The 54,749-nt window shown below is 74.0% G+C and carries 53 protein-coding genes, 1 tRNA gene, 1 pseudogene and 1 riboswitch (1 of these 56 running past the window's edge); of the genes and pseudogenes, 39 read left to right on the top strand and 16 right to left on the bottom strand.

Going from position 1 to position 54,749, the window contains the following annotated elements:
* Window positions 1-69: 69 nt before the first annotated feature.
* A complete protein-coding gene (gene murA, locus ABZ495_RS22765) occupies window positions 70-1,410 on the bottom strand; it encodes a UDP-N-acetylglucosamine 1-carboxyvinyltransferase (protein WP_329487877.1) in 1,341 nt (446 codons plus the stop codon).
* Window positions 1,411-1,734: 324 nt separating this feature from the next.
* Between murA and ABZ495_RS22770 the strand changes: the two genes are divergently transcribed.
* The 6 genes and pseudogenes from ABZ495_RS22770 to ABZ495_RS22795 all read left to right on the top strand — a co-directional run bounded on the left by ABZ495_RS22770 (window position 1,735) and on the right by ABZ495_RS22795 (window position 9,270).
* Complete coding sequence (locus ABZ495_RS22770) at window positions 1,735-2,319, top strand: YqgE/AlgH family protein (RefSeq protein WP_329487876.1); 585 nt, start codon at window positions 1,735-1,737, stop codon at window positions 2,317-2,319.
* A gap of 110 nt (window positions 2,320-2,429) precedes the next feature.
* The gene (locus ABZ495_RS22775) at window positions 2,430-2,711 is read left to right on the top strand and encodes a DUF3039 domain-containing protein (RefSeq protein WP_329487875.1); all 282 of its coding nucleotides are present in this window, start codon (window positions 2,430-2,432) and stop codon (window positions 2,709-2,711) included.
* Between the two features lie 180 nt (window positions 2,712-2,891).
* The gene (locus ABZ495_RS22780; RefSeq protein WP_329487874.1) at window positions 2,892-4,502 is read left to right on the top strand and encodes a beta-N-acetylhexosaminidase; all 1,611 of its coding nucleotides are present in this window, start codon (window positions 2,892-2,894) and stop codon (window positions 4,500-4,502) included.
* 321 nt (window positions 4,503-4,823) lie between these two features.
* Window positions 4,824-5,690, top strand: coding sequence for an FAD binding domain-containing protein (locus ABZ495_RS22785; protein WP_329492115.1), 867 nt, complete (start codon window positions 4,824-4,826; stop codon window positions 5,688-5,690).
* Window positions 5,691-5,767: 77 nt separating this feature from the next.
* Window positions 5,768-6,214: pseudogene (locus ABZ495_RS22790) on the top strand ((2Fe-2S)-binding protein); the annotation flags it as partial.
* A 728-nt stretch (window positions 6,215-6,942) separates the two neighbouring features.
* Window positions 6,943-9,270, top strand: a complete 2,328-nt coding sequence (locus ABZ495_RS22795) for a xanthine dehydrogenase family protein molybdopterin-binding subunit (RefSeq protein ID WP_329487873.1) — start codon at window positions 6,943-6,945, stop codon at window positions 9,268-9,270.
* 132 nt (window positions 9,271-9,402) lie between these two features.
* On the opposite strand, the gene ABZ495_RS22800 is transcribed toward ABZ495_RS22795, so the two are convergent.
* A tRNA-Cys gene (locus tag ABZ495_RS22800) sits at window positions 9,403-9,477 on the bottom strand.
* 234 nt (window positions 9,478-9,711) lie between these two features.
* Window positions 9,712-9,777: riboswitch (guanidine-III (ykkC-III) riboswitch) on the top strand.
* Between the two features lie 43 nt (window positions 9,778-9,820).
* Between ABZ495_RS22800 and ABZ495_RS22805 the strand changes: the two genes are divergently transcribed.
* Together ABZ495_RS22805 and ABZ495_RS22810 are read left to right on the top strand one after the other, a co-directional pair.
* Window positions 9,821-10,135, top strand: coding sequence for an SMR family transporter (locus tag ABZ495_RS22805; protein WP_329487872.1), 315 nt, complete (start codon window positions 9,821-9,823; stop codon window positions 10,133-10,135).
* A 107-nt stretch (window positions 10,136-10,242) separates the two neighbouring features.
* Window positions 10,243-11,685 (top strand): MFS transporter, encoded by a 1,443-nt coding sequence (locus tag ABZ495_RS22810; RefSeq protein ID WP_359837739.1) that lies wholly within the window; start codon window positions 10,243-10,245, stop codon window positions 11,683-11,685.
* A gap of 2 nt (window positions 11,686-11,687) precedes the next feature.
* Here ABZ495_RS22810 and ABZ495_RS22815 read toward each other — a convergent pair whose 3' ends face one another.
* Window positions 11,688-12,968 (bottom strand): hypothetical protein, encoded by a 1,281-nt coding sequence (locus tag ABZ495_RS22815; protein WP_359837742.1) that lies wholly within the window; start codon window positions 12,966-12,968, stop codon window positions 11,688-11,690.
* 394 nt (window positions 12,969-13,362) lie between these two features.
* Between ABZ495_RS22815 and ABZ495_RS22820 the strand changes: the two genes are divergently transcribed.
* The 3 genes from ABZ495_RS22820 to ABZ495_RS22830 are packed head-to-tail and all read left to right on the top strand — an operon-like array spanning window position 13,363 to window position 17,896.
* Complete coding sequence (locus tag ABZ495_RS22820) at window positions 13,363-14,007, top strand: class F sortase (RefSeq protein WP_329487869.1); 645 nt, start codon at window positions 13,363-13,365, stop codon at window positions 14,005-14,007.
* Window positions 14,004-15,329, top strand: coding sequence for an alpha/beta hydrolase-fold protein (locus tag ABZ495_RS22825; protein WP_359837745.1), 1,326 nt, complete (start codon window positions 14,004-14,006; stop codon window positions 15,327-15,329). The genes ABZ495_RS22820 and ABZ495_RS22825 overlap by 4 nt, the downstream gene beginning before the upstream one ends.
* Window positions 15,326-17,896, top strand: coding sequence for a DUF2156 domain-containing protein (locus ABZ495_RS22830; RefSeq protein WP_359837747.1), 2,571 nt, complete (start codon window positions 15,326-15,328; stop codon window positions 17,894-17,896). The genes ABZ495_RS22825 and ABZ495_RS22830 overlap by 4 nt, the downstream gene beginning before the upstream one ends.
* Before the next feature lie 91 nt (window positions 17,897-17,987).
* On the opposite strand, the gene ABZ495_RS22835 is transcribed toward ABZ495_RS22830, so the two are convergent.
* Window positions 17,988-18,437 carry an SsgA family sporulation/cell division regulator gene (locus ABZ495_RS22835; RefSeq protein WP_329487866.1) on the bottom strand — a complete coding sequence of 150 codons (450 nt, stop codon included), beginning with the start codon at window positions 18,435-18,437 and terminating at the stop codon, window positions 17,988-17,990.
* A 326-nt stretch (window positions 18,438-18,763) separates the two neighbouring features.
* Between ABZ495_RS22835 and ABZ495_RS22840 the strand changes: the two genes are divergently transcribed.
* The 5 genes from ABZ495_RS22840 (at window position 18,764) to ABZ495_RS22860 (ending at window position 23,447) form a co-directional block, all read left to right on the top strand.
* Window positions 18,764-20,596: a DEAD/DEAH box helicase gene (locus tag ABZ495_RS22840; RefSeq protein WP_359837801.1), complete on the top strand. Its 1,833-nt coding sequence runs from the start codon at window positions 18,764-18,766 to the stop codon at window positions 20,594-20,596.
* Window positions 20,597-20,855: 259 nt separating this feature from the next.
* A complete protein-coding gene (locus ABZ495_RS22845; RefSeq protein WP_329487865.1) occupies window positions 20,856-21,095 on the top strand; it encodes a TM2 domain-containing protein in 240 nt (79 codons plus the stop codon).
* A 2-nt stretch (window positions 21,096-21,097) separates the two neighbouring features.
* On the top strand, window positions 21,098-21,589 hold the full coding sequence (locus tag ABZ495_RS22850) for a DUF2752 domain-containing protein (protein WP_359804902.1): 492 nt from the start codon (window positions 21,098-21,100) through the stop codon (window positions 21,587-21,589).
* A 376-nt stretch (window positions 21,590-21,965) separates the two neighbouring features.
* Window positions 21,966-22,616: a helix-turn-helix domain-containing protein gene (locus ABZ495_RS22855; RefSeq protein ID WP_329487863.1), complete on the top strand. Its 651-nt coding sequence runs from the start codon at window positions 21,966-21,968 to the stop codon at window positions 22,614-22,616.
* Window positions 22,617-22,640: 24 nt separating this feature from the next.
* A complete protein-coding gene (locus ABZ495_RS22860) occupies window positions 22,641-23,447 on the top strand; it encodes a S16 family serine protease (RefSeq protein WP_359804904.1) in 807 nt (268 codons plus the stop codon).
* A gap of 37 nt (window positions 23,448-23,484) precedes the next feature.
* On the opposite strand, the gene ABZ495_RS22865 is transcribed toward ABZ495_RS22860, so the two are convergent.
* Window positions 23,485-24,051 (bottom strand): Lrp/AsnC family transcriptional regulator, encoded by a 567-nt coding sequence (locus tag ABZ495_RS22865; protein ID WP_359804906.1) that lies wholly within the window; start codon window positions 24,049-24,051, stop codon window positions 23,485-23,487.
* A gap of 203 nt (window positions 24,052-24,254) precedes the next feature.
* Between ABZ495_RS22865 and ABZ495_RS22870 the strand changes: the two genes are divergently transcribed.
* On the top strand, window positions 24,255-24,785 hold the full coding sequence (locus ABZ495_RS22870) for a VOC family protein (RefSeq protein ID WP_329487860.1): 531 nt from the start codon (window positions 24,255-24,257) through the stop codon (window positions 24,783-24,785).
* Window positions 24,786-24,816: 31 nt separating this feature from the next.
* Here ABZ495_RS22870 and ABZ495_RS22875 read toward each other — a convergent pair whose 3' ends face one another.
* Window positions 24,817-25,392: a hypothetical protein gene (locus ABZ495_RS22875; protein WP_359804908.1), complete on the bottom strand. Its 576-nt coding sequence runs from the start codon at window positions 25,390-25,392 to the stop codon at window positions 24,817-24,819.
* Between the two features lie 178 nt (window positions 25,393-25,570).
* On the opposite strand from ABZ495_RS22875, the gene ABZ495_RS22880 reads away from it, so the two are divergent.
* The 4 genes from ABZ495_RS22880 (at window position 25,571) to ABZ495_RS22895 (ending at window position 31,306) form a co-directional block, all read left to right on the top strand.
* Window positions 25,571-26,296: a response regulator transcription factor gene (locus tag ABZ495_RS22880; RefSeq protein ID WP_329487858.1), complete on the top strand. Its 726-nt coding sequence runs from the start codon at window positions 25,571-25,573 to the stop codon at window positions 26,294-26,296.
* 17 nt (window positions 26,297-26,313) lie between these two features.
* Complete coding sequence (locus ABZ495_RS22885) at window positions 26,314-27,855, top strand: HAMP domain-containing sensor histidine kinase (protein ID WP_359837803.1); 1,542 nt, start codon at window positions 26,314-26,316, stop codon at window positions 27,853-27,855.
* Between the two features lie 274 nt (window positions 27,856-28,129).
* Window positions 28,130-29,728, top strand: coding sequence for a cellulose binding domain-containing protein (locus tag ABZ495_RS22890; RefSeq protein ID WP_359837750.1), 1,599 nt, complete (start codon window positions 28,130-28,132; stop codon window positions 29,726-29,728).
* 174 nt (window positions 29,729-29,902) lie between these two features.
* Window positions 29,903-31,306: a glycosyltransferase 87 family protein gene (locus ABZ495_RS22895; RefSeq protein WP_359837753.1), complete on the top strand. Its 1,404-nt coding sequence runs from the start codon at window positions 29,903-29,905 to the stop codon at window positions 31,304-31,306.
* Window positions 31,307-31,467: 161 nt separating this feature from the next.
* Here the strand turns inward: ABZ495_RS22895 and ABZ495_RS22900 are convergent, their stop codons facing one another.
* The gene (locus ABZ495_RS22900) at window positions 31,468-31,884 is read right to left on the bottom strand and encodes an SsgA family sporulation/cell division regulator (protein ID WP_352293229.1); all 417 of its coding nucleotides are present in this window, start codon (window positions 31,882-31,884) and stop codon (window positions 31,468-31,470) included.
* A gap of 397 nt (window positions 31,885-32,281) precedes the next feature.
* Between ABZ495_RS22900 and ABZ495_RS22905 the strand changes: the two genes are divergently transcribed.
* Both ABZ495_RS22905 and ABZ495_RS22910 read left to right on the top strand, forming a co-directional pair.
* Window positions 32,282-33,925, top strand: a complete 1,644-nt coding sequence (locus ABZ495_RS22905) for an RDD family protein (RefSeq protein WP_359837756.1) — start codon at window positions 32,282-32,284, stop codon at window positions 33,923-33,925.
* Between the two features lie 79 nt (window positions 33,926-34,004).
* On the top strand, window positions 34,005-34,760 hold the full coding sequence (locus ABZ495_RS22910; protein WP_359804916.1) for an RDD family protein: 756 nt from the start codon (window positions 34,005-34,007) through the stop codon (window positions 34,758-34,760).
* A gap of 37 nt (window positions 34,761-34,797) precedes the next feature.
* Here the strand turns inward: ABZ495_RS22910 and ABZ495_RS22915 are convergent, their stop codons facing one another.
* Entirely contained in the window at window positions 34,798-35,079 is a 282-nt protein-coding gene (locus tag ABZ495_RS22915) for a hypothetical protein (protein WP_359837759.1), read from the bottom strand.
* A gap of 233 nt (window positions 35,080-35,312) precedes the next feature.
* Here ABZ495_RS22915 and ABZ495_RS22920 point away from each other — a divergent pair, with 233 nt between their 5' ends.
* The 4 genes from ABZ495_RS22920 (at window position 35,313) to mycP (ending at window position 39,439) form a co-directional block, all read left to right on the top strand.
* Window positions 35,313-36,026: an endonuclease V gene (locus ABZ495_RS22920; RefSeq protein WP_359837761.1), complete on the top strand. Its 714-nt coding sequence runs from the start codon at window positions 35,313-35,315 to the stop codon at window positions 36,024-36,026.
* A gap of 127 nt (window positions 36,027-36,153) precedes the next feature.
* Window positions 36,154-36,600 (top strand): hypothetical protein, encoded by a 447-nt coding sequence (locus tag ABZ495_RS22925; protein WP_329487850.1) that lies wholly within the window; start codon window positions 36,154-36,156, stop codon window positions 36,598-36,600.
* A 43-nt stretch (window positions 36,601-36,643) separates the two neighbouring features.
* On the top strand, window positions 36,644-38,092 hold the full coding sequence (locus ABZ495_RS22930) for a hypothetical protein (RefSeq protein WP_359837762.1): 1,449 nt from the start codon (window positions 36,644-36,646) through the stop codon (window positions 38,090-38,092).
* A gap of 168 nt (window positions 38,093-38,260) precedes the next feature.
* Entirely contained in the window at window positions 38,261-39,439 is a 1,179-nt protein-coding gene (mycP, locus tag ABZ495_RS22935) for a type VII secretion-associated serine protease mycosin (RefSeq protein WP_359837764.1), read from the top strand.
* Between the two features lie 24 nt (window positions 39,440-39,463).
* On the opposite strand, the gene ABZ495_RS22940 is transcribed toward mycP, so the two are convergent.
* Together ABZ495_RS22940 and ABZ495_RS22945 are read right to left on the bottom strand one after the other, a co-directional pair.
* Window positions 39,464-39,952 carry a GNAT family N-acetyltransferase gene (locus ABZ495_RS22940; RefSeq protein ID WP_359837766.1) on the bottom strand — a complete coding sequence of 163 codons (489 nt, stop codon included), beginning with the start codon at window positions 39,950-39,952 and terminating at the stop codon, window positions 39,464-39,466.
* Between the two features lie 161 nt (window positions 39,953-40,113).
* The gene (locus tag ABZ495_RS22945; protein WP_359837768.1) at window positions 40,114-40,773 is read right to left on the bottom strand and encodes an NAD(P)H-binding protein; all 660 of its coding nucleotides are present in this window, start codon (window positions 40,771-40,773) and stop codon (window positions 40,114-40,116) included.
* A gap of 128 nt (window positions 40,774-40,901) precedes the next feature.
* Between ABZ495_RS22945 and ABZ495_RS22950 the strand changes: the two genes are divergently transcribed.
* Window positions 40,902-41,297, top strand: a complete 396-nt coding sequence (locus ABZ495_RS22950; protein WP_352293209.1) for a helix-turn-helix domain-containing protein — start codon at window positions 40,902-40,904, stop codon at window positions 41,295-41,297.
* 133 nt (window positions 41,298-41,430) lie between these two features.
* On the top strand, window positions 41,431-42,033 hold the full coding sequence (locus ABZ495_RS22955; RefSeq protein ID WP_359804932.1) for a DinB family protein: 603 nt from the start codon (window positions 41,431-41,433) through the stop codon (window positions 42,031-42,033).
* Between the two features lie 79 nt (window positions 42,034-42,112).
* Here the strand turns inward: ABZ495_RS22955 and ABZ495_RS22960 are convergent, their stop codons facing one another.
* Window positions 42,113-42,547, bottom strand: coding sequence for a sigma factor (locus tag ABZ495_RS22960; RefSeq protein WP_352293205.1), 435 nt, complete (start codon window positions 42,545-42,547; stop codon window positions 42,113-42,115).
* Between the two features lie 792 nt (window positions 42,548-43,339).
* Window positions 43,340-43,876: a hypothetical protein gene (locus ABZ495_RS22965; RefSeq protein ID WP_359837770.1), complete on the bottom strand. Its 537-nt coding sequence runs from the start codon at window positions 43,874-43,876 to the stop codon at window positions 43,340-43,342.
* 255 nt (window positions 43,877-44,131) lie between these two features.
* Here ABZ495_RS22965 and ABZ495_RS22970 point away from each other — a divergent pair, with 255 nt between their 5' ends.
* Window positions 44,132-45,163: a hypothetical protein gene (locus tag ABZ495_RS22970; RefSeq protein WP_329487843.1), complete on the top strand. Its 1,032-nt coding sequence runs from the start codon at window positions 44,132-44,134 to the stop codon at window positions 45,161-45,163.
* Window positions 45,164-45,182: 19 nt separating this feature from the next.
* On the opposite strand, the gene ABZ495_RS22975 is transcribed toward ABZ495_RS22970, so the two are convergent.
* Both ABZ495_RS22975 and ABZ495_RS22980 read right to left on the bottom strand, forming a co-directional pair.
* The gene (locus tag ABZ495_RS22975; RefSeq protein ID WP_329487842.1) at window positions 45,183-45,773 is read right to left on the bottom strand and encodes an isochorismatase family protein; all 591 of its coding nucleotides are present in this window, start codon (window positions 45,771-45,773) and stop codon (window positions 45,183-45,185) included.
* A 159-nt stretch (window positions 45,774-45,932) separates the two neighbouring features.
* Window positions 45,933-47,249: a nicotinate phosphoribosyltransferase gene (locus ABZ495_RS22980; protein ID WP_359837772.1), complete on the bottom strand. Its 1,317-nt coding sequence runs from the start codon at window positions 47,247-47,249 to the stop codon at window positions 45,933-45,935.
* A gap of 152 nt (window positions 47,250-47,401) precedes the next feature.
* Here ABZ495_RS22980 and clpS point away from each other — a divergent pair, with 152 nt between their 5' ends.
* The 7 genes from clpS (at window position 47,402) to ABZ495_RS23015 (ending at window position 52,182) form a co-directional block, all read left to right on the top strand.
* Window positions 47,402-47,695: an ATP-dependent Clp protease adapter ClpS gene (gene clpS / locus ABZ495_RS22985; RefSeq protein WP_329487840.1), complete on the top strand. Its 294-nt coding sequence runs from the start codon at window positions 47,402-47,404 to the stop codon at window positions 47,693-47,695.
* 59 nt (window positions 47,696-47,754) lie between these two features.
* The gene (locus ABZ495_RS22990; RefSeq protein ID WP_359804940.1) at window positions 47,755-48,330 is read left to right on the top strand and encodes a DUF2017 domain-containing protein; all 576 of its coding nucleotides are present in this window, start codon (window positions 47,755-47,757) and stop codon (window positions 48,328-48,330) included.
* A 187-nt stretch (window positions 48,331-48,517) separates the two neighbouring features.
* Window positions 48,518-49,972 carry an amino acid permease gene (locus ABZ495_RS22995; protein ID WP_359837774.1) on the top strand — a complete coding sequence of 485 codons (1,455 nt, stop codon included), beginning with the start codon at window positions 48,518-48,520 and terminating at the stop codon, window positions 49,970-49,972.
* Window positions 49,973-50,060: 88 nt separating this feature from the next.
* The gene (locus ABZ495_RS23000) at window positions 50,061-50,492 is read left to right on the top strand and encodes a M67 family metallopeptidase (RefSeq protein ID WP_359837776.1); all 432 of its coding nucleotides are present in this window, start codon (window positions 50,061-50,063) and stop codon (window positions 50,490-50,492) included.
* A gap of 138 nt (window positions 50,493-50,630) precedes the next feature.
* Window positions 50,631-50,750 carry a putative leader peptide gene (locus ABZ495_RS23005; RefSeq protein ID WP_327677307.1) on the top strand — a complete coding sequence of 40 codons (120 nt, stop codon included), beginning with the start codon at window positions 50,631-50,633 and terminating at the stop codon, window positions 50,748-50,750.
* A 103-nt stretch (window positions 50,751-50,853) separates the two neighbouring features.
* The gene (locus ABZ495_RS23010) at window positions 50,854-51,132 is read left to right on the top strand and encodes a MoaD/ThiS family protein (protein ID WP_030394231.1); all 279 of its coding nucleotides are present in this window, start codon (window positions 50,854-50,856) and stop codon (window positions 51,130-51,132) included.
* Window positions 51,133-51,213: 81 nt separating this feature from the next.
* Window positions 51,214-52,182 carry a cysteine synthase gene (locus ABZ495_RS23015; RefSeq protein WP_329487836.1) on the top strand — a complete coding sequence of 323 codons (969 nt, stop codon included), beginning with the start codon at window positions 51,214-51,216 and terminating at the stop codon, window positions 52,180-52,182.
* A 46-nt stretch (window positions 52,183-52,228) separates the two neighbouring features.
* Here ABZ495_RS23015 and ABZ495_RS23020 read toward each other — a convergent pair whose 3' ends face one another.
* Window positions 52,229-52,681: a type II toxin-antitoxin system PemK/MazF family toxin gene (locus ABZ495_RS23020; RefSeq protein ID WP_359837777.1), complete on the bottom strand. Its 453-nt coding sequence runs from the start codon at window positions 52,679-52,681 to the stop codon at window positions 52,229-52,231.
* 184 nt (window positions 52,682-52,865) lie between these two features.
* Here ABZ495_RS23020 and ABZ495_RS23025 point away from each other — a divergent pair, with 184 nt between their 5' ends.
* Together ABZ495_RS23025 and ABZ495_RS23030 are read left to right on the top strand one after the other, a co-directional pair.
* Window positions 52,866-53,057 carry a MerR family transcriptional regulator gene (locus tag ABZ495_RS23025; RefSeq protein ID WP_329487833.1) on the top strand — a complete coding sequence of 64 codons (192 nt, stop codon included), beginning with the start codon at window positions 52,866-52,868 and terminating at the stop codon, window positions 53,055-53,057.
* A gap of 183 nt (window positions 53,058-53,240) precedes the next feature.
* Window positions 53,241-53,987, top strand: a complete 747-nt coding sequence (locus ABZ495_RS23030) for an MBL fold metallo-hydrolase (protein ID WP_359804945.1) — start codon at window positions 53,241-53,243, stop codon at window positions 53,985-53,987.
* Between the two features lie 4 nt (window positions 53,988-53,991).
* Here the strand turns inward: ABZ495_RS23030 and ABZ495_RS23035 are convergent, their stop codons facing one another.
* Window positions 53,992-54,749, bottom strand: partial view of a branched-chain amino acid transaminase gene (locus ABZ495_RS23035; RefSeq protein WP_359837779.1) — the 3' portion only. The gene runs 157 nt beyond the window's last position; the window shows 758 of its 915 coding nt (coding positions 158-915); its start codon lies off the right edge, out of view; it ends in the stop codon at window positions 53,992-53,994.

Genomic DNA, 54,749 nt, shown 5'->3' on the forward strand with positions numbered 1-54,749 from the left:
ATTCCGATCTGGGGGAGCCCGGCCTCTCGCCGTGCGGCCGGGCTCCCCGAAGGGAACCCGGCCGCCGGGTCAGGCGGTGACCAGCCGCTCGTTGGGCAGCTCGACGTGGGCGCCCAGGTCGCGCAGCTTCTCCATGAAGTTCTCGTAGCCGCGGTTGATCAGGTCGATGCCGTGGACGGTCGAGGTGCCCTCGGCCGCCAGCGCCGCGATCAGGTACGAGAAGCCGCCGCGCAGGTCCGGGATGACCAGCTCGGAGCCCATCAGCTTGGACGGGCCGGAGACGACCGCGGAGTGCAGGAAGTTGCGGGCGCCGAAGCGGCACGGGGTGGCGCCCAGGCACTCGCGGTAGAGCTGGATGTGCGCGCCCATCTGGTTCAGCGCCCCGGTGAAGCCCAGCCGCGACTCGTACACCGTCTCGTGCACGATGGACAGGCCGGTCGCCTGGGTCAGCGCGACGACCAGCGGCTGCTGCCAGTCGGTCTGGAAGCCGGGGTGCACGTCGGTCTCCAGGGCGATCGCCTTGAGCTCGCCGCCCGGGTGCCAGAACCGGATGCCCTCGTCGTCCACCTCGAAGGCGCCACCGACCTTACGGAAGGTGTTGAGGAAGGTCATCATCTCCAGCTGGCGGGCGCCGCGGACGTAGATGTCGCCCTTGGTGGCCAGCGCCGCGCAGGCCCAGGAGGCGGACTCCAGGCGGTCCGGCAGGGCGCGGTGGTTGTAGCCGGAGAGCTCGTCCACACCGGTGATCAGGATCGTCCGGTCGGTGCCCATGGTGATGATCGCGCCCATCTTCTGCAGCACGCAGATGAGGTCGACGATCTCGGGCTCCACGGCCGCGTTGCGCAGCTCGGTGACGCCCTCGCAGAGGACGGCGGTGAGCAGCACCTGCTCGGTCGCGCCGACCGAGGGGTAGGGCAGCTCGATCCGGGTGCCGCGCAGGCGCTGCGGGGCCACCAGGTAGGTGCCCTGCGGGTGCTTCTCGATGCTGGCGCCGAACTGGCGCAGCACCTCGAAGTGGAAGTCGACCGGGCGGCCGCCGATGTCGCAGCCGCCGAGGCCGGGGATGAAGGCGTGGCCGAGGCGGTGCAGCAGCGGGCCGCAGAAGAGGATCGGGATGCGCGAGGAGCCGGCGTGCGCGTCGATGTCGGCGACGTTGGCGCTCTCCACGTGGGAGGGGTCGAGGATCAGCTCGCCGTCCTCGTCACCGGTGCGCACGGTGACCCCGTGCAGCTGGAGCAGGCCGCGGACCACCTTGACGTCGCGGATGTCCGGGACGTTGCGCAGTCTGCTGGGGCCCTGCCCGAGGAGGGCGGCGACCATGGCCTTGGGGACCAGGTTCTTCGCACCGCGGACGCGGATCTCGCCTTCGAGCGGGTTTCCGCCGTGGACCAGCAGGACGTCGTCGGTCATCGTTCTCGCAATCCGGGGTGCCAGAGGAGTGGGTGCGGCTCCGGGTGGGAGCCGGGCGGTGGACCGGTCGTACGGGCGCGCTCGGGCCCCCGGCGTGACCGAGTCGGCACCGCATAAGGGCGTCCACCATCAGTAGATGGTAGTAGGCGTATCGGTGGTTCCCGTCTGCCTCTCCCGTGATGGTGCTCCCGTCCGGGGGTGTCGCGCCCGCCGGTGCGTCCGTACGGGTGTTCGCGCCGCCGTCCGCGGCGGGTGGCGGCCCCTCGCCGGCCGGCTTCGCGTCGAGGTGTCCGGCCCCGGTGGTTCTGCGGGATCATGTGAGACATGACGGCGGCCCATACGCACGGAGGCCGGTCGCACACCGGCCGATTGCTCGTCGCTACGCCCGTGCTCACCGATCCGAACTTCGCCCGGGCGGTGGTGCTCCTCCTCGACCACGACGCCGAGGGGGCGCTCGGTGTGGTCCTCAACCGGCCGACGCCGGTCGAGGTGGGCAGCGTGCTGGACGGCTGGGGCGGTCTCGTCGGGCACCCCGCCGTGGTGTTCCAGGGCGGGCCGGTGGCGCTGGACTCCGCGCTCGGCCTGGCGGTGGCGCCGGGGGAGCCGGAGACCGTGGAGCCGCTCGGCTGGCGCCGGGTGCACGGGGCGATCGGCCTGGTGGACCTGGAGGCGCCGCCCGAGGTGCTGGCCGGTGAGCTCGGCGGCCTGCGGATCTTCGCCGGGTACGCGGGCTGGTCGCCGGGGCAGCTGGAGGCGGAGCTGGGCACCGGGGCCTGGTACCTGGTCGACTGCGAGCCGGGGGACATCTCCAGCCCCGAGCCGGAGCGGCTGTGGCGCGCCGTGCTGCGCCGCCAGCGCGGCCCGTTGGCGCTGCTCGCGACGTACCCGGACGACCCCACGCTGAACTGACCCGAGGGCCGGCCGGCGGGCCGGTCCGCGCCGCCCGCGGCGGCCCCGCGGGCGCGGCCGCCGGCGCGACACTGGCCCGGTTTCCCGGGGCGCCCATAGACTTGGCACCTATGAGCACTCTTGAGCCCGAGCGCGGCCTCGGCACCGGCACCCTGGTCGAGCCCGTCCCCCAGGTGTCCCACGGGGACGGCGACCACGAGCGCTTCGCGCACTACGTCCAGAAGGACAAGATCATGGAGAGTGCGCTCTCCGGGTCTCCCGTGGTGGCGCTCTGCGGCAAGGTCTGGGTGCCCGGGCGCGACCCGAAGAAGTACCCGGTCTGCCCGATGTGCAAGGAGATCTACGACGGCATCGGCAAGCCCCAGGACGGCAAGGGCGGCGACGACAAGTAGCCCGGCCGCCCGGCCCGGCCGGGTCGCCCGGTCCGGGACGGCGCCGACCCGTCCGCACACGGCACCGTTCCGCACAGCGCTGTTCTGCACTGCGCCGTTCTGCACGGTGCCGTTTTGCACTGTGCGGCATTGTGCAGAGTGGTCTATGCCAATTGACCGGGCCGGGGGCAGGATGGCGGAATGGACCTCATTCCCGCCCCCTTGAGTTCCGTCCGCCTCCAGGACCAGGACTTCCCCCTCGACCGCTCCACCACCCTGACCGCGCCGCCGGAGCTGTCCGGGGCCGAGCGGTGGCTGCGCACCGCGCTGACCGCCGCCACCGGACTGCCGCTCGGTCCCGGGCGGCCCGGCGAGGGCATCGAACTGGTCCACGACGCGGCGCTGGCCGGTGAGGCGTACCGGCTCTCGGTGCGCCCCGGCCGCGCCGTGGTCACCGCCGGCGGCCCGGCCGGCGCGCTCTGGGGCGCGCAGACCCTGCGCCGCCTGCTCGGCCCGGACGCCTACCGCCGGGCGCCGCTGCGCGACACCGGCTGGGTGCTGCCCGGCGTCGACATCGAGGACGCCCCCCGCTTCGGCTGGCGCGGCGCGCTGCTGGACGTCGCCCGCCACTTCCTGCCCAAGTCCGACGTGCTGCGCTTCATCGACCAGCTCTCCGCGCACAAGCTCAACGTGCTCCACCTGCACCTGACCGACGACCAGGGCTGGCGGGTGGAGATCAAGCGCTACCCGAAGCTCACCGAGCTGGCCTCCTGGCGCGAGCGCTCGATGGTCGGCTACCGCTCCGCCCAGCGCCGCGACGACCGCCCGCACGGCGGCTTCTACACCCAGGACGACCTGCGCGAGATCGTCGCGTACGCCGCCGAACGGGCGATCACCGTCGTCCCGGAGATCGACCTTCCGGGTCACTCCCAGGCCGCGATCTCCGCCTACCCCGAACTGGGCAACACCGACGTGGTGGACACCGCCGCCCTCGGGGTGTGGACGGACTGGGGCGTGAGTCACAACGTGCTCAACCCCTCCGAGGCCACCGTCCGCTTCTTCGAGGGGGTGCTGGAGGAGGTCCTGGAGCTCTTCCCGTCGGAGTTCGTCCACCTGGGCGGCGACGAGTGCCCGAAGGAGCAGTGGAAGGACAGTGCCGCGGCCCAGGAGCGGATCCAGGAGCTCGGGCTGAGCAACGAGGACGAGCTGCAGAGCTGGGTGATCCGGCACTTCGACCGCTGGCTGGCCGAGCGCGGGCGCCGGCTGATCGGCTGGGACGAGATCCTGGAGGGCGGGCTGGCACCCGGTGCGGCGGTCTCCTCCTGGCGCGGCTACGGGGGCGGGATCGCCGCCGCGCAGGCCGGGCACGACGTGGTGATGTGCCCCGAGCAGCACGTGTACCTGGACCACCGGCAGGCCCCGGGCGAGGACGAGCCGGTCCCGGTCGGCTTCGTCCGCACCCTGGAGGACGTGTACCGCTTCGAGCCGGTGCCGGCGCAGCTCGACGAAGCCGCGGCCCGCCGGGTGATCGGCACCCAGGCCAACCTGTGGAGCGAGTTCATGGACAGCGCCCGGGACGTCGACTACCGGGCCTTCCCCCGGCTCGCGGCCTTCTCGGAGGTGGCCTGGTCCGCGCTGCCCGCCGACCCGGCCGAGCGCGACTACGCGGGCTTCGAGCGGCGGATGGAGTCGCACCGGGCCGTGCTGGACGCGCTCGGCGTCGAGTACCGCCCGGTCGACGGGCCGCACCCCTGGCAGCGCCGGCCCGGGGTGGCCGGCCGTCCGATCGAGGGTGCGCCGCCGGCGGTCTGACCACGATCGGCCACCGGGCTCCATGGCGACCGGGAACTTTTGAGTGGTCATCCGACGTCAAGAACAGATGAACATCTGCTCCGGTCCGGTTTCGGGCCGGAGCAGATACCGCCCGGTATGCGTCCCAATCGGGCAGTTCCGTTCGCCCGCCCCGAAATGATCATCGAGCATTGTGTGCCAGAGTTGCCCAACCCGGCCCGATCGCCCGTACCCTACGGGCCAGGCCGGGCTGCCGACGCGGACACCCCGGCCGAGGGCCGCGGGCGGCAGGCGATCGATGAGCAAGTGGAGCACGGTGGGACCCAGGTGAACCGGACGATCATGCTGCCGGCCTCCCTCGACGAGGCCGTCGACGCGCTGGCCGCCACCCCGGCCGCGGTGCCGGTGGCCGGCGCCACCGACCTGATGGAGGCCGTCAACGCCGGGCGGTTGCGCCCCGCGGCCCTGATCGGCCTCGGCCGGATCACCGAGCTGCGCGGCTGGCGCTACGAGGACGGCGGCACCGCCGTGCTCGGCGCCGGGCTCACCCACGCCCGGATGGACCGCCCCGACTTCGCGGCCCTCATCCCCGCCCTGGCCGACGCGGCCCGGACCGCGGGCCCCCCGCAGGTGCGCAACGTCGGCACCCTCGGCGGCAACATCGTCACCGCCGCGCCGGCCGGCGACACCCTCCCGGTGCTGGCCGCGCTGGAGGCCACCGCGACCCTCGCCCGGGCCGGCGCCACCCGCGAGGTCCCGGTCAGCCACCTGCTCACCGGCCTCGACCCGCTGCGCCCCGGTGAGCTGCTCACCTGGGTGCGCGTCCCGCTGCTGCACGCCCCGCAGGTCTTCCTCAAGGCCACCGGCCGCAGCGGCCCGGCCCGCGCCACCGCCTCCGTCGCGCTCGTCCTCGACCCCGCCCGGCGCGCCGTACGCTGCGCCGTCGGAGCCGTCGCCCCGGTGCCGCTGCGCCCGCTGGAGGCCGAGGCCTGGGTGGCCGGCTGCATCGACTGGGACGGCAGCCGCGAGATCGACCCCACCGCGACGGCCGCCTTCGGCGAGTACGTGGCCGCCGCGTGCGTACCCGACAGCTACGGCGCCGAGGGCGCCTGGGAGGCCGTGACCGAGGGGCCGAGCGCGGCCGCCGTTCGGCTGCGGCGTACCGTATCGGTGCTGGCCCGCCGGGCACTGGGAAGGGCGCTGAAGTGACCACTGACCCCATCGGAACCCTCGACGCCGGCCCGTTCGACCACGCGCCGCAGGTCAGCCGCGAGCTGCGCCCCTGCGCCTCGTACACCCTGCGGGTCAACGGTTTCGAACGGCCCGTCACCGACGCCTGGATCGGCGAGAGCCTGCTGTACGTGCTGCGCGAGCGGCTCGGGCTGGCCGGCGCCAAGGACGGCTGCGAGCAGGGCGAGTGCGGCGCCTGCTCGGTCCAGGTGGACGGCCAGCTGGTGGCCGGCTGCCTGGTGCCCGCCGCGCTGGCCGCGGACAGCGAGATCAACACCGTCGAGGGCCTCTCGGCCGGCGGCGGCGCCAGCGAGGTCCAGCAGGCGCTGGCCGAGTCCGGCGCGGTGCAGTGCGGCTACTGCACGCCCGGCATGGCGATGGCCGTGCACGACCTGCTCCAGCGCAACCACCGGCCCACCGAGGTCGAGGCCCGCCAGGCGCTCTGCGGCAACCTCTGCCGCTGCACCGGCTACCGGGGCGTGCTGGCCGCGGTGCAGTCCGTCGCCGACGCCCGCGCCCTGGAGGCCGAGGAGGCGGAGGAGGCCCACGCGGCGGCCGCCGGGGCGGCCGCGCCCGCCGGCGACGCCCCCGCGGGCGGGGCACCGGCGCCCGAGCCGGCCGCCCGGGCCGCCGACCTGCCGGTCTACACCGACGCCGACGCCTGGATCGAGCACGTCCCGCAGTCGCACGGCTCGCAACCGCACGCCCCGCAGCCGCCCGTCGAGGAGGCCCCGGCCACCGGCGGGGCGGGCCCGGGCGTGCCCTACGGCGCCCCCGAGGGCCACGGCGGCTACGACACCGGCGTGTACGACACCGCGGTGCTCACCCCCGTCACCGGCATCCCCGCCCAGGCGGCCGGCGAGGGGCAGGGCTACTACCCGCCGCAGGGCTACCCCGAGCAGCAGCCCTACCAGGGCGCCCCCGCACCCGGTGGCTACCTGCCCGGCGGCTACCCGGACGGGGGCTACCCGCAGCAGTCCGGCTACGACGCCTCCCCGTACGACGGCCCGGTCTACGAGCAGACCCCGGCGCACGGCATCCCGGCCCCCGGCGGCGGGTTCGACGGCACGGCCCCGAACGGGGCCGGGTACGACGGCACGCCCGCCCACGGCACGCCGTACGCGCACACGCCCCCGCACGGGGTCCCGGTCGAGGGCGTCGCCCCCGCCGGCGTCCCGTACGGTGCCACCCCCGCCCACGGCATCCGGCTCCCCGAGGACGACCACGCATCATGACGTCGCCTACCGACATCGGCGCAGCACCCCAGCAGGACGGCGACGAGGGCGGCGCACGGGAGCCGTTCGGGCTGGGCAGCTCCCCGCTGCGCAGCGACGCCCTGCCGAAGGCGCTCGGCATCTACCCGTACGCCGCCGACCTCTGGGCCGAGGGCCTGCTCTGGGGCGCGGTGCTGCGCTCCCCGCACCCGCACGCCCGGATCAGGGGCATCGACACCTCGGCCGCGCTCGCGCTGCCGGGCGTGCACGCGGTGGTCACCTCCGCCGACCTGCCGCCCGGGCCGGACGGCACCCCCGACGGCGCCCCGGCCGGGCCGATCGTCGCGGACCGGCCGGTGCTGGCCGCCGGTGTGGTGCGCCACCACGGCGAGCCGGTCGCCGCGGTCGCCGCCGACCACCCGGACACCGCCCGGCTGGCGGTCGGTCTGATCACCGTCGAGTACGAGCCGCTGGAGGCGGTGACCGATCCCGAGCAGGCCTTCACCGCCGGCCCGCTGCACCCGGACGGCAACCTCTTCCGGCACCTGCCGCTGCGCACCGGGGACCCGGACGCGGCCGGCGAGGTCATCGTCGAGGGTCTCTACCAGGTCGGCCGCCAGGACCCGGCGCCGCTCGGCGCGGAGGCCGGTCTGGCCGTGCCGCGCCCGGACGGCGGCGTCGAACTGCACCTGTCGTCCACCGACCCGCACGGCGACCGCGACCGCACCGCCGCCTGCCTCGGCCTGGAGCCGGACCGGGTCCGACTGGTGGTCACCGGCGTGCCCGGCGCCACCTCGGACCGCGAGGACCTCTCCTTCCAGGTGACCCTGGCGCTGCTGGCGCTGCGCACCGGCCGCCCGGTGAAGATGACCCTCACCCGCGAGGAGTCGTTCCACACCCACACCTCCCGCCACCCGGCGCTGCTGCGCTACCGCCACCACGCCGACGCCGAGGGCAAGCTGGTCAAGGTGGAGGCGCAGATCCTGCTGGACGGCGGCGCCTACGCGGACGTCTCGGCCGAGGCGCTGGCCGCCGCCACCGCCTTCTCGGTCGGGCCCTACGTCTGCCCGAACGTCTTCGTGGACGCCTGGGCGGTGCGCACCAACAACCCGCCGGCCGGCCGGATGCGCGGCGAGGGCGCCCTGCAGGCCTGCTTCGCCTACGAGTCGCAGCTGGACCAGCTGGCGGCCCGGGTCGGCGTGGACCCGGTGGAGATCCGCCGGCGCAACGCGATGGCGACCGGAGACCCGATGCCCACCGGACAGGCCGTCACCTGCCCCGCGCCGGTGGCCGCGCTGCTGGACGCGGTCGCCGAGGAGCCGCTGCCCCCGCTGCCGGTGGACGACCCGGACGCCGAGTGGCTGCTGCCGGGCGGGCCCGGCGGAGCCGGCGACCCGGCGGCGGTGCGCCGCGGCATCGGCTACGCGGTCGGCATGGTGCACATGCTGGGCGCCGAGGGCGAGGACGAGGTCTCCACCGCGACGGTGCGGGTCAGCGGCGACCACGCCACGGTGATCTGCGCCGCCGTCGACTCCGGGCAGGGCTTCGCCACTTTGGCGCGGCAGATCGTGCAGTCGGTGCTGGGGATCAACGAGGTCTACATCGCACCGGCCGACAGCGACCAGTCGATCGCCGGGCCCGCCGCCCGGGGTCGGCACACCTGGGTCTCCGGCGGCGCGGTCGAGCGGGCCGCGCTGATGGTCCGCCACCAGTTGCTCCAGCCGATCGCCGCCGACTTCGGGATGTCGGTCGAGCTGCTGCAGATCTCCGACGGAAAGATCACCTCCTACGACGGCGTGCTCGGTATGCCGGTCGCCGAGGCGCTGGAGGGCAAGGAGCTCTGGGCGACCGCGCAGTGCCGCCCGCACCCGACCGAGCCGCTGGACGAGGCCGGGCACGGTGACGCCTTCGTCTCCATCGCGTTCTGCGCGATGCGCGCGGTGGTGGACGTGGACATCGAGCTGGGCGCGGTCCGGGTGGTGGACGTGACGGTGGCCCAGGACGTCGGCCGGGCGCTCAACCCGCGTCAGATCGAGGACCGGATCGAGGCGGGCGTGGCCCAGGGCGTGGGGCTGGCGCTGCTGGAGGACCTGCGCACCGAGGGCGGCCTGCTGCTGAACCCCTCGCTCACCGGCTACCGGCTGCCGACCGCCCTGGACACCCCGGAGGTCCGCATCGCCGCCCTGGTCGAGGAGCGCGACGTGGTCGCCACCTTCGGTGCCAAGGCGGTCAGCGCGGCCCCCGCGGTGGTCGCCCCGGCCGCCGTGGCCGCCGCCGTCCGGGCCGCGACCGGCCTGCCCGTCGGGCGGCTGCCGATCCGGCCCGAGGACGCCGTCGCCGGCTGACCGCGGGGCGGGGCACCCGCCCCGCCCCCGGGGTGAATTCCCGGCGGTACTCCGGGGGCCCGGAATATCCGGCCGGGAGAACGCCGAACAGCCGGTCCGCGAATTCTTCGCGGACCGGCGCATTCATTTCGGTGGAGGCCATGACGGGAATCGAACCCGTGTAAACCGCTTTGCAGGCGGTTCCCTAAACCACTCGGGCACACGGCCGTGGGAGGAGCTGTTTCGCAGATGCGCTCAGGCGTGGCGGCAACAGCGACAGGCGCGACAACACCGGGGAGCCGCGGCACAGGCGCGGGGCGCGAGAAGGGCCACCGTCTTCCTGTTCATTGCCGACTCCTGTCGTCGTTCGCCGTGTTGGTGAATTCATCTTGGCGGAATGGCGGGCGGCCCGTCAATGTCCTTGTGTAAATTCTGTGTGGCGGGTCGTGCTACCGTCGAAAGCAGGTGGCCGGACTCCGGCCACTCCGGACGAGCGCGTCGTACCCGGTGACGACAAGACGGCGCAGCACAGCGGCAACCCGGCCGCTGCTGACTGCGGAGGTCCCTCGTCATGGCATGGCTCGTTCTCATCGTCTCCGGTGTCCTGGAGACCGTCTGGGCGGTGGCCCTGGACTCGTCCAAGGGCTTCTCCCGGCTCGTCCCCACCGTGGTCTTCGCCGTCGCGCTGGCGCTCAGCATGGGCGGTCTGGCGTACGCGATGCGCTCCATCCCGATCGGCACCGGCTACGCGGTCTGGGTCGGCATCGGCGCGGTCGGTACGGCGCTCTACGGCATGGCCGTCCTGGGGGACGCGGTCACCGCGGCGCGGATCGGCTGCCTGCTGCTGATCGTCTCCGGCGTGGTGGGACTCAAGGTGCTGCACTGAGCGGGTCGCCCCACGGGCCGGGGCCCCGGTCCCAGGCCCTGCGGACCACGCGGAACCGGTCCACCGGTCAGGGGTCATGGTGCCCTACGGGCCTTACGATATGACCCATGACCACAGCCTCCGCCACCTCGGTCGACTCCGGCCCGACACCCCCCGACGAGACCGACCCCGGTGGCGGCGTGCTCACCGGCCGCTACCGGGCGCTGACCCTGGGGATCGTCTCGGTGGTCCTGCTGCTCGCCTTCGAGGCGACCGCCGTCAACACCGCGATGCCGGTGGCGGCCCGCCAGCTGGACGGGCTCCCGCTGTACGCCTTCGCCTTCTCCGGGTACTTCACCACGACGCTGTTCGCCCTGGTGGTCTCCGGCCAGTGGTGCGACCGGCGGGGTCCGCTGCGACCCCTGTTCACCGGCATCGCGGTGTTCGGGGCCGGTCTGGTGGTGGCCGGGGCGGCGCCCGGCATGTGGGTCTTCGTGGCCGGCCGGGCGATCCAGGGCCTGGGCGGCGGGCTGGTGATCGTCGCGCTGTACGTGGTGGTCGGCCGGGCCTACCCGGAGCGGCTGCGGCCGTCGGTGTTCGCGGCCTTCTCCTCGGCCTGGGTGCTGCCCTCGATCGTCGGCCCGGTGGTCTCCGGCGCCGTCACCGACCACCTGGGCTGGCGCTGGGTGTTCCTCGCCGTCCCGGTGCTGATCCTGCTGCCGCTCGCGGTGATGGGGCCGGCGCTGCGCCGCTCCGAGCGCGAGCAGCCGGTGCTGAAGGGCGCGGAGTTCGACCGCCGCCGGAGCAGGATGGCCGCGATGGCGGCCCTGGGCGCCGGTCTGCTGCAGTACGCCGGCCAGCGGTTGGACCTGATCGGGCTGCTCCCGGCGTTCGCGGGGGTGGCGCTGCTGGTGCCCGCCGTCCTGGGGCTGCTGCCGACCGGGACGTTGCGGGCCGCGCGCGGGCTGCCGACGGTGATCCTGCTGCGCGGCGTGGCCGCCGGGGCGTTCTTCGCGGCGGAGGCGTTCATCCCGCTGATGATGGTGACCCAGCGCGGCCTGTCGCCGACGCTGGCCGGTCTGACCCTGACCAGCGGCGGTCTCTCCTGGGCGCTCGGCTCCTGGCTGCAGGGCCGGCCGGGCGCGGAGCCGTACCGGGAGGCGATGATCCGCTGGGGCTTCCTGCTGACGGCGGTGGCGATCGCGGGGGCGGCGCTGGTGCTGGTTCCGGCGGTGCCGGCCTGGGTGGCGGCGGCGGCCTGGGGTGTCGGCGGGATCGGGATGGGGCTGACGGTGGCGAGTGTCAGCGTGCTGATGATGAAGCTGTCGACGCCCGAGGACGCCGGGGCCAACTCCGCCTCGCTGCAGATGAGCGACGCGCTCGGCAACGTCCTGCTGGTGGGGCTGTCCGGGGTGCTCTTCTCGGCGCTGGGCGGCGGCTCGGTGGCCGCCGCCCGCGGGGGCGCCGAGGGCTCCGGTTCGGTCGGCGCGTTCACCGTGATCTTCCTGACCATGACGGGCGTGGCGCTGGTGGGCGCGCTGCTCGGCGGCCGGGTCCGGAAGACGGCGTAGCGTCAGCCGGCGGCGGCACCGGCCGGCGCGGGGGAGCCGAGGAAGGTCTCCCAGCCGCCGGTCGGCGCCTGGCCGACGGCGAGGCCCTGCAGCTTGCGGAGCACCGCCGGGTCCTGGGCGTCCAGCCAGTCGACCAGCTGGCGGAACGAGACCAGCCGCACCCCGGGCTTGCCGGCGATCTCCTTGAGCGCGTCCTCGACGGCGTTCATGTAGATGCCGCCGTTCCACTGCTCGAAGTGGTTGCCGATGACGAACGGCGCCCGGTTGCCGTTGTAGGCGCGCTCGAAGCCCATCAGGTAGGAGTCCCTGGCCTGGGTCTGGTACGTGGCGTGCAGCGAGGGGTCGGCCTTGGTGTTGCTGCCGGACTGGTTGAACATGATGTTGTAGTCCATCGACAGCACCTGGAAGGTGTGCCCGGGGAAGGGGATGGACTGCAGCGGGAGGTCCCAGAGCGCCCCGCCCTGGATCTTCTGCGGCCAGACCTGCGTCCCGTTGCCGCTGCTGTCGTAGCGCCAGCCGCGCTTGACGGCGGTCGGCAGCAGGTTGCGCTGGCCCTCCAGGCACGGGGTGCGGCTGCCGATCAGCTCCTTGCGGTAGTCGAAGGGCAGCGCCGGCAGGTCGGTGAAGCCGGTGGTGGTCTTCCAGTTGGTGACGAAGTCCATCGCCTGCTGGATCTCGCTGTCCCACTCCTGCGGCGACCACTGCCCGACGCCGGTGGCGCCGCAGAAGTGCCCGTTGAAGTGGGTGCCGATCTCGTGCCCCTCCAGCCAGGCCGCGTGCAGGTTCTCCAGGGTGTCGTGGATGTGCTGGTCCGACAGGTAGCCGATGTCGGAGGCGCCGACCTTGTGCTGCGGCGGACGGTAGAGGTCCTTCTTGGCCTCGGGCAGCAGGTAGAGGCCGCTCAGGAAGAAGGTCATCGACGCGTTGTGCTCCTGCGCCAGCCGGCGGAACCGGCGGAACAGGCCGTTGTCCAGTTCGCCGGCGCCGTCCCAGGAGAAGACCACGAACTGCGGCGGGCGCTCGCCGAGCTTCAGCGGCTCGACGGCGGGCTGGTTCGGCTGCGCACCGGTGTCCGAGGTGGAGCCGTCGCCGATCAGCGTGACGGGGGCCTTCGGGGGCGCGGAGCCCGGGCCGGCGTGGTCCGCCGCGGGGCTGGCCGGGGCCGGTTCCGGGGTCGCCGCCTGCGCTCCGCCGGCGCCGCCCTTGGTGCCGCAGCCGGCCGTGAGGGCGGCTGCGGTCGCGGCTCCGGCGGCCAGTAGGGTGCGGCGGGAGAGAGCGTCCATGGTCACTCCGTTCGTGGGGCGTGCGGCGGACCGGAGGCGCCCGGTCGGACAAGTGCGGTGATAGGCCTGTGAACGGGGTCAGCATGGCATGCGGACACGATCGGTCGGTGATCCACCACGAACGGTCGCAACTGATCGCCCGATTGGTGCAACCGGACAGGTGTCCGAGATTGTCGATGGTCATGCAGGTGGACTCGGGAGTGGTCCGTCCGGCGGGATCCGGTCTCTCCCCGTGTTCGCCCCCCTACCCGGAGCACGGATCGGGCCGGTAGCCCTGCCGATCGGGGGGTGTCGATAGGACCATCGTATGGACGTGCCTTAAGGTCCAATCCGGTTGAATTGTTCCCAGGAAACTCTCAGGAACGATCGAGCTGTCAGCAGAGGGGAGCGCCGGGTGGGCGCCCAGCAGAGCAGGAGCCCGTGGCCGGGTACCCTGGCGGTCGGCGCCGCGATCGTCCTCGGGGCCTGGCTGCTGAACGACGGGGGCCACGCCGCACTGCCTCCGGCCCCCGGTGCGGGACAGTCCCTCTCCGGCTTCGCCCCGGTCTCCGTCGTCCCCCCGCTCGGCCCCTCCGCCCCGACCCGGATCAGGATCCCCGCCGTCAAGCTCGACGCCCCCGTCACCGGACTCGGACTGGACGGCGACGGCCGCCTCCAGACGCCCCCGGCGGCCGACCGCAACCTCGCCGGCTGGTACCGCGGCGGCGCCACCCCCGGTCAGCGCGGCACCGCGATCCTCGCGGGGCACGTCGACAACCAGAGCGGGCCCGCCGTCTTCTATCATCTGGGCGCGCTGCACCGCGGCGACCGGATCGAGATCGCCCGCGAGGACGGCGCGACCGCCGTCTACCAGCTCTACGCCATCGAAGTGCACGACCGAAAGGACTTCCCGGACGACCGGGTGTACCGCCAGGCCGCCGACGCCCAGCTCCGGGTGATCACGTGCGGCGGCGGGTACAGCGAGGAACACGGCTACCAGGGAAACGTGGTCGCCTACGGATTCCTGGCCGACACCACCCGGCCGGGGACACGTACATGACCACCGCCACGCTCGCCGTCCAATGGAACCCGATCGACTGGCCGCTGACGCACGGCCCGATCCCGCTCGCCGTGCTCGTCGCCGGCTGGGGCTCGCTGCTCCTGCTCGCGCTGGCCCGCGGCCGGAGCTGGTGGAACCGCCGGCTGCCCGCCGCGCTGTTCAGCGCCGCCGCGCTCAGCCTGGTGCTGGACGTCGTCGTGGACGACTGGTGGCACCCCTTCCCGGAGGGCCTGCCCCGCTACGTCACCTGGTGGATCGCCGTCGCGCTCCTCGGACTCTGCCTGGCCGGCTTCCGGATGCCCCGGCTCGGCCGGCGCGGCAAGCTGCTGGCGGTCGCCGCCGGAGCGCTGGTGCTGCTGATGGCCTCCTCCCAGGTCAACCGCGGGTTCGGCCAGTACCCCAGCGGCCGGGTCATGCTCGCGCCCTGGCTCTCCAAGACCCAGGGCCTCACCACCGGCTTCGACGCCCGGACGGTGAGCCCGCCCCCCGGCAAGGTGCTCGCCGACGTCTGGCAGGCGCCGCCCGGGCTGCCCGCCAAGGGCACCGTCTCGATCGAGCCGATACCGGGCGGCAAGTCCGGCTTCAAGGCCCGCGACGCGTACATCTACCTGCCGCCCGCCTACCAGGCCAGCCCGCGCCCGCTGCTGCCGGTGGTGGTCCTGGTCACCGGCCAGCCCGGCAACCCGGGCGACTGGGTGCTCGGCGGCCAGGTGAACGAGGCGCTGGACGCCTTCGCCGCCGAGCACGACGGCCTGGCCCCGATCGTGGTGATGCCCGACCAGCTCGGGTCGATCTGGAACAACACGCTCTGCATGGACTCCAAGCTCGGCAACGTGCAGACCTACCTGGCCGAGGACGTGCCGAACTGGGTGCACCAGCACCTCCAGGCCGCCAAGGGCCGGGGCTCCTGGTCCATCGGCGGCGCCTCGATGGGCGGCACCTGCGCGCTCCAGATGGCCGTCAACGCCCCCGACGTCTACGGCTCGTTCCTCGACATGTCCGGGCAGGAGGAACCCACCCTGGGTACCCGGGAGCAGACCGTCGCCGCCGCCTTCGGCGGTGACCACGACAAGTTCGACGCGATCGACCCGCTGCAGGTGATGCGGCGCAAGCGGTTCCCGGACACGGCGGCGGCGATCGTCGTCGGCCGCACCGACGGCGAGTTCCGCCCGCAGCAGGAGAAGGTCTACCAGGCGGCGCTCGACGCCGGGATGAAGGCGAGGTTCGATCTGATGCCGGGTGGGCACGGCTGGGTGGTGTTCCGGCCCGGAATCGTCGACCAACTGCCGTGGCTGGCCCAACAGACGGGATTGATCCGGTGATCCGGCTCAGCGCGGCTCCGGCGGTCGTCGCCGCCCGCGAACGCGAGCGCGAGCGTGAACGCGCGCACGACCACGGCCCCGGGCCGGTACCGGTGGCGACCGCCCCCGAGCCGGCCCCCCAGCCCGGGCGGCAGGCCGTCACCGGGATCGCCGACCGGCTGCGCGCCGCGCCGCTGACCCTGGCGCTGCTCGGCCTGCTCTGGACGGTCGGCGCCGCCACCGGCAGCCTGGCCGGCGGCCCCTCCCGGGGCCTGCTGGCCCAGATCGGCGTCGGCCTGCCCACCCTCGGCGAGGGCCGCTGGTGGACGCCGTTCACCTCGCTGCTCTGGTGCTCCAGCGCGGGCTCGTACGTCTTCACCAGCCTGCTGCTGCTCCTGGTCGGCCCGGCCGCCGAGAGCCGGCTCGGCCGGCGCCGGACCCTCCTGGTGCTGGTCGGCGGGCAGGTGCTGGGCACCCTGCTCGGCACCGGACTGGTCGCCCTCGGCGCACGGGCCGGCGAGCAGTGGACCCTCGCCGTCGCCGACCAGACCGCGACCGGCCCGGTCGTCGGCCTGTTCGCGCTGGCCGGCGTGCTCGGCTACCGGCTCACCGTGCTCTGGCGCCGCCGGCTGCACCTGCTGGTGGTGCTCGTCCCGCTGGTGATGACGCTGTACGTCGGCCACCTGCAGAGCGTCCAGCGCAGCGCCGGCGCGCTGCTCGGCCTCGGCATCGGCGCGCTGCTCGCCCGGCGCCGATGGCAGCTGCGCCCGCACCGCTCCTCGCACACCGAGACCCGGGTGCTGGTCGCGCTCTGCCTGGTGGCCGCCGCCCTCGGGCCGCTGGTCGCCTCGCTGTACGACAACGCGGCGGGGCCCTTCAACACCTTCTCCGAGCTGTACTTCTCGCACCGGCTCTCCCCGGACGAGGTCGCCGACTTCTGCGCGATGTCCGCCCACGACTGCGCCCGCGCGCACGCCGTCGAGCGGATATTCGACACCCCGGCGCGGCTGATGGCCGCGCTCTTCCCGGCCCTGCTGCTGGTCCTCGCCGAGGGCCTGCGCCGCGGCCTGCGGCTGGCCTGGCGGATCACCGTCGCCACCGAACTGCTCTGGGCGGCGCTGCTGCTCTGGCTGTTCGCCGGCACCGGCACCGGCGCCGGCGACGTGGTGCAGTACTTCGTCGAGGCGCTGTTGCTGCCGCTGCTCACCACCGGCCTGCTGCTGGCCACCCGGCACCGGTTCGGGCTGCGGCTGCCGGCCGCGGTGCTGCGCCGGCTCGCCCTGGTCACCGGCGGGGCGGCGCTGGCCGCGGCGGCCGCGTACGTGGGGTTCGGCTGGCTGGTGGCCGGCGAGTTCGACCCCCGGGCCGGGGTGGGCGGCCTGGTCGCCGGACTGCCGGCGCAGTTCCTGCCGCCCGCCTACAACGACCTGCTGCCCGACTACCCGATAGCGGTCGGCCCGCCGGCCCGCCTCCTGGAGACGTACTGCGGCCTGGCGTTCTGGGTGGTCGCGCTGACCGCCCTGCTGGTCGCCTTCCGCCGCCCGGTGGTGCACGCCGACGCCGAGGACGCCGCCCGCGCCCGCGCGCTGCTCACCGCGCACGGCGGCGGCACGCTGTCCTTCATCACCACCTGGGACGGCAACCACTACTGGTTCGACGAGGAGGGCCGGGCCGCCGTCGCCTACCGGGTGCTCTCCACCGTGGCGCTGACCACCGGCGACCCGTTCGGCGAGCCGGAGGCCCGACGCCGGGCGGTGGCCGGCTTCGCCCGGTACTGCGACACCCGCGGCTGGACGCCCTGCTTCTACAGCGTCACCCCGGAGACCAGCGACGCCGCCGGGCAGCTCGGCTGGCGCTCGCTCCAGGTGGCGGAGGACACCGTGGTCGCCCTGCCCGGACTGGCCTTCACCGGCCGCAAGTGGCAGGACATCCGGACCGCCCTCAACAAGGCGGGCAAGCAGGGCATCACCGCCGAGTGGTGGGCCTACCACGACGCGCCGCTCGCCCTGCGCGACCAGATCCGCTCGATCTCGGAGGAGTGGGTCTCCGAGAAGGGCCTGCCCGAGATGGGCTTCACCCTCGGCGGCCTGGAGGAGCTGGACGACCCGGCGGTCCGGCTGCTGGTCGCCGTCGACGGCGACCGCGTCGTGCACGGGCTGACCAGCTGGATGCCGGTCTACGAGGACGGGGTGCCGGTCGGCTGGACGCTGGACTTCATGCGCCGCCGCTCGGACGGCTTCCGGGGGGTCACGGAGTTCCTGATCGCCTCGGCCGCGCTCGGCTTCAAGGAGGAGGGCGCGCGCTTCGTCTCGCTCTCCGGCGCGCCCCTGGCCCGCTCCGGGCAGGACGCGCCGCCCACCGGGCTGCAGCGCACGCTGGACTGGATGGGCCGGGTCCTGGAGCCGGTCTACGGGTTCCGCTCCCTGCTGGCCTTCAAGGCGAAGTTCCAGCCGGAGTACCGGCCGCTGTACATGGCGTACCCCGATCCGGCGGCGCTGCCCAGCATCACCCGGGCGATAGGGAAGGCCTACCTGCCGCACCTGACGGCGGCGCAGGGCGTCCGGCTGATGCGCCGGCTCTCCTCCTGAACCGCTCCGCTCCCGGCCCGCCGGGGCGCCCGCCCGGGCCTCGGCCCCGGGCGGGCGCCGGCGGGCGCGCCACCGCCCCCGCCGGCGCCGGTCAGCCCAGGAGCTCGGCGAGGGCGCGGTCGGCGTCCAGGTGGCGGTGCTCCTCGCCCTCGGGGACGACCAGCCGGCTGTGCCAGAGGAAGCGCCGCAGGTCGGCGGTGTCGAACCGGACCAGCGCGGTGCCCTCGGCCGCGCGCAGCTCGACCATGGTGCGCCGACCGGGGGCGGGCCGGACGTGGACATCGCCGTCGCCGGCGGCCAGCTCCAGGCCGGCCGACAGCAGCTGCCGGGCGAAGACCCACTCGATGTCCGGGCCGGCGTCCCGGCCGGAGCCCGGCCCGGCGCCGTCGCCCGGTTCGTCCAGCGAGAACTCGGCGGGGAAGCCCATCCGGACGGCGAGCGGGTCCTCCCGGCGGTAGCCGAGGGCGACCCGCAGCCGGACCGACCGGTGGGCGGACAGGATCAGACGGGCCTGGACGGTCTCTTCGACGGTGGCGTGCACGGCGCGCCCTTTCTGGGGGAGTGAGGTCTTCGCGGTGGCATGAGGCCGGGGTGGCGGCTGTGGAGGGTGGGGCGGCCTCACTGGAGAGAGTCGGGCGGGGCGGTCGCGCTTACGCGGTTCCGGTGGGTGATTTCCGTGATCCGGGTCACATCGGTTTCCGGCCGTCCGGGCGTACCGGAGGTCGAGCCTGGCCGCTCGAACGGCGCCGGACCGGTACGCTGGACCGGTTGTCCGATTGCCGCCCGACCGCGGCCGGGGGCCGCTAAACGGCCTCTGACCTGCGATGATCCCCCTCGGAGACCGTGAGTACTGCCGCCGCCTCCTCGATGCCCCTCTTCTCCGACGCGCAGGAGCCGTACGCGCCCGCCCGGGCCGCAGGCCAAGGCGCGTCGGCCGCTTCGCACCACCTGTCGCCGGCCTTCCCCGGCCGGGCCCCCTGGGGCACCGCCGGCAAGCTCCGGGCCTGGCAGCAGGGTGCGCTGGACCGGTACATCGAGAACCAGCCGCGCGACTTCCTCGCGGTCGCGACCCCGGGCGCCGGTAAGACCACCTTCGCCCTGACGCTGGCCTCCTACCTGCTGCACAACCACCTGGTGCAGCAGATCACCGTCGTCGCGCCGACCGAGCACCTGAAGAAGCAGTGGGCCGAGGCCGCCGCCCGGATAGGCATCAAGCTCGATCCGGCCTACTCCTCGGGCCCGCTCTCCCGCGAGTACCACGGCATCGTGGTCACCTACGCGGGCGTCGGGGTCAACCCGATGCTGCACCGCAACCGGACCGAGGCCCGCAAGACGCTGGTCATCATGGACGAGATCCACCACGCCGGTGACTCGAAGTCCTGGGGCGAGGCCTGCTTCGAGGCCTTCGAGCCGGCCTCCCGCCGGCTGGCGCTGACCGGTACGCCGTTCCGTTCGGACACCAACCCGATCCCGTTCGTCCAGTACGAGGCGGGCGCCGACGGCATCCGCAAGTCGGTCGCCGACTACACCTACGGCTACGGGCACGCGCTCGCCGACCACGTCGTGCGTCCGGTGATCTTCCTGAGCTACAGCGGCAACATGCGCTGGCGCACCAAGTCCGGCGACGAGCTGGAGGCGCGGCTCGGCGAGCCGATGACCAAGGACCTGATCGCCCAGGCCTGGCGCACCGCGCTGGCGCCGCAGGGCGAGTGGATCCCCAGCGTGCTCCAGGCCGCCGACCGGCGGCTGAGCGAGGTCCGCAAGGCGATCCCGGACGCCGGCGGCCTGGTGATCGCCACCGACCAGAACACCGCCCGCGCCTACGCCAAGATCCTCCGGGAGATCAGCGGCGAGAAGGCCACCGTGGTGCTCTCCGACGAGGCGGAGGCGTCCCAGCGGATCTCCGACTTCTCGGCGGGCGACGCGCGCTGGATGGTCGCGGTCCGGATGGTGTCCGAGGGCGTCGACGTGCCGCGGCTGGCCGTCGGGGTGTACGCCACCTCGATCTCCACCCCGCTGTTCTTCGCGCAGGCCGTCGGCCGCTTCGTGCGGGCCCGCAAGCGCGGCGAGACCGCGTCCGTCTTCCTGCCGACCATCCCGACGCTGCTGGGCTTCGCCAACGAGATGGAGCTCCAGCGCGACCACGTGCTGGACCGGCCGAAGAAGGAGGGCGAGGGCCTCTTCGACGAGGAGGACCGGCTGCTCGCCGAGGCCGAGCGGGCCAACGACGGGCCGGACGGCGCGGGCGGCGAGGAGTTCTCCTACGAGGCGATCGGCTCCGACGCGGTCTTCGACCGGGTGCTGTACAACGCCATGGAATTCGGCATGCAGGCGCACCCGGGAAGCGAGGAGGAGGAGGAGTACCTCGGCATCCCGGGCCTGCTGGAGCCGGACCAGGTGCAGATGCTGCTGCAGAAGCGCCAGCACCGCCAGATCCAGCGCAGCAAGGCCAAGCCCGCCGAGGAGGCCGACCTGCTGGAGCTGCCGGCCGAGCAGCGGCCGGTGGTCACCCACCAGGAACTGCGCGAGCTGCGCAAGGAGTTGAACGCGCTGGTGGCGGCCTGGCACCACCGGACGAGCCAGCCGCACGGCACCATCCACAACGAGCTGCGGCGCCAGTGCGGCGGTCCGCTCACCGCCCAGGCGACGGTCAATCAGCTGAAGGCCCGGATCGAGCGGATCCGGGAGTGGGCGAAGTAACGGACGTCGGCGAATTGTCCGGCAACACCCGAAGGTCATGTGACGGTCAGGCGAACGCGAAGAATCTGTGGAGACAGCCGGTGTGATGATCGGCTAGTGTTCCGCGTGCCGCGCCGCCTCCGGGACTGTCGTGGTTGCGCCCCGCCCCGTCCGGACGGTGGCCGCAGCCCCCGGTGAGCCGGGCCGGCAACCTCACCAGTCGAGGCAGCGACCGTCCCGTCGCGAGCTCGAACATGCCGTCACAAGGAGCACACCGAACGTGTCGTACCCGCCCCACGCCCAGCCCGAGCTCTCCGACAAGTCCAAGGTCGTCGCCGGCATCCTGACGATCCTGCTCGGCAGCCTGGGCGTCGGCCGCTTCTACACCGGCCACATCGGCATGGGCATCGCCCAGCTGCTGACCTGCGGTGGTCTCGGTGTCTGGTCGCTGATCGACGGCATCCTGTTCCTCACCAGCAACGACCGCACGGACGCCCAGGGCCGTCTGCTGCGCAGCTGATCTTGCCCAGGCCATTCGCGGCGCGCCGCCCCGGCTCCGGCCGGGGCGGCTTCGCCGCGCCCGGGGCCGACGGCCCCGCCCCCCGGCTGCCGTTCCTCGCCCGGCTGCCCCTCCCGGCCCGGCTGCGCACCGCGGGACCGCCGCTGGCGGTGCTCGGCGGCGGCCTGGCCGGCTGCGCCTACCTGTGGTCGCGCGACCCGCACCTGCCCGGGCAGCTGCTGCCGTTCTGCCCCTGGCACAAGGTCACCGGACTGGACTGCCCCGGCTGCGGCGGCACCCGGATGACGTACGACCTGCTGCACGGCGACCTCGCGGCGGCCTGGCACGACAACGCGGCGCTGTTGCTCTCGCTGCCGCTGGTCGCGCTGCTCTACCTCACCTGGCTGCGGCACGGCCTGGCCGGCCGGAGCTGGCGGCCGACGCTCGGCCGGGGCGGCACGGCGGTGGTGCTGGGCACCGCGGTGGCCTGGACGGTGCTGCGCAACCTGCTCTGAGCCGCGATCTGCTCTGAGGCGCGACCTGCTCCGAGCCGCGCCCGGCGCGGCGGGGGCTGTCCGAACTTCGGACTGTGGTCGAACTTGCGCCCAGTCCAGAGCTGTGAAATGTGGGTCTTTGTCCGGGTTCGTCATGCGTGACGAAATCGATCATGCCCGAATTTTGGACAACCACTTCCGCCGCGACAATTCCTTCACTACCTTTCCCACACGCTCCCCCGTCGGGTAACCCCCGTCGGGACGGGCGCTGCAGGACCGCCAGGACGTCAAGGACGACACACCGCGGCCCGAGCGCGGCCACCCACCTGCGCGCGACACCTGAGTCCCGGACCGGCGCCGCCGCTCCGGCGGCCGCCGCGGAAAGGACATGCGCGTCGTGACTGCAGAGACCTCCCAGACCCTGGACCGGGGCGTCCGGGTCCTCAAACTCCTCGCCGACTCGGAACGCGGGCTAACCGTCACCGAGCTCGCCGCCCGCCTCGCGGTCAACCGGACCGTCGTCTACCGGCTGCTGGCCACGCTGGAGCAGCACGGGCTGGTCCGCCGCGACATCGGCGGCCGGGCCCGGGTGGGCCTGGGCGTGCTGCGGCTGGCCCACCGGGTGCACCCGCTGCTGCGCGAGGCGGCGCTGCCGGCCCTGCGCAGCCTGGCCGAGGACCTCGGCGCCACCGCCCACCTCACCCTGGTCGACGGCAACGAGGCGCTGGCCGTCGCCGTGGTCGAGCCCAGCTGGACGGACTTCCACGTCGCCTACCGGACCGGGCTGCGCCACCCGCTGGGGGAGAGCGCCGCCGGGCGGGCGATCCTGGAGGCGCGCGGCTTCCCCAGCCAGCGCCGTCCGGAGTCCGGTTTCGTCATCACCCGTGCGGAGGAGCAGTCGGGTGCGAGCGGCGCGGCCGCCGCACTGGTCGGGCTGAGCGGGATCGAGGGCAGCGTCGGCGTGGTGATGCTGAACGGGCTCGTCCCCGAGCGGGTCGGCCCCCGGGTGGTGGAGGCGGCGACCGAGGTCGCCGACGCCCTGCGATAGCGCCGGGTGTGTTTGGATGCCTCTGTGTCCGACACCAAGCTGCCCAAGGCCCTGACCGCCCCCCGCACCCGCGCGCTGGCGCTGTGCGGGGTGCTGGTCGCCGCGCTGTTCGGCGTGGCGGCCTTCGTCCCGCTGCCGTACACGCTCACCTGGCCGGGGGTCACCGCGGACACCCTCGGCAGCTACCAGGACAAGCCGGTGCTGACCGTCACCGGAGCGCCGGTGCGCACCACCGACGGGGAGCTGCGGATGGTGACCATCTCGGCGACCAATCCGGGGGACCGCACCACCTTCTGGCGGTCGCTGCGGGCCTGGTTCGACCAGGACGAGGCGGTCCGTCCGACCGAGACGGTCTACCCGCAGGGCGATCCGGCCGAGGCGCAGGAGGTGACGGCCCAGCAGATGACCGAGTCGCAGGACAGCGCCACCACGGCCGCGCTCTCCTACCTCCACCTCTCGCCCGCCCAGGTGAAGGTGAAGGTCGACCTCGGTGACATCGGCGGCCCGAGCGCGGGCCAGATGCTGGCGCTGGGCATCGTCGACAAGCTGGCCGGTGACGGCAAGGGCGGCGACCTCACCGGCGGGCTGACGGTCGCGGGGACCGGCACCATCGACGACCAGGGCGTCATCGGCCCGGTCGGCGGCGTGCCGCTGAAGACCCAGGCGGCGGCCCGGGACGGCGCCACGGTGTTCCTGCTGCCCAAGGACGAGTGCGCGGACGCCAAGGTCAACCTTCCCGACGGTCTGCGGCTGGTGCCGGTGGGCACGCTGAGCGAGTCGATCTCCGCGCTGGACGCGCTGCGCGGCGGCGGGACCGTCCCCACCTGCTGAGGCCCCCGCGGGCACCGGCGGAGCCGGACCGGACGGGCTACTCGGCCGCGGCCTGGTCCACCAGCGGCAGGATCCGGTACGGCACCGGGTTCTCCAGCGCGATGGCCGTCGAGGAGCGGACGATCCCGTCGAACCCCACCACCCGGTCGATCACGCGCTGCAGATCGGCGTTGGACCGGGCCACGATCCGCACCATCATGTCCCCGTGCCCGGTGATCGTGTGCAGCTCCAGGACCTCCGGCACCGCCGCCAGGTGGGCCCGCACGTCGGCGCCCTGGCCCTGGGAGATCTCCAGCGTGGCGAAGGCCGTCACCGGGTAGCCGAGCGCGGCCGGGTCCACCTCGGGCCCGAAGCCGCCGATCACCCCCTTGGCCTGGAGCCGGTCCAGCCGCGCCTGAACGGTGCCCCGGGCCACCTGGAGGCGGCGCGAGCACTCCAGCACGCCGATCCGCGGCTCCTCCGCCAGCAGCCGGATCAGCCGGCCGTCCAGGACGTCGATCGCGTCGTTGGCGGTACCCGGCGCGGCGGCCGAAGACGCTTGCCCAGGAGTGGAGTTGGGCGATCCGGTGGAGTTCGGGGAACTCGGGGAGTGGGCGGGGGGCATCGCGGGGCTCCGTCCTCCGGTGGGCATTCTGTACAGCGGTGCGGCCGATTCTCCCGCCCCGGCGCACACCTTGACCAGGAGGAAACGGAACAGTTGCGCGCCGGTCGGCCCGGCGCCACCCTCCAGCCACAACCCCGTGAGCCGGTCCCCACACCGGCCCGCGGGGCAGACCGTGGTTGCGCACGCCCACCGGGAGGGCCGTCATGACCGACACCGCCGCCGAACCCCTGCTGTTCACCGCGGGCCTGGAGGAGCCCGACCTCGTCCCGATGGGGCACGCCGACGCGGTGGTCTTCGCCGTCGCCGACGCGGAGCGTGCGGCACGCCGCTACGCCACGGCGCTCGGCCTGCGCTGTACCGCCTACGCCGGGCCCGACACCGGTGAGCCGGAGACCGTCTCCTACGTGCTGCGCGCACCCGGGACCAGGTTCGTGCTGACCTCGCTGGTCCAGGTGATCGGGCCGCGCGGCCGGGAGCTGGCCGGCCACCTGGCCCGGCACGGCGACGGGGTGCTCGACCTCGCCGTAGGCGTACCGGACGTCCACTACGCCTACGACTACGCGGTGGACCGGGGCGCCAGCTCGCTCGCCGAGCCCTACGAGGCGCACGACCGGTACGGGGTGGTGGTGCTGGCCGCGATCGGGGTGCCCGGCGGCACCCGGCACACCCTGGTCGACCGCTCCCGCTACCGGGGCCCGTACCTGCCCGGGTACGTCCCCTTCGACCGGTGGTGACCGGCCGGGGGGACCGCCGGGCGGACGGCGGTCAGCGGACGACCGTCTCCACCGTCGGCGGGTGGCCGTTCCAGGCGACGAAGACCGAGTTGGCCTGGTCGCCCTTGGTGAAGTCCACCCGCATCCACTGCGGGCCGTTCCAGACCTGCATCTGCCAGCCCGGGTCCGGGGTGGCGGAGACCAGCGAGGCGTTGTCCGGCCGGATGTCCAGGGCCACCTTGCCGCCGGGGACGGGGTAACTGCGCACGGTGGACGTGGCGGTCGGGGCGGCGGCCGCGGTCGTCGTGGCGGTGGTGGGCGCGGGGCGGCGTGACGCGGGCGGGGTGCCGGGCGCCGCCGCACTGCGCTGGGTGGTCGCCGAGGCCGGCGCGGGCGTCGGGCCGGAGCTCTCCGGCCGGGGCGCGGACGGCTCCTGGGGCGGCGTCGGAACCGGCGCCGACGCGACCGGGGAGCGGGCTCCGCCGGCGGCCGGGGACGGCAGCGGCAGCGCCGTCGGCTGCTCGAACGCGGCGCCGGTCAGCACCGCGTGCACGCCGAACCAGGACAGCGCCACCGCCGCCCCGGTGGCCGCCGCCCAGGCGCCGAGCTGTACCAGTCCGTTCCGCATCGTGCGCACATCCTGCCGTATTCGGGGCCGCCGCAGGTGGGCAGCCCTGCTATTCAGCAGGCAACTTGCACAAAACACCAGGGGACGGAGCGAATCGGTCCGGAGCCGTCCGGCGGCCCCTCCCGGACCCACCCCGAGGTACAGACCACCGCACGCCGATGGCGTACCGTGCAGCCCCATGGCAACAGTGCTCGTGGTCGAGGACGACCCCTTCGTACGCTCCGCCCTCATCCGGCATCTGGCCGACACCGGTCACGCGGTCCGCAGTGTGGGCACGGCACTTGAGGCGTTGCGCGAGGTGGCCCAGGTCGGCTGCGACCTGGTGATCCTCGATCTCGGCCTGCCCGATCTGGACGGCAGCGAGGCGCTCAAGATGATCCGTGGCCTGACCAACGTGCCGGTGATCATCTCCACCGCCCGGGACGACGAGGCCGAGATCGTCCGGCTGCTCAACGACGGTGCCGACGACTATCTGGTGAAACCTTTCTCCGGGGAACACCTCAGCGCCCGGATGGCCGCCGTACTGCGCCGCCTCGGCGGCGGGACGGCCCCGGTCACCCAGGTGCTCCGGGTCGGCGGGCTCGCCATCGACCTCCAGCGCCGCGAGGCCACCCTGGACGGCCGGGCGCTCGACCTGACCCGCCGCGAGTTCGACCTGCTGGCCTTCCTCGCCGCCCGCCCCGGCGTGGTCGTGCCGCGCAAGGAGATCCTGGCCGAGGTGTGGCGCCAGACCTACGGCGGCGACCAGACCATCGACGTCCACCTCTCCTGGCTGCGCCGCAAGCTCGGCGAGACCGCCTCCAACCCCCGCTACCTGCACACCGTGCGCGGCGTCGGCGTCCGGCTGGAGGCGACCGGGCACCCGGCGGGCCCCGGCCCCGCCCCCACGGAGGGCCGGGCGTGAGGCGGTTCGGGCACTCGTTGCGCTGGGCCCTGATCAAGGCCGCGGTGGCCGGGACCACCATGGTCGCGCTGGCCTTCCTCATCCCGCTCGGGCTGATGGTCCAACAGACCGCGCGGGACCGGGCGTTCACCGCGGCCGAACGGCAGGCGGCGGCGCTCGGCCCGGCCCTCGCCATCACCACCGACCAGGGCGCCATCGCCCGTGCGGTGGCCAGTACCGACGCCGGTGCGCAGGGGCGGATGGCGGTCCATCTGCCGGCCCCGGGCCCGGTGCCGGCCGCGGACTCGCCCTCGCCGCCCTCGGCGCCGCCGAACCCGCTGCCGTCATCGCCGCCCTCCTCGCCGCCCTCCTCGTTGCCCTCCTCGTTGCCCTCCTCACTGCCCTCCGAACCGTCCTCCGCCGGGGCGCCGATGATCGGGCCGGACGGCGGGGCGACCATCGGCGAGGCCCGTGCGCTGGCCGCCGACGTGGGCACCGCCGGCGGCCAGGGCCGCTCGTTCACCGTCGAGGTGCCCGGCGGCTTCGCGCTCCTGCAGCCGGTGGCCGTCGACACCGGCCGGACGGCCGTGGTCGAGGTGTTCGTGGCCGACGGCGACCTGACCCGCGGGGTCTCCACCGCCTGGCTGGTGCTGTCCGCGGTCGCGCTCGCCCTGGTCGCCATCTCGGTGCTGGTGGCCGACCGGATGGGCACCCGGATCGTCGGCTCGGCCCGCCGACTGGCCGCCGCGGCCCGCTCACTCGGTGGCGGCAACCTCGCCGTCCGGGTGCCCGTCGACGACCGGCAGACCGCCGGGAGCCCGGAGGAGCTGCGCGAAGCCGCCCACGCGTTCAACACGATGGCCGACCGGGTCGTCCAGTTGCTCGCCGCCGAAAGGGAGTTGGCCGCCGACCTGTCGCACCGGCTGCGCACCCCGCTCACCGTGCTGCGGCTCAACGCCGCCTCGCTGGGCGAGGGCGACGCGGCCGACGCCACCCGGCACGCCGTCTCCCAACTGGAGCGCGAGGTCGACCAGATCATCCGTTCGGCCCGGCGGGCGCCCGAGGACGCGCCCGCCGTCACCGTCGGCTGCGACGCCGCCGAGGTGATCCGGGAGCGGGTCGGCTTCTGGTCCGCGCTCGCCGAGGACGAGGGGCGCCGCTGGCAGTTGGCCGGCGCCGACCAACCCGTCGGCGTGTCCGTCCAACGCGGCGACCTCGCCGCCGCCGTCGACGCCCTGCTCGGCAACGTCTTCCGCCACACCGCCGTCGGCACCGCGTTCTCGGTCGACGTGCTCGCCACCGACAGCTCGGTGATCGTGCTGGTCGGCGACGCCGGACCGGGCTTCACCGACCCCGAGGCCGCCCTGGAGCGCGGGCAGGGCGACGGCGGCGAGGGCTCCACCGGCCTCGGCCTGGACATCGCCCGCAAGCTCGCCGAGGTCACCGGCGGCGACCTCGCGCTCGGTCGCTCCGCCGGGCTCGGCGGCGCCGAGATCCGGCTGCGGCTGCAGGCCCGCCCCGACGGCGCCCCCGCCCGCGCCAGCCGCCGGCGCAGCCGCGGCACGCTGTTCCAGCGCTGAGCGGTCCCCGCGCCGGGCGGCCCCGCGCGCCGGTGCCGCGCACCGGTGTCGCCCCTCTTCCTTAAGCGGGCCCTAAGAGAGCTGTACCCCTCGCTCAGCAGGCCCGTTCCGGCCCTCCCGCCCCACTAGCGTCATCCGCGCCGGTCACCCGACCGAGCCGGGTCACGCCGCCCGCGACGGGTCCATCCACCCGCGCCCGGCCGCCGCGACCCCGTCCGGCCCAGCCGTCCCCCGCGCCCTCCGGGCGGGAGGCGCCCCCTACGGAGGTACGCCCATGACGACCCAGCCCGAACGCCGCCGGGGCCGCCGCCGACGCAGCCGCAAGGGAGTCGTCCTCGCCTCCTCGGCCGTCGCCGCCGCGCTGGTCGCGGGCGCGGTCGTGACCCTCGCCTCCTCGGCCAGTGCCGCCTCGCTCGGCGCCGTCTACACCCGCACCAGCGCCTGGGACGCCGGCTACACCGGCCAGTACCTGGTCACCAACCCGGCCGGCAGCGCGATCGAGGACTGGACGCTGTCCTTCGACCTGCCGGCCGGAGCGAAGATCGACTCGCTCTGGAACGCCACCTTCAGCGCCGACGGGCAGCACGTCACCGTCAAGCCCGAGGCCTGGAGCAAGCGGCTGGAGCCCGGCCGGAGCCTGGTGGTCGGCTTCGTCGCCCAGGGCGCCGGCGCCGCGCAGGCGGAGCCCGGCAACTGCCTGATCAACAACGCCTCCTGCAAGGCCGGCGACACCGTGCCGACCCCCTCGGGCCGCCCGACGGGCACCCCCGGCACCTCGCCGACCCCGACCGGCACGCCCGTCGTGACGCCGACCGCGACGGCCACCGCCACCGCCCGGCCGACCACCGCGTCCCCGAGCCCCACCGCCACGACCAGGCCGACCACCCCGGCGCCGACCACCAGCGCCACCCCCGCGCCCACCGCCACCGCGACCGGCACGCCCGCCCCGGCCACCGGCGCCGGCTTCGCGCCGTACGTGGACACCTCGCTGTACCCGCCGTACGACCTGGTCGCCACCGCGAAGGCCACCGGCGTGAAGAACTTCACCCTCGCCTTCGTGGTCTCCGGCGGCGGCTGCACCCCGAAGTGGGGCGGCGTCAGCGAGCTGTCCGCCGACGCGGTGGCCGCCCAGATCGGCGCGCTGCGGGCGATCGGCGGCGACGTCCGGGTCTCCTTCGGCGGCGCCAACGGCAGCGAGCTGGCCCTCGCCTGCGCCACCACGGCCGACCTGACCGCCGTGTACCAGCAGGCCGTCGACGCCTTCGGGCTGACCAAGGTCGACTTCGACGTCGAGGGCGGCGCGATCGCCAACACCGCCGCCAACACCCGCCGTGCCCAGGCCGTCGCCCAGCTGCAGAAGAACGCGGCCGCCAAGGGCAAGGCCCTGGACGTCTCCTTCACCCTCCCCGCGCTGCCCTCCGGCCTGACCCAGGAAGGCGTCGACCTGGTGGCCGACGCCAAGCGCAACGGCGTCGCGATCGGCGCGGTCAACATCATGGCGATGGACTTCGGGGACGGCGTCGCCCCGAACCCGCAGGGCCAGATGGGCAAGTACGCCATCGCCGCGGCCACCGCCACCCAGGCCCAGGTCAAGAGCGTGCTCGGGCTGGACGACGCGGCCGCCTGGCGCAAGGTCGCGGTCACCCCGATGATCGGGGTCAACGACGTGGCCAGCGAGGTCTTCACGGTCGCCGACGCCAAGCAGCTCGCCGAGTTCGCCGGGACCAAGCACCTGGCCTGGCTGGCGATGTGGTCCGGCACCCGCGACAAGGCGTGCGCGGGCGGTGCCACGGCGTACGCCGACGCCAGCTGCAGCAGCATCGTCCAGCAGCCGCTGGACTTCACCCGGGCCCTCGGCGCCTACGCCGGCTGAGCCCCGCGATCCCTCCCCGGGACCCCGGCCGTCCGTGCTCCGCCCGCAACGGAGTACGGCCGGCCGGGGTGCACTTCCACCCGGGCGATCACGCTCGGTAGTCGGCTCGACCGGGCCCGGTCGCCGGGCATCCGGTATCGTCGCTGGTTGGCCGAACGGTGGACGGAGCGAACAGTGACAGCGGTGCAAGACGAGCGCAGCGTGGTGCCAACGGCACCGGACCCGGCGCCCGGACCCCTGTCGGACCGCCTCAAGGACGCCCTCGGCGCGCCCGTCCGGGCCCTGCGGGAGGCACCGCGCCGCCCGCTGCTGGCCGTCTCCGCCGTGGCGCTGCTGTCCCTGGTGGTCTACGCCGTGGTGCGGCACTTCGTCCACACCTCGATGGTCGACATGATCGTCTACCGGGCGGAGGGCGGCGCCGTCGCCGACGGGACCGACCTCTACGCGCTGCGGGTCACCGAATGGAACCTGCCCGCCACCTACCCGCCGTTCGCCGCGATGCTGTTCGTGCCGACGACCTGGTTCCCGGTGCCGTTCCTGCGGGTGGCGATCACGCTCGGCAACCTCGGGCTGCTCGCGCTGCTCACCCACCTGTCGTTCAAGCTGGTCGGCTGGCCGCGCCGCGAACTGCGCCCGCTCGGCGTGATACTGGTCACCGGCGGCGGCGTCTGGCTCGAACCGGTCTTCACCACGCTGCGCTACGGCCAGATCAACCTCGCGCTGGCCTGCCTGATCCTCTGGGACCTCACCCGCCCCGACGGCCGCCGCAGCAAGGGCGTCGCGATCGGCATCGCCGCGGGCATCAAGCTCACCCCCGGCCTCTTCGCCGTCTACCTGCTGCTCACCGGCCGGATCCGGGCCGCCTTCGTGGCCGGCTTCACCTTCCTCGGGACCTTCCTGCTCGGCGCGCTCGTCCTGCCCGACGCCACCTGGGGCTTCTGGACCAAGTACCTGTACGACTCCTCGCGGGTCGGCAAGACCGAGATCGTCGACAACCAGTCGGTACGCGGCGCCGTGGCCCGGCTGCTGCACACCGCCGAGCCCGGGACCGTCGCGACGCTGGCCGGCGCCGTGATCGCGGTGCTCGGCCTCGCCATCGCCGCCTGGGCGGCCTCCAGCTCCCGCTGGCTGCCGCGCGCCGAGGCGTGGGGCGTCTGCTGCGCCGCCGTCACCGCGGTGCTGATCTCGCCGATCAGCTGGACCCACCACTGGATCTGGTGCGTGCCCGTGCTCGCGCTGCTCGCCTGCGAGGCCGCGGTCGAGCAGGCCCGCCCGGCCGCCGTCCGCCGACTGCGCTGGCGCGCGGCCTTCGGGGCGACGCTGATCGCCTTCTTCTCGTTCGGGATGTGGGTCGTGCCGCACCACGGCGACCTCGACCTGCACCTGTCGGCGGTCAGCCAGATCCCGGCCTCGGTCTACCCGCTCGTCGGGATCTGCTTCCTGCTGGCCGCGGCGCTACGGATAAGGGCGCGGCGGCGGGCCGCCGGCGCCCCGCTCGTCCCGCTGCCCGGGCAGCGCAGCGGCGGCGGCCGCCCGGGCCCCGCGCACGACCGTCAGCAGGCCCCCGCGGCCCGCTGAGTCGCCGGGGACTCCCGGGCCCACCGGCCCGGGGGTGCTCCGCCCGGGGCCGCCGTGGGCGGAGGTCCCGCTTCCGGGGGTTCCGCGTCCGGGGCTGTCCCGCCCGGGGGTGCCCGGTGCCGGGGCGGCCGGGGTGGGGTGGCGCCGTGCGGCGCGGTCGCTCACGCGAGCAGCTCGGCGAGCGACCCGTCCATGTCCAGCGCGGCCAGTTCGCTGCCCGGCGGCACCAGCCGGTGCGCCCGCTCCAGCCAGGCGGCCACCACCGGCAGCGGGGCCTCCAGCAGGGCGTCCCCGGCGGGCGAACTCAGGGCCATGCAGAGCACGCTGCGCCGGCCCGAGCGGGTCGGCCAGATCCGCACGTCCCCCTGGCCGCACGGCCGGAAGGTGCCCTCCACCAGCAGCTCGCGGGCGAACACCCAGGTGACCGGCGAGCCGGTGTCCAGGTGGAAGGTGATGTGCACCGCGTAGGGGTCGTGGCTGCCGTAGGACAGCCGGGCCGGGACGGGGACGCTGTGCTCGGGAGAGAGCACCAGGTTGAGTTCCAGCTCGTGCTCGACCACGCTCGTCGCGCGCTCCATGATCGGGTTCCTCTCTGACTCCGGTTCGTGCCCGGTTCCGGGCCCTGTGACCTTGGAGAGCGCGGGTCGCGGGCGCTCTTACACATGTTTCCGAGATTTCTTGGCGGAGTTCCCGCGGGCGTGGGCGGGCCGTGGAGACCGTGGGGGGAGCGGGCGCGGGTCCGCTGACGCGCGCCGTCCTCCTTATCCCGGGCGGACCCGGCCTGTCCGGCGATCGCGCAACTTGCCATCTTCGCGCCGCCGAGGTACTACCCTTTGTGACTGCCCCGCGACTGTCCGCCAATGAGGCGGTGTCCTCGCGCGCGCCGACGGGCGAAGCGACCTCCGCCGCCCGAGTCGCCGTCGCGTGGTCCGCCCGCCGGGTGCGCCGCAACGGCCCTGCCAGAAAGAAGACCCCATGACGGACCGGCCCTTCGCCGGCGGCGCGGAGACGGCCGTCGGCCCCACCCCGGGGTACTACCCCGACCCCTCGGTGCCCGGCTTCGTCCGCTACTGGGGCGGTACCGCGTGGGTGCCGGGCACCAGCCGCCCGGCCCCGGCCGCGGGCGAGGTGCTGCAGCCGCCCCGGTTCGCGGCCCGCCGCGGCGGCGTGGCGGGTGGCGCGGGGGCCGGCGTGGGGGCCGGGCCGGGGGCGGGGGCGCGCTTCGTGCCGCCGCCGGCGTCGCCGGAGGCCCATCCGCCGTCGTCCGCGGTGCCGTCTTCCGCTGCGCCTTCGTCCATCGCGCCTTCGTCCGTCGCGCCTGCGCGTGCGGTGCCCTCGCCCGCGGTGCCGGCGATCGCCGGGGTGTCCGGGGAGACCGGGCCGGTGTACCTGGACCAGACGGCGGGTGGGGCGTCGTTCAGCGTCGGGCCGCATCTGGCGGCCCGTGCGGCGCTGCGTCCGGCGGTGGCGCAACCGGCCGCCGGTGGGGAGGCGGCGCGCGTCGGAGTGATCCGCGACGGGGCCGCCGGGCAGGAGCGCGGCGGCCCCGTCGCGGAGGCGGAGGAGGTCGAGGAGCAGCGTGCGGGCGAGCCGGGGGCCGTCGGCTGGCAGGTCGACCCGCGGGCGCAGCGTGGCCTGATGGAGACCGGCGGTGCGCCGCGCTGGGTCTCCTGGGGCGTGCTGCCGGGGGCGGAGCCGGACTCCGGCGCGGACGGGCCGGCGGAGGATCGGGCGGTGGGTGCGGCGCGGCTGTCCGGCGAGGCATCCGGCGAGCGGGCGGAGCACGTCGCCGCGCCGGTGGCCGGGCGTGCTCCCGAGGCGGTGCCGGTGCCCGCTTCGGTGCCTGCGCCTGCCTCGGAGCCGGAGCCGGAGTCGGAGTCGCAGCCGGTGTCGGGGCAGGCCTCGGGGTCGCAGCCGGACGCTTCGGGCGCCTCAGCCGTCGCGGTGGTGCCCGCCGGCACGGTCCCCCGCACCCTCACCACCTCGTCCGCCCCCACCGCCTCGTCCGTTGCGGCCCCCGCACCGGTCGCGAGGCCGGTCGGAGCCCCCGCCCCGGGCGCGCTCGCCGACCCGGCGAAGGCCGGGGCCGCCGCGCCCCGGCCGGCTCGCCGTCGTCCCCCCGCCCCGCTGCCCGCCGGGCTCGGACGCCGGCTGGCCGCCCGGCTGGTGGACACCGCCGTCCTCGCCGTGGTCGCCACCGCGACCGCCATCCCGCTCGGCAACTCCGTGGTGTCCCACGTCCAGCAGAAGCTCGACCAGGCCAGGATGGCCAGCGCGCTGACCCGCCGCCAGGTGGACGTCTGGCTGGTGGACGGGGTGGTGCTGGGCAAGGTGGCCGTCCTGTTCGCCGTCCTCGCCTTCGTCGGGGTGCTCTACGAAGTCCTGCCGACCGCCCGCACCGGGCAGACCTTCGGCAAGCGCCTGGTCCGGATCCGGGTGGTCGACGCGGCCCCGTCGGCCGCTCGGGACCGGCTGAGCCTCGCCCGGTCGCTGGCCCGCTGGCTGGCCCGGAACGCCTCGGCGGTGCTGCTGCTCGGCCTGGTCTGGCCGCTGTTCGACCGCCCCGCCCGGCGCGGGTGGCACGACCGGATGGCGGGCACCCGGGTGGTCCGGGGCTGACCGCGGTCCGCCGGAGGTTGCCGGGCGAAACGGACTAAATATCCGAAACTTAGCCAATCTGCAATGTTCTACTCGGTGAATGAGCACCCAGAACCCCTCAGGCTCCGAGCCGGAGGGGGGCGGTCAGCCCTCCTTCGACAAGCAGCCCCCGTCCCCGGGTGGCGGCACGCCGGAAGGTGCGCCGTCGGACCCGTCCGGAAACCCGCCGCCGTCCTCGACCCCGCCGCCCGGCAGTCCCTACGGCGACCGGCCCGGCGCGTACGGGGGCGACTACGGGGGCACCCCCGGCGGTTCGCCGTACGGGCGACCGCCGTACGGGCAGGACCCGTACGGCGGGCCGCCGTCCGACCAGCCGCCGTCCGGATACGGGCCTGCGGGGCACGGCACGCCCGGCGCCGGGCCCGTCCCCGGGATGCCGCCGCTCGGCACCTGGCCGAACCGGATCCTCGCGCAGGTGATCGACTACGTCCTGGTGCAGATCGTGGCGATCGTCCTGGTGCTGCCCTTCGCCACACTCAGCGACCGCTCGGGCGAGGCCGGCGCGTTCTGGCTGGCCTGCGGCCTCTACCTGATCTACGACGGCGTGATGCTCAGCCGGGACGGCCAGACCCTCGGCAAGAAGGCCATGAAGATCAGGGTCGCGATGCTGATCGACGGCAGCACGCCGCCGCCGGCCGCCGCCTGGACCAGAGCCGCCGTCTTCATCCTCCCTGCGGTCATCTGCTGCGCGGCGCTCTGGTGGCTGATCGACGGGCTGTTCGGCGTCTTCGACAAGCCGTACCGCCAGTGCCTCCACGACAAGGCCGCGAAGACCGTGGTGGTCTCCACGGTCTGATCCCGTCCGCGTGTCCGGACCGCCCGGTGGTGCCGCCTCAGCGCTGCCGGGCGTACGCGTGCCCGGCCGGGGCCGGGGCGTCGGCTTGGAGGGGTGCCGCGCCGGGCGTGGCGGTCACGCCGGCCGTGGCGGTGGTGCGGCGCTGCGCGGCGGTGGACAGCGACAGCAGCGTCACCAGCGTCCCGAGCGCGAGGGCGAAGCCCACCAGCACGGCGATCTCCAGGACGCCCGTGGCGCCGGAGACGGCCAGCAGGGCCACGGCGGCGGCGACGACGGTGCAGGTGCCGAGGCAGAACTGAGCGGTGGTCGGGCGCGGCATGGCGATCGGTCCTTCGCACGTCGGGGGAACGGGCGGGAAGCGGGGTGGAGCGGTGCCGGTGCTGGAAACCTCTCCACAACTCCTACCCAGTACGGCAGTTCGGTAAGTGCAGCCTAAGCCGCCGGATCCGGGGCACGGGGGGCGCACAGGCTCACTGCGGGGTCGTCCACCCCACTCGGTACGGTGACCGGGACACATTCCTTGACACCCGACGCCCCAGGGGGAGACCCTCCGTGCCCATCCCCGCAGACTGGCCCGCCAACGAGGCCGAGGCGCTCGCCGAACAGGAACGGCTGCGACCGCTCGTCCAGCCGTACGGCCCCGGCCCGGGGGCCGGCACCGAGGCCGACGACACGCTGATCGCCGGTGTGGACGTCGCCTACGACGACGAACGGGACCTCGTGGTCGCCGCCGCCGTGGTCCTGGACCGCGACACCCTGGCCGTCGTCGACGAGTCGACCGCCGTCGGCCGGATCGCCTTCCCCTACGTGCCCGGCCTGCTCGCCTTCCGTGAACTCCCGGCCGTGCTGGACGCCCTGGCCGCCCTCCGCCGCACCCCCGGCACCGTGGTCTGCGACGGCTACGGCCTCGCCCACCCGCGCCGCCTCGGCCTGGCCAGCCACCTCGGCGTGCTCACCGGCCTGCGCACACTCGGCGTCGCCAAGACCCCGTTCGTCTTCGACCACCACGAGCCCGGGGCCGCCCGCGGCGCCTGGACCCCGCTCACCGACCCGGCCACCGGGGAGGAGGTCGGCCGCGCCGTCCGGACCAGAGCCGGCGTCAAACCGGTGTTCGTCTCCGTCGGCCACCGGATCGGCCTGTCCGAGGCGGTCGCCACCACTCTGGCCCTCGCCCCGCACTACCGGCTGCCCGAGACCACCCGCCGCGCCGACTCGCTCTGCCGCCGCGCCCTCACGGGCCGACAGCGTGGAACATCCGTGAACTGACGGTCCGCCAGGACGTCGGCCGCTTCGCCGCGAGCACCGTTCAGCTTGCCCCGCCCATGTGTTAGACATGTGTCTCCCGGAGCTGTGCACGACAGCGCGGGGCGGACGCACGGGGGAGGCGCCGGACGTGTCAACGGGGACCGGATCGACGGGCGGGGCCGGCGGCGGCTACCGCGTCGAAGTCGAGCAACTACGGGCCTTCGCCGCCCAGGTGCGGCTCCTGCTGGCCGAGTTCGAACGCCATGCCGACGGCACCCGCACCCACGGACAGAGCGCCGTCGGCAAGACCTCCTTCGGCACCTTCGCCGAGGCCACCGAACTGCACGGCCGGTACCAGACGATGCGCGACGGCCTGCGCGACGTGCTCAACCAGCTCCAGGAGGCCGTCGACGAGGCCCAGAAGAAGGCCGAACTCACCGCCACCAACTACCAGGAGCAGGAACACCGCACCGCCGGCAAGCTGAAACTCGGCGACGACGGCTGGTCGGTGGCGGCACCGTCCGCCACCAGCACCGCCGCCTACACCCGCACGGTGGCGCCACCCCGGCACGACGGCGGGAAGTCCGAACGATGAGCGCCGACCGGGCACAGCCCCGCGGGAACGGAGGCGGCCGCCGATGACGTACACCAACTTCAACGACTACAGCCACGCCGAACTCCGGAAGATGGCCCAGGCCCTCAACCCCGGAGAGGTGATGGCCGCCGGCGACCCCTGGCGCCGCGCCGCCGACACCCTCAAAGCCATCCGCGCCACCCTCACCCGGGCCAGCACCGAGGCCGCCGTCAGCTGGGAGGGCACCACCAGCGACGCCTTCCACACCCGCATGCTCAACCTCGCCGCCACCATCAACAACGCGGCCTCCTACGCCAACGACGCCGCCAACACCCTCAAGGCGATGTCCGAGGCCATCGCCAAGGCCAAGCACGACATGCCCGAGGAACCCAGCGGCTGGGACCAGGTCAAGGACGGCATCGGCGACACCGTCTCGTCCCTCTTCGGCGACGACGACGAGGACAGCAGAACGGCCATCGCCGAACAGCGCAAACTCGAAGCCGCCGCGGTGATGCAGACCCTCGCCATGCACTACCGCGTCGCCACCCCGATGCTGAAGCCACCACCGCCTTACCAGCCGGGATCGAACAAGCGGCGCGGCGACGACTATCAGGACGTCCCGTCGCCTGACGATTCTTCGGGGGCATCGACGATGGGCGCCGTGATGGCCGGCGCGAGCTACACCGGCGTCACGACGACGCCGACCACCGGCAGTCCCTCGTCGCCTCCTCGTCGCTCCTCCGGCCAACCTGCGCGGGATCGCCCGGCCGCTGTGACGCCGGTCGTACCGGTCGACTCGGGCATCAAGGGAGGCACCGCGCAGGCCGCGCCGAAGCCTCTGCCTGTCACCACCAACTATGGTCCGGGTACCGGGATCGACGGTACGAAGACCATCCCTGTCACGACATCCGCGACCAGTGTGCCGCTCCCGAGCTCCGGCGGTTCCGGCACCACTCTCACGCCTCAGACAGGGCTCCCGAGCGGGCCGACGAGCAGCGGCTTCGGGAAGCCTCTCACCAGTGGCGGACCGGTCGTGGGAGGACCGGGGGCCCCGGCGGTCGGCCAGGGCAAGCAGGGGGCACTGAACGCGGATGCCTCGGGCCGGGCGAGCGCACCCGGCGACGCCGCGGCCCGCAAGGGCAAGGCGTTCGGCGCGGGCGAGGTGTTCGAGGGCGGCTTCGGCAGCGGTGGTCGGGCGTCCGGTGGATCCCGGACGGGCAGCGGCATTCCGGGGCGACCGGGCGGTGCCTTCGGGGAGAGCGGGCGGTCGGGTTCCGGCTCCGGCGCGAAGCAGGCCTTCACCGAGGGTGGCTCAGGCGTCGGGGCCCGGAGTCGCCTTCGAGGGGAGACGAGTGCCGCCGCCGGTGGCGGGATGGTGCCGGGCATGCCGATCGGTGATGCCCAACGGCGCAAGAAGGACGAAGAGAAGGAGGGCAAGCGCCCCGACTACCTTGTCGAGGACGAGGAGACCTGGGCGTCGGACGAGCCGGCCAATCCGAACGTGGTGGAATGACCCCTGTCCGCAGACGGATGGGCTGATGATCGACCGTCTCCTGGGCCGGTGACCCAGGAGACGGCTCACTGAGTGAGGTGGCCAGGCGTGATGAGTGGTCGGGTAGGGCGTGGAGCAGCCGTGCTCGCTGCCGGAGCCCTCGCGTGGGGGGCGGTTCACACGCCGGCGGTGGCGGACCAGATCAGGAGTTCGCAGTGGCCGTTGAGGACCTTCGCCGCCGAGACGAAGGTCTGGCCGGTCAGCCAAGGTGAGGGCATCGTCGTAGCCGTGGTGGACGGTGGTGTCAGCCAGGATCACCAGGATCTCGTCGGCCAGGTGCTGCCCGGCGCCGATTTCGCCGGGGGGAAGTCGGACGGACGGCTGGACAGTGACGGCCATGGAACGGCGATGGCGAGTCTGATCGCGGGCACCGGACACGGGGCGTCAGCGGGGGTCATCGGCCTCGCACCGAAGGCGAAGGTCCTTCCGGTGAAGGTCAGGAGTGTCGACGGCTTGGCGGAGGCCCAGCAGTCCGACCTCGCACAAGCCGTCCGATTCGCCGCCGATCGGGGAGTGCAGGTCATCAGCATCTCCCTCGGCGGGTATTCAGGGGCCGACTCGCAAACGCGGGACGCGATCGGGTACGCGGTTTCCAAGGACATCGTCGTCGTGGCATCGGCCGGAAACAGCGGCAACAAGTCCTCGCCGGTCGAATACCCGGCGGCCTTCCCGGGAGTAGTGGCCGTTGCTGCAGTCGACGAACAGAACCGGGTCTGGGAGAAGTCCACATTCGGACCCGAGACGACGATCGCCGCGCCGGGTGTCGGGATCTACCACGCCTCAATCACCTCTACGTCGAGCTACAACGTCGGCAACGGCACCTCCGACGCCACCGCCTACGTCTCGGCCACCGCCGCGCTGATCAGGTCGAAGTATCCCGGGCTCTCGGCGGGGCAGGTCATCAATCGGATGATCAAGAGTGCGACGGCGCCGGGGGACGGGTCGGCGGTGCCGAACGCGCATTACGGGTACGGGGTCGTCGATCCGGCCAAGGCGCTGGAGGCGAATCCCGCGGTGGACGGCGGGCCCAGGGCCAATCCGTTGCTCGGGCGGGCGGAGTCGCAGGGGGCTCCGCCGGATTCCGGGGCGGTGCCCGGCGACGGTGCCTCCGGGCCGCCGATGGCGGCGCCGGTGGCGGGGGCGGGCGGGAACGCGGGGGTCACGTACACGCTGCTCGGGGTCGGGGGGCTGCTGGTGCTGGTGGTCGCCGGGGTGGCGGCGGGGGTGGCGGCGCGGGCGCGGAAGCGGCGGCGGGCCGTCGCGGCGAGCGCCTATCCGTACCCGCCGCAGCAGCCGCCGCAGTGGTGAGCCGGGTGTGCGCGGGCGCCGTCCTCAGAGTCGGCGGTGCATGATGTGCAGGCCGACGTAGCCCTTCCTGGGGTGGTGGAAGGCTTCGGGGACGGTGGTGAGGATCTCGAAGCCCAGGGACTCCCAGAGGGCCACCGCACGGGTGTTGGTCTCCACGACGGCGTTGAACTGCATCGCGCGGTAGCCGTCGGCGCGGGCCTGGTCGAGGACGTGGGCGCCGAGGGCGCGGGCGACGCCCCGGCCGGAGTGGCGGGGGTCGACCATGAAGCCCGCGTTGGCGACGTGGGCGCCGCCGCCGGCCTGGTTGGGGTGGCTCTCGGCGGTGCCAAGGACGGTGCCGTCCTCGTCGACGGCGACGAAGGTGCGGCCGGGGGCGGGTTTGCACCAGAGCGCGCGGGCCCGGTCCTGGGTGGTGTCGCGGTCCCAGCTGTAGGTCTCGCCGGCGGCGACGATCTCGCGGAGGAAGGCCCAGATGGCCGGCCAGTCGGCGGGGGTGGCTTCGCGGATGAGCATGGTGCCCAGCATGGACCCGGGCACCCCCGCCCGACCAGGGGGTTTCGCCGCGCGACGCCCGGCCCCCCGACGCCCAGTCCCCCGACACCCAGCCCCCCGACGCCTGGCCGCCCCGACGCCCCGGCGCCCGGTCGCGCCGCCACCCCGTCGTGCGGCCCCGGCTACGCCGCGACGGCGATCTGCTCACGGTGGTGCGCCGGTGCGGCGGCCTCGTCGACCACGGCCACCGCGAGGTCGGCCTGGGCGATCCGCTCGCCTAGGACCCGCGGGCCGCCGACCCGGTAGCGGCCGGTGCCGGGCGCGGTGCGGTCGAGGTCGAGGGGCGGGGTGACGACGACCCAGTCCAGCGCGGGGGCGGACGTGCGCAGCCGGTCCAGTGCGCCGGAGTGGCCGAGCGAGAAGGCGCGGTAGGCCTCGGGGAACGCGGGGTCGTCGTGGACGGCGGTGCCGGGCGCGGTCTCCAGTGTGGTGGCGACGCCCACGTGGACCAGGCGGTGGACCCCGGCCGTGGCGAGGCCGGCCACCAGGGCGTCGGTGGCGGCCCGGTAGAACCGGACGGAGGGCACGTCGGGGGTGTACACGGTGCTGACGGCGGCGGTGTGCCCGAGGGCCGTGGCGGCGACGGCGGCCTCGTCGGTGACGTCGCAGCGGACCAGGGCGGCGCCGGTGTCCGCGAGGTCGCGGTGGCGCTCGGGGTCGCGCACGGCGGCGGTGACGGTCAGCCCGCGCCGCCGGGCCTCGGCGACCACGGCGCGCCCGACCTGCCCGCCCGCGCCGAACACGATGACGTCTGTTCCGACCTGCTTGCCGGTGCTGCTCATGGCGGTCTCCGTCCGCTCGCCGGGGGCGCTGTCGCCCGCCGTTGCCGGACGGTAGACCGGGGGGTGCCGGTTACTTCAACGGTACCGGCGCGGGGCCGGCCGGACGCCGCGTCGGCTACCTTCGGGGCATGACCCGGCCCGTACTCGAACCGCTGCCCCCGGACTTCTTCGACCCGGACTGCCCGGTGCCGACGATCCCGGTGCTGGGCGGCAGGAAGTGGTCCTGGAGGATCATGCGCTGTCTGGAGGGCGGCCCGCGCCGCTTCTCCGAGCTGCGGGTGCCGCTGGTCGGCATCACCTCGAAGGTGCTGGCCGAGTCCTTGCGCGCGATGGAGCAGGACGGCGCGGTGAGCCGCACCGAGTACGACGAGAACCCGCCCCGGGTGGAGTACGCGCTGACGCCGCTCGGCCGCACGCTGCTGGAGCCGATGGACGCGCTCTGCGACTGGAGCCGCCGGAACCTGGCCGGCCTGCTGGAGGCGCGGGAGGCGTACGAGCGGGACGAGGCCGGGCGGAACGGCTGAGCGGGGCGGAACGGCTGAGCCGGGCGGGACGGCTGAGCGGTGCGGCGCGGCCGTGCGGCGCTGGCAGGATGTCGGCGGTCGCTGGCGGTCGGGCCGCTGGTGGCGGGCCGTTCCCCGCGGCCATCCTGGACGCATGACCAGCCCTGAGAACGCCCCCGCCCCGCAGGCTCCGGCCGCCGCCCCCGGAACCGTCGACACCCCCGACGCCGTCGTCCCGGACACCAAGGACTGGACCTGGGTGCTGGAGCGGGCCTGCCCGGACTGCGGCCTGGACTCCGGGGCCGTGGCCCGCGAGGCCGTCCCCGGGCTGATCCGGGCCAACGCGGACGCCTGGGTGGCGGTCCTGGCCGGCGACGGGGAGGCGCTGCGCCGGCGGCCCCGCCCGGAGACCTGGTCGGACCTGGAGTACGCCTGCCACGTGCGCGACGTCTTCCGGCTGTTCCACGTCCGGCTGAACCTCATGCTCGACCGGGAGGGCCCGGACTTCCCGAACTGGGACCAGGACGAGACGGCCGTCGCCGAACGCTACGGGGAGCAGCGGCCGGACGCCGTCGCGGCGGATCTGGCCGCGGCGGCGCGGATCCTGGCGGACGCCTTCGAGCGGGTCACGGACGAGCAGTGGCGGCGCACCGGCAACCGCAGCGACGGCGCGCGCTTCACGGTGGAGTCGTTCGCCCGCTACCTGGTCCACGACCCGGTCCACCACCTCTACGACGTGACGGGCGAGCGGGTCTGATCCACCGGTCGCGGGTCCGGGCGCCGGTACGCGGCGCGGCGGCCCGGCGCGGCGGCCCGGCGCGAGGGCTCGGCCGGGGTCACCAGCCGGAGGCCTCGCGCAGCATGGTGCGGCGGAGTCGGCCGGCCACGCTGGCGGTGTCGGTGCCGATGACATCGGCGATCTCGGGTGCGGCGAGGCCGACCACGTAGTGCAGGATCGCCAGGTCGTCGTCGGCGGCCGGGTGGTCGGGTCCGGGCCGGCGGGTGTGGTCGCCGACCGTACCGCGCAGGATCTGCCAGGCGTGCGCCGTGGGGTTGGAGCTGCCCAGCAATTCCCGCCAGTGGACGGCGATTTCAGCGAAGGCCTGTTGGACCGCGCCGGCCGCCTCGGTCTGGTCCGGCAGCCATACCCGGGCGTAGCTGAGGTACCGCGGTCGGTGCAGCTCGCAGAAGGCCGCGAACTCCAGCGGTACGGCAGGCGGTTCGTCGAGCCCCGGGGGAGGCTCGGCGGTGCTGTCATGACGGTTGGTCATCTCGCCTTCTCGGCAAGTGAGATGGGCTTCTGACGGTCGATCATCTGTGCTCACTCTACGGTAGGCGCTCGGTGCGCTGGGTGACCAATCGGATTGAATGCCCGGAACGCACCGCCGCTCGGCCGGTTCCGGCGGTGGCCGGATGCGGGCGAGCGGACGGCAAGGTGGCGCGGGGCCGGTGGTGGAGTGGGGCGCAGTGGTGCGGCAGGCGCGGATCTGAGTGCGTCGTGGCCGGTCAGGGGGGTGGGGCGACGGAGTCGCGGGGCGGTTGATGAGCCACCGTAGGCGGTTCGGCGGCTCACGTCCACGCCATCGGCGTGAAGCCGCACGCGCGCAACCGGTCGCGCGCGTGGCGGGCCTGGGCAGGTGTTCGGACGGTCCCCGGGGCGGGTCGGCGAAGGGGTGGTGCGCTCGCGCCGCCGGGGGGCGGTGCCGGGTGGGAGCCGGCCGGCCGGGGAGGGGTCGCGTGGGGCCGGATGGGGCCTGACGGAGTCCCCGGTGCAGCCCTGTGGGGCCGTGCGTGCTGGGGTGGGGCCGTGCGGTGCTGGGTGGCGCTGTGCGGAGACGGTGGGGACGGGTGGACCGGGGCCGGGAGCGGGTCGAAGCGGTGCGGTCGGTGCTGCGGCGTCCGGAGCGGCCCTTCGAGCGGTCCGTCGGGCGGTGCCGCCGGGTCGGTGCGGTCGAGGCGGCGGGGCGGGCGGTCCGGCCCCCTCCGGCCGCCCTGTCCGTGTCGGTGGCGCTCCGGCGCCCGGTGCGCGGGCGCGTGACGCGGGTCGCTCGTCCGAGCGAACGTCAGCCGGTGCGCCCGGCCTCCGAAGTGGTGATCCGGCCGTCCGCCGCGGCGGCCCGTCCGAGCTGGGCGGGAAACGCCTCGACGGCCCGCCGCCGGGCCAGTTCGGCTGCTGCTGCGGCCGCTGCCGCGGCCGCCGCCGCGGCGGCTCCGGCGGTGCTCGCGCTGGCGGCCGGGTCCGGCCCGGTGGGGTCGTCGGTCCGTCGTTCGCGGCCGACCGCGGTGCGGGCGGCCTGGTCCTCGGCCGCCTGTCTCGCGGCCAGGTAGGCCTGGACGGCGGCCATCCCGTAGACGGGCTGGATCAGCTGGTGGCCCTTGAAGAAGGGCCTGGCCGGGGCGAATCCGGCGGCGACCACCAGGTCGCGGATCTCGGCTATCTCCGCCTCGCTGCGGGCGGTGAAGCGAACCTCCCAGCCCTTTTTGTACGTATGGCCCTGTTCGCCGCTGCGGCGGGCCGGGTCCGGCCGGCGGACGTATCCGGGCAGGCGGCCAAGGCGGAGCTGGGCCGCGCGGAGGCCGGCGGTCTCGTCACGTGACATGCACCAAGAGTAGGCAATCCGGGGAGTGGGGGTGACGTCCGGACGCGCTTCATCGTATGCCCTTGGTCACGCACGGTCAGACACCCTGGTGGTCGATCGGCATCGATCAATGATGACAAGTATATGAACGCCTATTACGCCGAATGAGTGAGGGTATGAGGACTTTAGTGCGGGCTGGTCCCGGTTTCGCGACGGTTGGGTAACAGTGCGTCAGGTGGCCGATGGTCGGTGCGGGCGGTTGGGGATGGTGTCGGCATGAGCTACCGGATCCCCTCGCCGCCGCCCTCCCTGGAGGAACTGGCGAAGCGTCAGCAGAACGTCATCACCGCCAGCCAGCTGCGCGCCCGGGGCGTGCCGGCCCGGGTGGTCACCGAGCACTGCCGCCGCGGCGGCCCCTGGCAGCGGCTGCTGCCCAGGGTCTACCTCCTGCAGTCCGCCGAGCCGACCCCGGAGCAGCGGATGTGGGCGGCCCTGCTCTACGCCGCGCAGAACGGGCGCGAGGAGGGCCGCCGGGAGGGCGCCGTGATCACCGGGACGGCCGCGCTGGCGCTCTACGGCTTCGCCGCCGTGCCCCGGCTGCCCGCCGTCACCGGGGTGGACGTCCTGGTGCCCCGCCAGCGCCGCCTGAAGGACGCCGGCGGGGTGCGGATCCGGCGCACCGAGCGGGAGTTGGTCGCCAGCTCGGTGCACGGTCTGGCCTGCGCGCCGGTCGCCCGGGCGGTCGCCGACGCGCTGCGCGAGTGGACGGCGGACGGCGCCGCGCCGGAGTTCGGCGAGGGCGTCGCGCTGCCGGTCCGCGCGGTGCTGCGGGAGGCCGTGGCGCGCCCCGGCATCCGGTGCACCGTCCGGGAGTTGGTCGCGGAGCTGACCGAGTCCGGGCTGGCCGCCGACCTGCGGGTGCGGGCCGCGCTGGACGAACTGCTGGCCGCCGAGCGGGAGGCGGTGCTGGAGCGGGTCGGCGCCCTGCTGGACGAGTGGCTGCTGCCCGCCCCGCTGACCGGTCCCGAGCTGCGGATGCGCGGCGGCACCTACATCGCCGTCCCGGACCTCTACTGGCCGCGGTCGGGGGTGGCGGTGGAGGTCGACTCCGAGCTGCGCTGCGTCAGCGAGGGGGAGGCCGCCTGGGTGCGCGCCGGCCAGCACCGGATGGAGTACCTCGGGGTCCGGGTGGTCTACCTCTCCGGTGCGCGGCTGGCCGACGAGCCGGAGGCCGTCGGCGCCGAGCTGCGCGAGGCCTTCCGGCAGGGCGGCACCGACGTGGTGGAGCTGCTGGTCACCGAGCGGTGAGCCGGCGCCGCTCCGGGGCTCAGCCCCGAACCGTCGGCGTCCCGACCAGTTCGACGCCGGCCGCCCGCAGCTCCTCCAGCGCGGCGGCGGTGGTCCGCGGCGACACGCCGGCCGTGAGGTCGAGCAGGATCCGGGTCGCGAAGCCCGCCCGGACGGCGTCCAGCGCGGTGGCCTTGACGCAGTGGTCGGTGGCGAGCCCGACCACGTCGACCTCGCTGACCTGACGCTCGCGCAGCCACTCGATCGGGCCGCGGTTGTTCTCGTCGACGCCCTCGAATCCGCTGTACGCCGCCGCGTAGGCGCCCTTGTCGAAGACCGCCTCGATCGCGCCGGAGGTGACGGAGGGCGCGAAGTTGGGGTGGAAGCCGACGCCCTCGGTGCCCGCCACGCAGTGCACCGGCCAGCTGTTGACGTAGTCCGGGTGGTCGGAGAAGTGGTCGCCCGGATCGATGTGGTTGTCGCGGGTCGCGAGGACGTGCTGGTAGCCGGCGGGGGACTCGGCGATCAGGTCGGTGATCGCGGCGGCCACCTCGGCCCCGCCGGCGACGGCCAGGCTGCCGCCCTCGCAGAAGTCGTTCTGCACGTCGACGACGATCAGTGCCCGGTGCATGGCTTGCATCCTCGGTGGTGTGGTGGGGGCGGTGCGCTGGTTCTCCGCGCTTCCGGTTGAACTCTACGGTCGACTGTAGGCAGTGGCACCCGGTGGCGGAAGGCCCGGGGAGCGCCCGGGCCCTCCGCCGCCGGCCGTGCGGCCCGCGCCGACCGGCGGTCAGACGATCAGTTCGGTCGGCAGCACCGGGTCGCCCTTGGACAACTGGGTCGCCGACAGCGGCAGCCCGGCCAGGGCCCGGCCGAGCCGCTCGCGCGCCGCGCCGAGCGGCTCCCGGCCGACCACCTCGCCGGCCCGCACCAGCGGTACCTGAAGGAGGTGCGGCTCCAGCTCGGCCGGGATCGGCCCGGTGCCGACCACCTCGGCCTCGGCGACGCCGTCCTGGTCGGGCCGGCGGGCCGCCCACTTGCGGCCGCCGACACTGCTCTTGGCGCCCGCCGAGCGCTTGGCGACCGGCAGCAGCGGTCCGTCCGGCACCTGGGCGCGGGCGACCAGCTTGTAGACCATCGCGCAGGTCGGGTGGCCGCTGCCGGTGACCAGGCTGGTGCCGACGCCGTAGCCGTCGACCGGGGCGGCGGCCAGCGCGGCGATCGCGTACTCGTCCAGGTCGGAGGTGACGATGATCCGGGTCTTCTCGGCGCCGAGCTCGTCCAGCTGACGGCGGACCCGGTGGGCCAGCAGGGTGAGGTCGCCGGAGTCGATCCGCACCGCGCCGAGCTCGGGGCCGGCCACCTCGACGGCGGTGCGCACGGCCTCGCGCAGGTCGAAGGTGTCGACCAGCAGGGTCGTGCCCCGGCCCATCGAGGCGATCTGCGCCCGGAACGCGCCCCGCTCGTCGTCGTGCACCAGGGTGAAGGCGTGCGCGGCGGTGCCGGTGGTCGGGATGTCGTAGGTGAAGCCGGCCTCCAGGTCGGAGGTGGCCGCGAAGCCGGCCACGTACGCGGCGCGGGCGGCGGCCACGGCGGCCTGCTCGTGGGCGCGCCGGGCGCCCATCTCGATGCACGGGCGGCCGCCGGCGGCGGCGGTCATCCGGGCGGCGGCGGCCGCGATCGCCGAGTCGTGGTTGAGGATCGAGAGGATCACCGTCTCCAGGATCACCGCCTCGGCGAAGCTGCCCTCGACGGTGAGCAGCGGCGATCCGGGGAAGTAGACCTCGCCCTCCGGGTAGCCGTGGATGTCGCCGGTGAACCGGTAGTCGGCCAGGAAGCGCAGGGTGTCCTCCTCGACCACGCCCTGGCCGGCCAGCCAGTCGAGCTGCGCGCTGGTGAAGCGGAAGTTCTCGACGGCGTCGAGCACCCGCCCGGTGCCGGCCATCACGCCGTAGCGGCGGCCGGCCGGCAGGCGGCGGGTGAACACCTCGAAGACGGAGCGGCGGTGCGCGGCTCCGCTGCGCAGGGCGGCCTGCAACATGGTGAGCTCGTAGCGGTCGGTGAGGAGCGCGGTCGAACCGGCCGCGCGCACTGAAGTGGCGTCCATGGGGATGATGCTACTACCACTTAGCGTCAGATTGACGATTTCTCGTCGGTGGTGTTCGCGGACCCCGGGCCGGAATCGCCCGGAGGTTCCCCGGATGGCAGCATGGGGGCTGAAGGGGTATGTGCGGGAAGAACGGCGAGGAGGACCCAGCGGTGAGTGTCGCGCCCGTGGAGATCGAGCGCCCGGAGGTCGAAGGCCTGCCGGTGGCGGAGCCGGACACGCCCTGGGTGACCATCGTGCACAACGACCCGGTCAACCTGATGAGCTACGTCCAGTACGTGTTCCAGGCCTACTTCGGCTACCCGAAGGACAAGGCCCGGAAGCTGATGATGGAGGTGCACAGCAAGGGCCGGGCGGTGGTCTCCAGCGGATCCCGCGAGGAGATGGAGCGCGACGTGCAGGCGATGCACGGCTACGGGCTGTGGGCCACGCTGCAGCACGACTGACCCGCGGACCGCGTCCCCGCACCCCACCGAAGACGACGAAGACGGGCTGACCGATACAGATGGCTGGGTTGTTCGAGAGTGCCGGCGGCGGGAGCGCGGCGATCGCGCTGGACGAGCTGGAGGCCTCCATCCTGCGCTCGCTGGAGGTGCAGATGCTGGAGCTGATCGGACCGGGCCCGGGCGGGGACTCGGACGACCCGCTCGCCGCGCTGTTCGCCGACGGGCCGACCGAGGCCCCCGCCGACCCGGCGCTGGCCCGGCTCTTCCCCGACGCCTACGGCGACCCCGAGAAGCCGGACGACGCCGAGGCCAGGGAAGCCGCCCGGGAGTTCCGCCGCTACACCGAGCTGGACCTGCGGGCCCGCAAGCGCGAGGACGCGCTGCAGGTGGTCCGCGCGCTGGACGGTCTCGGCGGCGAGGGCGGCGTGCTCAAGCTGGCCGCCGCCGACTGCCTGCGCTGGCTGGGCGCGCTCAACGACCTGCGGCTCACCCTGGGGGTGCGGCTGGAGGTCGAGGAGGAGGACGAGCAGGGCCTGTACGACCTGCCGGACGGCGACGAGCGCAAGCCGCTGGTGATGGCCTACCTGTGGCTGGGGGCGCTGCAGGAGTCGCTGTTGGAGGCGATCGCGGACTGATCCCGCCCCGCCGCCGGGCCGCCGTGACCCCCCGTCCGCATGCTGGACGGGGGGTCATGGCTTTTCCGCTCAAAACGGGCGGAATCATATGACGATATGCTCAAATATCGCTCAGATGAACACCGCTATCCGGAACCTGCGTGGTACGACTGCTCCACCCCACGAGACCCACCCAGGACGGTGCACCATGGCCGAACAGATCTACGACGAGGTCGTCGACTCCAAACCGGACGAGGAGGGCTACGAGCGGGGTCTGGGCAGTCGCCAGATCCAGATGATCGCCATCGGCGGCGCCATCGGCACCGGACTCTTCCTCGGCGCCGGCACCGCGATCTCCAAGTCCGGACCGAGCCTGATCCTCTCCTACGCCGTGGCCGGCGTGGTGATCTTCGTGATCATGCGGGCCCTCGGCGAGCTGCTCACCTACCGCCCGGTCGCCGGCAGCTTCGCCGAGTACGCCCGGGAGTTCCTCGGCCCCTTCGCCGGCTTCGTGACCGGCTGGACGTACTGGCTGTTCTGGGTGGTCACCGGCATGGCCGAGACCACCGCCGCCGCCGTCTACGTGAAGTTCTGGGTGCCCGGCATCCCGCAGTGGCTCAGCGCGCTCACCTTCCTGGTCATCCTCTACGGGGCCAACCTGATCTCGGTGAAGCTGTTCGGCGAGATCGAGTTCTGGTTCTCGATGGTCAAGGTCACCGCCATCATCGGCATGATCCTGATCGGCATCGGCGTGCTGACCCTCGGCTTCAGCGACGCCGGTGACACCGCGTCGATCACCCACCTCTGGGACAACGGCGGCTTCTTCCCCAAGGGGATCGGCGCCACCGTGATGACCCTGCAGATCGTCATGTTCGCCTACCTCGGCGTCGAGCTGGTCGGCGTCACCGCCGGCGAGAGCGAGAACCCGCAGAAGACCCTGCCGCGCGCCATCAACACGCTGCCCTGGCGGATCGCGCTCTTCTACATCGGCGCCCTGGTGATCATCCTGTCGCTGGTGCCGTGGACCGAATTCCAGCCCGGCGTCAGCCCGTTCGTCGCCGCCTTCGGCAAGATCGGCATCCCCGCCGCGGCCGGCATCATCAACTTCGTGGTGCTCACCGCGGCGCTCTCCTCCTGCAACTCCGGCATGTACTCCACCGGCCGGATGCTGCGCGACCTCGCCCTGCGCGGCCAGGCCCCCGGCCGGCTCACCAAGCTCAACTCCCACCGCAGCCCCGCCGTCGCGATCACCCTCTCCTCGCTGCTGATGGGCGCCGGCGTGGTGCTCAACTACCTCGTCCCGGCCAAGGCGTTCGAGTACATCACCTCGGTGGCCACCGTCTGCGGCCTCTGGACCTGGGCGGTCATCCTGGTCTCCCAGATCCGCTACCGGAAGGCCTGGAAGGGCGGCCACCTGCCGCCCCCCGGTTTCAAGGCGCCCGGCGGCCTCTGGAGCAGCTGGGCCGCCCTCGGCTTCCTCGCCCTGGTGATCGTCCTGATCGCCCTCGACAAGGACAACCGCATCTCGCTGTACGTCTTCCCCGGCTGGGCCGTCCTGCTCGTGGTCGGCTACCAGGTGCTCAAGCGCCGCCGCCCGCAGGCCGTCCACGCCGTCGCCCACGACCACCTGCACGCCCGCAACGGCAACGGCGGCGGCCACTGAGCCGCCCGCCGTCCGCCTCCCGGACCGGCGCCGACCACGCCCCGGACGCTCCGGCGGACACCCGCCGGGGCGTGGCTATCCTGACCGCATGCTGACCATCACCCGAGAACTGCGCGACGCCATCGTCGCCCACGCCCGCGCCGACCACCCGGACGAGGCCTGTGGCGTGGTCGCCGGACCGGCCGGCAGCGGACGGCCCGAGCGGTTCGTCCCGATGCTCAACGCCGCCCGGTCGCCCACCTTCTACGAGTTCGACTCGGGCGACCTGCTGAAGCTCTACCGCGAGATGGACGACCGGGACGAGGAGCCCGTGATCGTCTACCACTCGCACACCGCCACCGAGGCCTACCCCTCGCGCACCGACGTGAGCTACGCCTCCGAGCCGTTCGCCCACTACGTCCTGGTCTCCACCGCCGACGGCAACGGCCCGGACGACCCGTACCAGTTCCGGTCGTTCCGCATCGTGGACGGCGCGATCACGGAGGAAGACGTCCAGGTCGTCGAGGCCTACCGGCCCTGACCGGCACCCCCCTGGGCGCGGCCCGCCGACCGTCCGAGCGACGGCGGCGGGCCCTGCCGTCTCAGCCACAGAAACGGAAACATCCGGATCCCGAGACGGGCATGTCGGAGCGAGCCCGGGAATCTATACGATGAGCCCATGCGTTCCGTCGATGTGAGCACTCAGGCCCCGGGCACCCGCCTCGTGGCGCGCCTGCACGTCGACCTGTGCCGGCTCGCCAGCGCGATCTGTCCCGGCACGCCGGCGCGCTCGCGCTGAGCCGCCCGCCCAGGCCCGCCGCACGCCCTGCGCACCGGGCCGGACCCGACCTGCCGCGCCCGCTGCGGCCCACCCACCTCACGACTCGCACAGGAGCGCACCCATGGCCATCGAGGTCCGCATCCCGACCATCCTCCGCACCTACACCGACGGCGCCAAGGCCGTCGAGGGCACCGGCAGCAACCTCGGGGAACTCTTCCAGGACCTCGACGCCCGCCACCCGGGCATCGCCGCCCGCCTGCTGGACGGCGGCGAGCTGCGCCGCTTCGTCAACGTCTACCTCAACGACGAGGACGTCCGCTTCCTGGAGGGCATCTCCACCGCCCTCGCCGACGGCGACAGCGTCACCATCCTGCCCGCCGTGGCCGGCGGCGCCCGCTGACCTCCGGTCCTCCCGCCCGCCGGCCGCGCGGGCGGGAGGACCGCCGCACCCGATCCTCACCGCCGTTGCCGGAGGCACCCCTTGCGTTACGACAGCCCGCTCGAAGCCGTCGGCAACACCCCGCTGGTCCGCCTGCCCCGACTCTCCGCCGCCGTCCCCGGCAACACCGACGGCCTGGTGACGCTCTGGGCCAAGCTGGAGGACCGCAACCCCACCGGCTCCATCAAGGACCGCCCCGCGCTGCACATGATCGAGCGCGCCGAGGCCGCCGGGCTGCTCACCCCCGGGTGCACCATCCTGGAGCCCACCAGCGGCAACACCGGCATCTCGCTCGCCATGGCCGCCAAGCTCAAGGGCTACCGGATGGTCTGCGTGATGCCGGAGAACACCAGCGAGGAGCGCCGCGAGCTGCTGCGCATGTGGGGCGCGGAGATCATCCCCTCACCGGCCGCCGGCGGCTCCAACACCGCGGTGCGGATCGCCAAGGAGATCGCCGCCGAGCACCCCGACTGGGTGATGCTCTACCAGTACGGCAACCCCGACAACGCCGGCGCCCACTACGCCACCACCGGCCCCGAGATCCTCGCCGACCTGCCCTCCGTCACCCACTTCGTGGCCGGCCTGGGCACCACCGGCACCCTGATGGGCGTCGGCCGGTTCCTGCGCGAGAAGGTGCCCGGGGTGCGGATCGTCGCCGCCGAGCCCCGCTACGACGACCTGGTCTACGGCCTGCGCAACCTCGACGAGGGCTTCGTCCCCGAGCTGTACGACGCCGAGGTGCTCACCACCCGCTTCTCGGTCGGCTCCGCCGACGCCGTCCGCCGCACCCGTGAACTCCTCCAGCAGGAGGGCATCTTCGCGGGCGTCTCCACCGGCGCCATCCTGCACGCCGCGATCGGCGTCGGCCGCAAGGCCGCCACCGCCGCGGAGCGCGCCGACATCGTCTTCGTCGTCGCGGACGGCGGCTGGAAGTACCTCTCCACCGGCATCTACACCGCCGAGTCGACCGAGGCCGCGGTCGAGGCCCTGCAGGGCCAGCTCTGGGCCTGACGGAGGCTCCGGGCCCGTCCCTGCGGCCCGGCCCGGCCGGACGCCCCTAGCCCGAGACCGCCTGCCGGGCCCGGGCCCAGATCCGCCCGTCGACCACACCGGCCCGGCGGCGGAAGGCCGAGAGCGGCACCTCGCGCAGCTCGTCGGTCTCCAGCCAGCTGGTCCGCCCCTGGCGGTCGCCCACCGAGCCGGGCGGCAGCGCCAGCACGCCCGGCCGCTCCGCGTGGTGCTTGCTGGTGATCTTCGCGACGGTCGCGGTCCGGCCGCCGACCCGCAGCACCAGGCAGGGGCGGTCCTTCGCCCCCGGGCCGTCCTCGAACGGCACCTCCGCCCACCAGATCTCCTGCGGCGCCGGGCCCGGGCGCCCCTTCGCCGGGCGCGGCCGCGGCGCCGGCCGGGTGGGCGCGGGCCCGCCGCGGGCCCGCCGGACCAGCACCGACACGACAATGGCCAGCAGCGCGGCACCCGCCACGGCCAGCAGCACCCAGAAGCCAGTCATGCGCCAGACCGTACCCGGCACCCGGCCGGCCCCACCACCACGACGGCTGTGACAGTCGGGCATTTATCCGTTCCCTGCTCCCGGTTCGTCACGGAATGACCACGGAGTCCGTTGTGCGCAGGATGCCGCTCCCGGGGCCCGGAAAGCTGATCACGCACGTCCGCCCTGCACCCCGAGGTGACCCGTGAGCCGCAGCACCGACCTGTGGTCGTACGCCGAGATCGCCCGCCACATCAACGTCCAGCCGGAGACCGTCCGCAACTACCGCCGGCACGGCCTGCTCCCCGACCCCGATGCCGTCGACGGCAACGGACACCCCCGCTGGCACCCCGACACGATCAAGGCCTGGGCCCGCCGGCGCCCCGGCCACCGCTGAACCACCGCACCGAGCCGCCCCCGGCGTTCTGGTGATTCCAGCCACAGCCCGGCACGGAGACGGGGGCAAAGTGCCCCTCCGCCCTTACTCTCGACACGCGAACGCAGTGCTACCCGCCGGTTCACCGGCCGGTACTGCCATTGACCAGCAGCAGCCGAAACGTGTCGGGGCGGAGGGGCTCGGATGAAACTGACCGTGGTGGGGTGCTCGGGGAGCTTCCCGTCCGCCGACTCGCCGTGCTCCAGCTACCTCGTGGAGGCCGACGGCTACCGCGTCGTGCTCGACCTCGGCAACGGCGCGCTCGGCGCCCTGCAGAAGTACGTCAGCCTCTACGAGGTCGACGCCGTCCTGCTCAGCCACCTGCACGCCGACCACTGCGTCGACCTCTGCGCCTACTGGGTCGCCCGCAACTACCGGGCCGAGGGCTGCCCCGACCCGCTGCCCGTCTACGGCCCGGCCGGCACCGCCGAGCGGATGGCCCGCGCCTACGACATGCCCGAGAACCCCGGCATGAAGGGGGTCTTCGACTTCCGGACCCTCACCCCCGGCGCCTTCGACCTCGGCCCGTTCCGGATCGAGGTCGCCCAGGTCAACCACCCCGTCGACGCGTTCGCCTTCCGGCTCGAACACGCCGGCCGCACCCTCGTCTACTCCGGCGACACCGGCGAGAGCGCCGCCCTCGTCGAACTCGCCCGCGACAGCGACCTCTTCCTCTGCGAAGCCGCCTATATCGACGGCCGCGACACCTACCGGGCCGTCCACCTCAACGGCCGCGAGGCCGGCGAACACGCCACCGCCGCCCGCGCCCGCCGGCTCGTCCTCACCCACATCCCGCCGTGGACCGACGCCGAACACAACCGCCGGGACGCCGCCGCCGCCTTCGCCGGACCGGTCGACATCGCGAGAGCCGGCGCCGTCTACGACCTCTGAACGCTCACCCCACCGGCGTCAGCCAGCGCCGGTAGCGCGGGTCCTCGCCGGAGACCGCCGCCTCGTACGCCTCGCGCAGCCGCTCCGTGACCGGGCCGGGGGAGGACGGCAGCTCGCGGTCGTCCAGTGACCGCACCGGCACCACCCCGGCCGCCGTCCCGCACAGGAACACCTCGTCCGCCGCGTACAGGTCCGAGCGCAGCAGGCCCTCCACCCGCACCGGCACACCCAGACCGGCGGCCAGCTCCAGCACCGTGTCCTGGGTGATCCCCTCCAACGCGCCCGCGCTCGACGGCGGCGTCCGCAGCACCCCGTCACGCACCAGGAACACGTTCTCGCCGGTGCACTCGCTCACCGAACCGTCCGACCCCAGCAGCAGCGCCTCGTCGTACCCCGCGTCGCTCGCCTCCCGGCGGGCCAGCACCGAGTTCAGGTACGGCCCGGTCGCCTTCGCCGCCGGCGGCACCACGTTCGGGTCGTTCCGCCGCCAACTGCTCGTCTTCACCCTGATCCCAGCACCGCCATCCGGCAGTTGGGACTGCCACTGCCAACTCGCGATCGCCGTGGTGGTCGGCGAGAAGCGCATGTCCAGGCCCATCGAGCCGTACCCCAGGAACGCGAAGTGCCGCAGATAGCAAGACCGGTGGCCGTTCGCCCGGACCAGCTCCAGCGTCGCCCTGGTCAAATCCTCCACACTGTAGGGGAGTTCCATCCGCAGCATCCGCGCACTGCGGTCCAGCCGGCGCAGGTGCTCGGGCAGCC

The organism is Kitasatospora sp. NPDC005748, assembly GCF_040630735.1.
Lineage (GTDB): Bacteria > Actinomycetota > Actinomycetes > Streptomycetales > Streptomycetaceae > Kitasatospora.

What these genes read in the sequence shown, in the direction of transcription:
- ABZ495_RS22980 (WP_359837772.1), bottom strand. Translation starts at nt 47,249, where the DNA reads ATGGACGCCACTTCAGTGCGCGCGGCCGGTTCGACCGCGCTCCTCACC.
- ABZ495_RS22780 (WP_329487874.1), top strand. Translation starts at nt 2,892, where the DNA reads ATGGACCTCATTCCCGCCCCCTTGAGTTCCGTCCGCCTCCAGGACCAG.
- ABZ495_RS22805 (WP_329487872.1), top strand. Translation starts at nt 9,821, where the DNA reads ATGGCATGGCTCGTTCTCATCGTCTCCGGTGTCCTGGAGACCGTCTGG.
- ABZ495_RS22965 (WP_359837770.1), bottom strand. Translation starts at nt 43,876, where the DNA reads ATGTCACGTGACGAGACCGCCGGCCTCCGCGCGGCCCAGCTCCGCCTT.
- ABZ495_RS22840 (WP_359837801.1), top strand. Translation starts at nt 18,764, where the DNA reads ATGCCCCTCTTCTCCGACGCGCAGGAGCCGTACGCGCCCGCCCGGGCC.
- ABZ495_RS22945 (WP_359837768.1), bottom strand. Translation starts at nt 40,773, where the DNA reads ATGAGCAGCACCGGCAAGCAGGTCGGAACAGACGTCATCGTGTTCGGC.
- ABZ495_RS22900 (WP_352293229.1), bottom strand. Translation starts at nt 31,884, where the DNA reads ATGGAGCGCGCGACGAGCGTGGTCGAGCACGAGCTGGAACTCAACCTG.
- ABZ495_RS22970 (WP_329487843.1), top strand. Translation starts at nt 44,132, where the DNA reads ATGAGCTACCGGATCCCCTCGCCGCCGCCCTCCCTGGAGGAACTGGCG.
- ABZ495_RS22910 (WP_359804916.1), top strand. Translation starts at nt 34,005, where the DNA reads ATGAGCACCCAGAACCCCTCAGGCTCCGAGCCGGAGGGGGGCGGTCAG.
- ABZ495_RS22880 (WP_329487858.1), top strand. Translation starts at nt 25,571, where the DNA reads ATGGCAACAGTGCTCGTGGTCGAGGACGACCCCTTCGTACGCTCCGCC.
- ABZ495_RS23020 (WP_359837777.1), bottom strand. Translation starts at nt 52,681, where the DNA reads ATGACTGGCTTCTGGGTGCTGCTGGCCGTGGCGGGTGCCGCGCTGCTG.
- ABZ495_RS22995 (WP_359837774.1), top strand. Translation starts at nt 48,518, where the DNA reads ATGGCCGAACAGATCTACGACGAGGTCGTCGACTCCAAACCGGACGAG.
- ABZ495_RS22815 (WP_359837742.1), bottom strand. Translation starts at nt 12,968, where the DNA reads ATGGACGCTCTCTCCCGCCGCACCCTACTGGCCGCCGGAGCCGCGACC.
- ABZ495_RS22810 (WP_359837739.1), top strand. Translation starts at nt 10,243, where the DNA reads ATGACCACAGCCTCCGCCACCTCGGTCGACTCCGGCCCGACACCCCCC.
- ABZ495_RS22825 (WP_359837745.1), top strand. Translation starts at nt 14,004, where the DNA reads ATGACCACCGCCACGCTCGCCGTCCAATGGAACCCGATCGACTGGCCG.
- ABZ495_RS22785 (WP_329492115.1), top strand. Translation starts at nt 4,824, where the DNA reads ATGCTGCCGGCCTCCCTCGACGAGGCCGTCGACGCGCTGGCCGCCACC.
- ABZ495_RS22950 (WP_352293209.1), top strand. Translation starts at nt 40,902, where the DNA reads ATGACCCGGCCCGTACTCGAACCGCTGCCCCCGGACTTCTTCGACCCG.
- ABZ495_RS22775 (WP_329487875.1), top strand. Translation starts at nt 2,430, where the DNA reads ATGAGCACTCTTGAGCCCGAGCGCGGCCTCGGCACCGGCACCCTGGTC.
- ABZ495_RS22960 (WP_352293205.1), bottom strand. Translation starts at nt 42,547, where the DNA reads ATGACCAACCGTCATGACAGCACCGCCGAGCCTCCCCCGGGGCTCGAC.
- ABZ495_RS22905 (WP_359837756.1), top strand. Translation starts at nt 32,282, where the DNA reads ATGACGGACCGGCCCTTCGCCGGCGGCGCGGAGACGGCCGTCGGCCCC.
- ABZ495_RS22770 (WP_329487876.1), top strand. Translation starts at nt 1,735, where the DNA reads ATGACGGCGGCCCATACGCACGGAGGCCGGTCGCACACCGGCCGATTG.
- ABZ495_RS22990 (WP_359804940.1), top strand. Translation starts at nt 47,755, where the DNA reads ATGGCTGGGTTGTTCGAGAGTGCCGGCGGCGGGAGCGCGGCGATCGCG.
- ABZ495_RS22930 (WP_359837762.1), top strand. Translation starts at nt 36,644, where the DNA reads ATGACGTACACCAACTTCAACGACTACAGCCACGCCGAACTCCGGAAG.
- ABZ495_RS22870 (WP_329487860.1), top strand. Translation starts at nt 24,255, where the DNA reads ATGACCGACACCGCCGCCGAACCCCTGCTGTTCACCGCGGGCCTGGAG.
- ABZ495_RS22865 (WP_359804906.1), bottom strand. Translation starts at nt 24,051, where the DNA reads ATGCCCCCCGCCCACTCCCCGAGTTCCCCGAACTCCACCGGATCGCCC.
- ABZ495_RS22955 (WP_359804932.1), top strand. Translation starts at nt 41,431, where the DNA reads ATGACCAGCCCTGAGAACGCCCCCGCCCCGCAGGCTCCGGCCGCCGCC.
- ABZ495_RS22940 (WP_359837766.1), bottom strand. Translation starts at nt 39,952, where the DNA reads ATGCTCATCCGCGAAGCCACCCCCGCCGACTGGCCGGCCATCTGGGCC.
- ABZ495_RS22875 (WP_359804908.1), bottom strand. Translation starts at nt 25,392, where the DNA reads ATGCGGAACGGACTGGTACAGCTCGGCGCCTGGGCGGCGGCCACCGGG.
- ABZ495_RS23010 (WP_030394231.1), top strand. Translation starts at nt 50,854, where the DNA reads ATGGCCATCGAGGTCCGCATCCCGACCATCCTCCGCACCTACACCGAC.
- ABZ495_RS23030 (WP_359804945.1), top strand. Translation starts at nt 53,241, where the DNA reads ATGAAACTGACCGTGGTGGGGTGCTCGGGGAGCTTCCCGTCCGCCGAC.
- ABZ495_RS22975 (WP_329487842.1), bottom strand. Translation starts at nt 45,773, where the DNA reads ATGCACCGGGCACTGATCGTCGTCGACGTGCAGAACGACTTCTGCGAG.
- ABZ495_RS22890 (WP_359837750.1), top strand. Translation starts at nt 28,130, where the DNA reads ATGACGACCCAGCCCGAACGCCGCCGGGGCCGCCGCCGACGCAGCCGC.
- ABZ495_RS22915 (WP_359837759.1), bottom strand. Translation starts at nt 35,079, where the DNA reads ATGCCGCGCCCGACCACCGCTCAGTTCTGCCTCGGCACCTGCACCGTC.
- ABZ495_RS22795 (WP_329487873.1), top strand. Translation starts at nt 6,943, where the DNA reads ATGACGTCGCCTACCGACATCGGCGCAGCACCCCAGCAGGACGGCGAC.
- ABZ495_RS23005 (WP_327677307.1), top strand. Translation starts at nt 50,631, where the DNA reads ATGCGTTCCGTCGATGTGAGCACTCAGGCCCCGGGCACCCGCCTCGTG.
- murA (WP_329487877.1), bottom strand. Translation starts at nt 1,410, where the DNA reads ATGACCGACGACGTCCTGCTGGTCCACGGCGGAAACCCGCTCGAAGGC.
- ABZ495_RS23000 (WP_359837776.1), top strand. Translation starts at nt 50,061, where the DNA reads ATGCTGACCATCACCCGAGAACTGCGCGACGCCATCGTCGCCCACGCC.